Here is a 50,238-nt window from a genome sequence, read left to right on the forward strand (position 1 = left end):
GCCGGAAGTCCAAAGAGGCGTAAGAAAGTCCGCTAGCCCCGGCATTACAGACGTTTACCGATCATCACCCCTTTCTGATTGCTGACGATCGTTCAGTCCGCCAGCATACGCTCTCTATGCCTTCCCCGGACTATCCGGCTGATTATCCGGATGCGCCTTCACGAAGGCCGGATGCGTCAGGCACGCCGCCTCAACCCGCGCCATTTGCGGCATCGCCGCATAGTCGAACCCGAAACGCCGCGCATTGTAGAGTTGCGGGATCAGCACGCATTCGAACAGGCCCGGCGCGTCGAACAGAAAATCGCCCGTGCCCAGCGCCGCCAGCCGCGCTTCGAGCGGGCCGAGCGTCTTGGCCATCCAGTGGTGATACCAGGCCGTGACCTCCTCCTGCGAATGGCCGAGATCGCGTTCCAGATAGGCCAGCACCGGCGAGTTGAGCGGCGCGTGCAGTTCGGTGGCGATGGCCAGCGCCAGTTCGCGCGCGAGGAAACGGTCCTCCCGGTCAGCGGGCAACAATGGATGCTCGGGATAGCGCTCGTCCAGCCATTCGAGGATCGCCATCGACTGAGCATAGACGCGCCCGTCCACCTCCAGCGCCGGAACCCCGGCGAAGGGATTGAGCTGGCGATAGGCCGCACCGCGCTGCTCGGCCTTGAGCAGGTCCACCGGCACCACCTCGTAGTCGAGCCGCTTGAGGTTGAGCGCGATGCGCACCCGGTAGCTGGTCGAGCTGCGGTAATAGGCGTGGAGGCGCATCATGGGCTTTCCTGTCAGGCTTCGGCGGCGATCTTCTCGTGCAGCCACACAGCATGGCGCGGGGCCTTCTTGGTGCGGGACCACTCGTCCAGCATGTCTTCGGCCACGTCTCTCAGCTTCTGCATCTGCTCTGGCGTACCGAACTGCCATGCCAGTTCAAGCCGGTGGCCGTTGGGATCGAAGAAATAGATCGACTTGAACACCCCGTGGTGCGTCGGGCCGACAACTTCGAGCCCCCTCGCCTCGGCCCGCGCCTTGGCCGCCAGCAGGCTTTCCTCGCTGTCGACCTTGAAGGCGATGTGCTGCACCCAGGCGGGTGTGGCCACGTCACGCCCCATGGCGGGTGAATTGGGCAGTTCGAAAAAGGCCAGCACATTGCCGCCCCCGGCATCCATGAACACATGCATGTACGGATCGGGCGCGCCGGTGGAGGGTACGCTGTCCTCGGCGATGGCGAGCATGAAATCCATGCCCAGCACGTCGCGGTAGAACTCGACCGTCTCCTTCGCGTCGCGGCAGCGGTAGGCGACGTGGTGAATGCCGCCGAGCTTGGGGGGCTGGTCTGTCATTCTGTATCTCCCATCCGTACTAACATCGCGTGCCGCTCGTGCTTCGACAGGCTCAGCAGGAGCGGGAAGAGGTGAAGTATTGGTCCTTGCCCAACCTCCGCTCATCCTGAGCTTGTCGAAGGATGGACAGCGCCTCCCTACTCCGCCGGTTCCTCGACCTTGAGCACGCCCCGGCGAACCTGATCGCGCTCCATGGACTCGAACAGCGCCTTGAAATTGCCTTCGCCAAAGCCGTCGTCGCCCTGCCGCTCGATGAATTCGAAGAAGACCGGGCCGACCTGCGCCTCGGCGAAGATCTGCAGCAGCAGGCGCGGCCTCTTTGATCCATCAGGGCCTCCCTCGGTGGTGCCGTCGAGCAGGATGCCGCGCGCCTTGAGAGCATCGACCGGCTGGCCATGCCCCGGCAGGCGCTCGGCGAGCATCTCGTAATATGTTTCGGGCGGCGCGGTCATGAAGGGCACGCCCAGCGCCTTGAGCCGATCCCAGGTCGCCAGCAGATCGCCGGTGATCAGCGCGATGTGCTGGATACCCTCGCCGTTGAACTGGCGCAGGAATTCCTCGATCTGGCCCCCCTTTCGACTATTGGGGCCGCCCTCACCCTCTTCGTTGAGCGGGATGCGGATCTTGCCGTCGGGCGCGGTCAGCGCCTTCGAGGTGAGGCCGGTATATTCGCCCTTGATGTCGAAATAGCGGATCTCGCGGAAGTTGAAGAGCTTCTCGTAGTAGTCCGCCCAGTAGGCCATCCGGCCGCCGTAGACGTTGTGCGTCAGGTGATCGATCCGATCGAGGCCCGCCCCGGCCGGGTGCTTTTCCACGCCGGGCAGGTATTCGAAGTCGATATCGTAGATCGACAGCGCGCCGTCCTCGTCCCGCTCGTAGCGGTCGATCAGGTAGATGATCGAGTTGCCGATGCCACGGATACCCGGCAGGCGCAGTTCCATCGGGCCGGTTTCGACCGAGACCGGTTCGGCCGAGCGGGCGAGCAGTTCCGCATAGGCGGCGCGCGCATCGCGCACCCGGAAGCCCATGCCGCAAGCCGAGGGGCCGTGCTCGCGGCTGAAGAACCACGCGGGGCTGTGCGGCTCGTAGTTGGTGATGAAGTTGATCTCACCCTGACGCCACAGTTCCACCTGCTTCGAGCGGTGGCGCGCGATCTTCGTGAAGCCCATGGCGGTGAACACAGGTTCCAGCACGCCCTTTTCGGGCGCGGAGAACTCGACGAACTCGAAGCCGTCGAGTCCAATGGGGTTTTCGAACAGGTCGGTCATGCGGGAGCTCCGTGAATGATAATGGGGGCTTCGCCGGGCAGGCATGCGCCCGCCGGCAGCGCGGGCGCGTGGCGCCATTTTTCGTAGATCGGCCCGAAGTCGAGCCCAACGAGACGCTCGATCAGCTGGGGCAGGCTTTCGAGCACGAAATAGGTCTTCTGGAAGGCATCGATCATGTAGCCAGTGCGCATGATCCGCACCGGATCGAACGGCAGGCGCAGCACCTGCGGGTCGTCGATGGAAAAGACGGTCTCGCTCGAAGACGAGATGATCCCGGCGCCGAACACCCTCAGGTCATCGTCCTCACGCACAAGGCCGAATTCGATGGTGTACCAGTAGATCCGCGCCAGCATTTCCAGTGCGCCCATGGCCGTCGCCCGCGCCCCGGCCTTGCCGTAGAGTTCGAGGAAATCGGCGATCGCCGGGTCAAACAGCATCGGCACGTGCCCGAAGAAATCGTGGAACACGTCGGGCTCGACGAGGTAGTCGAGCTCCTGCTCCTCACGCAGCCATCGCGTCACCGGAAAACGGCGGTGCGCCAGATGATCGAAGAACACATCATCGGGAATGAACCCCGGCACCGCGACGATCCGCCAGCCAGTCGCCACGCCGAGCGCCCGGTTTGCGTCCTCGAAACGCGGTATGCCACGTGCACAGTCGAGCCGCGCCAGTCCCTCGCGGAACGAGCGGCAGGCATAGCTCTCCACCAGCGCCGACTGGCGCGCATGGAGCCGCCGCCAGCGCTCGTGCATCTCCGGGGAATAGGACTGCCAGTCCTGTCCGACGGTGTAGTCGGCGGCAGCAGCGCAGTACTCTCCCCGAAGACCGCTCTTGCTTGTCTGTGTGCAGGGCGTCTTCATGAGGGAAGAATATCACGCCACGCGCTTCATTATCGTGCGTTTATCGCAAACACCAAGCATGGTATTGGCGGATTCCACCAATACATCCTCACTAAACAGGTGATCCATGCAGATGGACGAATTCGACCGCAAGATCATCCACGCCCTGCAGGAAGACGCGCGCATGCCTGTCGCGCAGATCGCGGAGCGCACTGCTCTCTCGGCCACCCCGGTCAGCCGCCGGATCAAGCGGCTGGAGGATGACGGCGTGATCCAGGGCTATCAGCCGCTGCTGGATGCGCGGCGGCTGGGTTTCGAACTCGATGCCTATGTGCTGATCAACCTCGACGGGCACAGCGACGCCAACATCTCGCGCTTCGAGCAGGCGATTCAGGACAATACCTATGTGATCGCCTGCCACGCGGTGACCGGGGACATGGACTACCTCGTCCACGTGATCGCGCGCGATGTGGAGCACCTCTCGCAAATCACGCTCAAGTCACTTGTGCGCATCCCCGGCGTGCGCGACGTGAAGTCGATCATCGTGCTTGAGACGATCAAGGAAGCCCGCGCGCTGCCGCTGGAGTAGGACCGTTCCTCCCGTCCCCGTCATGCCAGACAGCGAGGATCGCCCTACCGCCCCAGCAGGTTCCTTGCCTGACTGGCGATCTGGGCCAGCATGGCGGGCGTGATCGCCGCCGCGTGTTCGGCGCGGTGGACCATGCTGCGGAAGGCCTGCACGGCGGTGAGATGGTCCTTGCCCCAGGCTTCGGCGGCGGCGAACGGGTCCTTGCGGCCTGCCTTGGTCCCCGCAAGGCGCTTGAGGAAGTCCAGCCGCATCTGCTGGAAGTCACGGGCAAGCCCGGCTACCAGCAACCGCTCCCAGGGATCGGACGGGTTCATCGTGGTCGCATGAGCCTGCGCCCAGTCGAGACCAAGCCCGGCACCGATACGGGTAAAGGCCGCCACCAGTTCGCGCGGGCCGATGGCGGTATCGGCGGAAAGTTCGGCAATGCCGACAGCGCCATCGAGATCGAACAGCGCCACGACGTCCGCCGCGACTGCCTCGGGCACGCCGATCTCCTGCAGCATCTCCCGATGCCGGTAGGAATGGGCCAGCGTCCGCTCGCCCAGCAGGTCGATGGTGTCAGTGGAAAGCTCGGCAATGCCTTGCTGCAGGCGCGCCATCAGATCACCCGGCGCTGTCCGCCCCGCGCCGGCACGCAGCAGGTCCGCCATGTGGCCGCGAACGGCTGCGGCAACACGGTCGAACAGAGTGACGCGCGCAGGTTCAGGCATCGGAGCAGCTTCCAGCCGGAGCCACAGCGCATCGAGCCCGAACAGCCGCTCCGCCAGCGAGAACGCGGCGGCAACCTGTGCAAGGCTGGCGCCTTCTTCCTCCATCAGTTCGAACGGATGGACGATGCCCAGCCGGTTGACGATGCGGTTGGCGAGCTTGGTCGCGACGATCTCGCGCGCCAGCCGGTGGTCCTTGATGAACCGGGCGAACTTGTCCTGCATCGGGCGCGGGAACGCTTCCAGCAGCATGTCCTCGAGCCCCGGATCGGAAGGCAGGTCGCAACGTTCGATCGCGTCCTGCAGCAGCAGCTTGCTGCTAGAAAGCAGCACGGCCAGTTCGGGACGGGTCAGCCCCCGGCCGTCCTGCGCCCGCCGCGCCAGAGCCTCGTTTTCCGCAAGACCTTCGGTGTTGCGGTCGAGATGGCCGCCTTCCTCCATCATCTCGATCAGGCGCACGTGCGAAGGCATGGCCTCCGCCCCGCCACGCTCGGCGATGGAAAGCGCGAGGGCCTGAAGCCGGTTGTCCTCCAGCACCAGCGCGGCGACTTCGTCCGTCATCTCGCGGAGCAGTTCGACGCGCTTCTTCTCGGAGAGCTTGCCCGCACGCCGTGCGGCAGCGAGCGCGATCTTGATGTTGACCTCGTTGTCCGAGCAATCGACGCCCGCCGAATTGTCGATGAAGTCGGCGTTGATGCGGCCGCCCAGCCCGCCACCGCCCCGCAGCGAGAATTCGATACGGCCAGCCTGCGTCACGCCGAGGTTGGCTCCTTCGCCGATGACTTTAGCGCGCACGTCCTTCGCGCTGATCCGCAAGGCATCATTGGCGGGATCGCCGACCGTGGCGTTGTTCTCGATCGACGCTTTCACGTAGGTGCCGATGCCGCCGAACCACAGCAGGTCTACCGGCGCGCGCAGGATCGCGGAGATCAGCGAGTCCGGATCGATCTCGGCGGCATCGATGCCCAGAACCTTGCGCATTTCGGGCGAAAGCGGGATCGACTTCATGGTGCGGGGAAACACTCCGCCGCCCTTGGAGATCAGTGCCTTGTCGTAGTCATCCCAGCTCGAATGCGGCAGCGCGAACATGCGATTGCGCTCGGCCCAGCTCTTTGCCGCGTCAGGATCGGGATCGAGGAAGATATGGCGGTGGTCGAACGCCGCAACCAGCCTGATCGATTGCGAGAGCAGCATGCCGTTGCCGAATACGTCGCCCGACATGTCGCCGCAGCCTGCCACGCGCACCGGATCGGTCTGCACGTCCACGCCCATTTCCAGGAAATGGCGCTGCACCGAGACCCAGGCTCCGCGCGCGGTGATGCCCATTGCCTTGTGATCGTAGCCATTGGAGCCACCGCTGGCGAAGGCATCGTCGAGCCAGAAGTCCCGTCTCGCGGCGATGCCATTGGCAACGTCGGAAAAGCGCGCCGTGCCCTTGTCTGCTGCTACGACAAAATAGGGATCTTCGCCATCGAGCACAGCGACGCCGGCGGGATGCACGACCTTGCCGCCCACGATGTTGTCAGTGATGGACAGCAGCGTGTCGATGAAGATCTCGTAGGAGGCCTGCCCTTCGGCGGCCCAGCCCGCGCGGTCCTGCGACGGGTCGGGAAGCTGCTTGGGATAGAAGCCCCCCTTGGCGCCGGTCGGCACGATCACGGCGTTCTTGACGCGCTGCGCCTTCATCAGGCCGAGGATCTCGGTACGGTAGTCGTCGCGCCGGTCGGACCAGCGCAAGCCTCCGCGCGCCACCGGACCGGCCCGCAAGTGAATGCCCTCGACACGGCGAGAATAGACGAAGATCTCGCGCCAGGGCAGCGGCTTGGGCAGGCCCGGCACTTTTGCGGAATCAAACTTGAACGCCAGTGCCACCTCTCCGGCGGGCGCAAAGGCATTGGTGCGCAGCATGGCCTCGACCAGATCGCGGTAGGCGCGCAGAAGCCGGTCGTCGTTGATCGCGTTCACACCGGCAAGGCCCGCGCGAATCGCTTCCTCGGCCTTCTCCCGTGCATCATTGCGGTCCTTGGCAAATGCCGGATCGTGCAGCGCCCGGAACAGGTCGATCAGGCCGAGCGTTACCGCGGGTGCGCCCTGCAGGGCATCGACCACCGTGGCGATGCGATAGTGCATGCCCGCCTGCCGCAAGTAGTGGAACCATGCCCGCAGCCAGTTCGCCTCTCGCTTGGACAGGCCAAGCCCCGGCACCAGCCGGTTGAAAGCATCGTTCTCGCTCGTGCCGTTGAGCACACCGCACAGGGTATCCTCGATCATCGGTGCAAGGCGCAGCACTTCGGCCGCGTCATGTCCCGCCGGAAGCGCCAGCGTGAAATCGTGGATGGTACCGATGCGCCCGCGTTCGAGCGAGGTGGGCATTTCCTCCAGCACCCGGAAGCCGAAGTTCTCCAGAGCCGGGACGGCGTCAGAGAGCGGAAGGCTCCCGTGCGCCTCGTAGATCTTGAGCCGCAGGCTGCCCTCCCGATCGCTGTCGTGCGCATACAGGCGCGCGTCGCGATGCGCCAGCGCATGCCCGGCATCGGCCGCTTCGCCGACCACGATCTTGCGCATGTGGCCGATATCGATGGCCGCTTCCAATGCACCGTAGTCGCTGCGGTATGAGAGCGGGAAGGCCTCCGCGTAGCGCGTCGCTGCAGCAGCGGCGCGGGTCGGCTCCATGGTCTGCACCAGCGCCGCTTCGACAGCCTCGGTCCACCCGCGCAGCATGACCTGCAGGCGGTGGTCGAGCTCAACCTCGTCGGGCTCATGCACGCCTTCGCGGATGTCCATGGTGAAGCGCAGCATCGCGAGATTTCCGGCCTCGACCTGCAAGCTCCAGTCAAGCGTCGGCGCCTGCGCCGCGGCTTCAAGCATCGACTGAATGCGCTTGCGCATTTCGGTCGAAACCATGTCGCGCGGCAGCCAGACGAAAGCGAAGAGGTGACGCATCAGCGGCGCACGGGCAAGCAGCAGGCGCGGGCGCGGACGGTCGACGAGGCCGATCATGGTCGTCGCCAGCCGCTCGACGTCATCGGAGCCCAGCCCCAGGACGAGATCGTGCGGCAGGCTGGTGAGCGCGTGTGTCAGCGCCTTGCCCGTATGGCTGACCGGATCGAGGCCCATTTGGGCCGCAAGATCGGCAAGCTGCCGGCGCAGCCGCGGCACCCGGTCGGGCGTCGCGGCCAGCGCTGCGCTGGCCCATACGCCCGCATGGACCGAGAGCGCCGTAACCACCGCCTGTTCGATCACCGGAATCAGGAACAGGTCCATCGGCACACGACGGTGCACCGTGCCCGTCTGATTGGCCTTGATCACCATCGGTGCGCGCACTGCCCCTGCAGCCAGTTCCGCATCGAACGCCGCGAACGCAAGAGCGAAGCTGGCATCGGACAGCAGTTCGTGCGTTCCGCGCCTGCAGATACCCAGACGCTGGGTCCGGCTGCCATCCCGCGTGCGGGTAACATGGCCGAGCTGGGTGATCATGCCATCGGCAAACCAGTGCAGAAGCGCCGCGCCTTCGTCATCGGTGACGGCATCGGCATCGGCGCGCATCGCCTTTACCATGCGCTGCCAGTCCGCCACCGCATAGCGCACATCAGCCAATGTCGATTCGATCGACCGAATGAGCTCGCGCCGCTGGCGGGCATCGACGCGCGGCGTTTCGATGTAGATCATCGATTCGCGCTGACTGCTCTCCGTCGGTGCATCGGGGATTGCCGTCAGCGTGCCTTTCACGTCCCGCTCGACCGAGAGCACCGGGTGCGCGAGCAGATCGATCACCAGACCGGCCTCGGCGATCGCGGCAGCCACCGAGTCGACCAGGAAGGGCATGTCGTCGTTGATCAGCACGATGCGCAGAACGCGGCGTTCCTCGCTGATGGAACCGAGTTCGATCACCGGTTCCCCTGGCTTACGCACTTTACCCGCTGCCAGCAGTGCACGAGCGGCTTCGTCAATCCAGGCCCCTTCGGCCGGGCCGTCGCCCGGCAGCAGCGATCCATGGATACGCCGCGCGATCGCGTCATGCAGCGCATCCTGCGCGCCCTTTCCGGGCCTCTTCTTGCCGGATTTCTGCCGGTTGCTCAGTTCGCCTGCACTCATTGCCTTCTCCGCGATCCTCTAAATCCGTCAGCACTTTGTTGGACGCTGCTTGTCTGGTTCGATCACCCTGCAGGATCGATTGAGCGATCCCGTCACCACAGCTTCACAGGTATCCCCTGAAGCGCGGACAAGGAAACAAAACCGCATACCTCGTGGTGGTTGCAACCGGGCGCCTCTTCAGGGCGTAAAGCCTGCAAGGCGATGTAACACAATTCCCAGATCGCGCAATATTTGTTCAACTTTGTGACATGCGCTCTGCCACCTGCCCCATTCGGAACGGGGTTCACACCGGATCATCGGCCAGCGACGCGGTGTCGCCATCAAGCCGAAGGCGCAGAAACGGCGCAAAGGTTCCGCCAAAATGCCTGCGCCCTTTGGGTTTTTCCCGTGCCTCGCGATCACGGATACCCCAGTAATCGACAAACGCTGCAACCGTGAGATCCGGCAAGACCCACCAGCTGTAAGCCTGAAACGGCTCGGCATCCGGATTGGCGAAAACCAGACCATGCCCGTTGAGCAGGCGCCATGGGCCGGCCATGCTGTCCGCGGCGGCCCCGTACAGGCCTGTCGGCGCCTCGACACCGGGCGTGAAGACGCCGGCCTGGGTCGACCAGAACAGATAGAGCAGACCGGCGTGCTCGACGATGTGCGGCCGCTCCAGCTCGTTGCATGTCCCGCAGGCATCGACGAGCGGTGCAAGCTTGCGAAATGTACCGTCCACCTCTCGCACTGCGCAACCGATCACGCCGTTGTGACGGCCCTGGTCCGCGGCGGAAGAGGCCGTGAAAAGCAGATACTCCCGTCCCGCTGCGCACTGATAGGTCGCAGGATCACGAAAGGCCTTGATCTGCCCAATCCGGCCCGTGGCCTCGTGCTTCGCCATGTAGTACCTGTCGAGAGGCCGGATGATCTCGACCGGCTCGCTCCAGCCGGCAAGTGCATCGTCATCCCCATCCAATGCGGCGGTGCTTGCAAAGATGCGCTGGTCGAACGAGATCTGTTCTTCCCCTCGCACGCCTGCCGCCGTGAAGAAGAGCGTAACCTGGCCATTGTCGACCTTCGCCGAACCGGACCACTCGCGACTTCCGGGAGTGAAGCCTTCGGTGAAAACCGGACCGAGGTGAACGAACCGCCCTCCCACACGATGAAAACCGTGGATACGGGCCACGTGGTGCCGCTCCTCCGGATCATCGTTTACAGGCGCAGCCAGCGCGAACCAGAACTCACCATCGCGCCAGGGCGCAGGATTGCCGCACGGCAGGGCCAGCGGCCAGGCGTCCCAGACATCAATCCCGCCGTCTAGCCGCACGACCTGCGCGGGAATCACGACCGGCGCCCTTACGCAATTCCCCGGATCCAGCAAGGCAAGATCGGAGCGGCGCCACAGCAAGGGATGCCGGGCATGACCGGTTGGAGAGGAAGCCGTCATGAGCCGCCAATTACAATCGTTTGAAAGTTTAAGAAAGTGAAAGATCCGGAAGCCGGGAATGGACTGTCCTACCCTCTCGCCAGGCTCTATACAGGGGGCGTGCGGGGGCAGCGATAAAAAGAACGCCCGCGCGGGAGAGCATACCGGATGTCAGAAGGGGCGAAGCCGCGCCTTGCGTTGTGGCGCATCATCGAAATGAACATGGGCTTTTTCGGGCTGCAGTACAGTTTCGGGCTGCAGCAGGCCAACATGGGCCCGATCTACGGCTTCCTTGGCGCGAACGAAGACACGATGCCGCTGCTCTGGCTGGCTGGCCCCGTCACGGGTCTTCTTGTCCAGCCAGTCATCGGCGCGATGAGCGACCGTACCTTGTCCCGCTTCGGACGGCGGACGCCCTATTTCCTGATAGGCGCAGTGCTCTGTTCACTCTGCCTGTTCGCCATGCCCTATTCTTCGGCCCTGTGGATGGCCGCGGCCCTGCTCTGGCTGCTCGACTCCGGCAACAACATAACCATGGAACCCTACCGGGCCTATGTCGCGGACAGGCTGCCGCCTTACCAGCGGCCAACCGGCTTCCTGACCCAGAGTGCCGCCACCGGCCTTGCCCAGACGTTGGCCTACCTCACCCCGTCGCTGCTGACGATGGTAATCGACCGCAACCTGCTGCACACGAACGGGGTTCCGCTGATCATCAGGACTGCCTTTCTTATCGGCGCCATTCTGTCGATTTCATCAATCGTTTATTCGGTGCTGCGGGTACCGGAACTGCCGCTGACATCCGAAGAACACGCCACGATCGTCCAAAGCCCGCTCACGCCGCGCGCCACGCTGCGCGAAATCGGCAGTGCCATCGTGGAAATGCCCCGGCCGGTGCGCCGGCTGGCCATTGCCATGCTTTGCCAGTGGTACGCGATGTTCGTGTACTGGCAGTTCATCGCGTTCGCACTCTCCCGCTCGCTCTACGGCACGCATGATACCGCGTCGCAGGGCTTCCGCGATGCTGCCCTGACAGCGCAGCAGCTGGGCGCGCTGTACAACTTCATCGCCTTCGCGGCAGCCCTTGCGCTGATCCCGATAGTGCGGCGCCTCGGTGCCAGGGCCGTACACGCAGGTTGCCTGGCCGCCTCTGGCGTTGCCATGCTGCTGATACCGGGCGCACCGTCCATCCTCGTGTTGATGCTGCTGATGACGGGGATCGGCCTCGGATGGGCCGGGATGATGGGCAACACCTATGTCATGCTGGCTGATTCGATTCCCCCCGAACGCAACGGCATATACATGGGGGTTTTCAACATTTTCATCGTTGTCCCGATGTTAATTGAAACGCTTTCCATGCCGGTAATGTACCGCCCCCTGCTGGGTGGAGACCCACGCAACGCGTTGATACTGGCTGGTGTCCTCATGCTCGCTGGTGCTGTCGCCACCCTCTTCGTGGACGCCGGACACCGTCCCGGCGGCGAAGATAGTAAACGGTACAAGTAACTTCCGCCCGACGTTTCAAGGTGTTAAGAGAGCCACGATGGCTAACGGGCAGGAAAACAGCGGGGATAGTGGCAACACTCCGGACACGTCCGGCGTGCCTGTTACCGTGCGCACCCTCGCCGATCTGGCGCGGCTCGCTGGCGTTTCCACCGGCACCGTTTCGCGGGCGCTCGCGGGAAAGGCGCTGGTCAACACCGAAACGCGAGAGCGCATTCAGGCGCTCGCGCGGGAACATGGTTTCCGCCCCAACCAGATGGCCAGCAAGCTGCGCTCCAAACGGACCGGCGTGGTTGGTATTGTCATTCCGCTGGGGCACGAAAAACGCCAGCATATTTCCGATCCCTTCTTCCTGACCCTGCTGGGCTGGCTGGCCGACGAATTGACCGAATCCGGCTATGACGTGATGCTCAGCCGCGCGCTGCCGGACGGCACCAGCGATTGGCTGGAGCGCGTGACCGGGTCCGGCATGGTCGATGGCGTGCTGCTGATCGGCCAATCGGACCAGTTCGAGGTCATCGAAGCCGTTGCCCGGCATTACCGGCCGCTTGTGGCCTGGGGTGCCTATAGCGAGGGACAGACACACTGTGCCGTTGGCACAGACAACATAGAGGGAGGCCGCATCGCGGCTGAGCACCTCATCGCTTCCGGCGCGCGCAAACTGGCATTCATGGGAGAAATCAAGGGCATCGAAATCGACGAGCGCTGGCGAGGAGCATCGGCCGCCGCGGCGAAAGCAGGCATTCCCATCGTGCACATCCCGATCAGCCTGGCCAGTGAAGAGATGGGCGCGCAGATCGCCGAGGCAGCAAAATCTGCCGACTTCACTATCGACGGCATCGTCGCCGCATCGGATCTGATCGCCATGAACGTGCTCCATTGCCTTCATGAAAAAGGCCGTGCCGTGCCGGGGGATGTGCAGGTCATCGGGTTCGATGACCTGCCGCTCGCCTCGCTCACCATGCCGCCGCTCACCACGATCCGGCAGGAAATCGGCAGTGGTGCAAAGGCCATGGTGGAAAGGCTCAGGGAACGCCTCGAAGGCGCTCCGGCAGGAAGCCTCAAAATGCCGCCGCGATTGGTGGTGCGCGAAACGACGAAGGCAGTCTGACGGGACGCGAACCGTGACTCTTTCCTGACCTGTGTGTAACCTCGGACGCGGCCCGAACGAACAATGCACAGTCAGCCACCGGGAGAGTCTGTGATGCCGATCCGCCCTGCCTATCTTGCCGCCCTCAGTCTGGCCGTGCTCGGCGTTGCCGGTGGCACCCTGTCCGCTGCAAGACCGGACGTGCCTGCGAATTTCCCCGAGCCACCGGCGCGCAAGGCCATTCCCGCAGGCAATCAGGTTGCCGTTCTGGCCGGCGGATGCTTCTGGGGCATGGAGGGTGTGTTTGAACACGTGAAGGGCGTGCAGTCGGTGGTGTCCGGATATGCAGGCGGTGCCAAAGCCGATGCGACCTACAGCAAGGTCTCGACGGAAACCACGGGTCACGCAGAGGCGGTACGGATCGTCTATGACCCTGCGAAAGTCAGCTATGGCACGTTGCTGAAGATCTACTTCTCGATCGCGCACGATCCGACGCAGGTGAACCGCCAGTTCCCGGACACTGGCCCCAGCTACCGCTCGGCCATTTTCCCGCAGACGGCCGAACAGCGCCGGATCGCCATTGGCTACATCGCGGCACTCGACAAGGCGGATGTTTTCAGCAAGCCCATAGCCACCAAACTGGAAGCAGGGTCATTCTTCCCGGCCGAAGCCTATCACCAGGATTTCATGCGCAAGAACCCCAACAACAGCTACACCAGCCGCTACGACAAGCCGAAGATCGCCGCGCTGAAGAAGCGCTATCCAGCGCTGTTCAAGGGTTAGAGCGCCAGCCCCGCAGCCCTTGCGCTGGCCCACGCCCACTGGAAGTTGTAACCACCCAGCCAGCCGGTGACGTCGACGGCCTCGCCGATGACGTAGAGGCCGGGCACCTTGCGCGCTTCCATCGTCTTGGACGAGAGGCCCGAAGTATCGATACCGCCGGCCGTCACTTCCGCCTTGGCGAAGCCTTCGGAGCCGTTCGGCACGAAAGGCCAGCGCGCCAGCTTTGCCTCGGCAGCACTGAGTGCCTTGTCGGACAGGTTGCCGAGTTCGCCTTCCAGGCCGAGCCGCTCGCACAGCGCTTCGGCGAGGCGATCGGGGAGGCCTTCGGAGAGCACCTTGCGCAGCCCTGCCTTGGGCCGCTCGCGCTTCGCCGCCTTGAGCCAGCCTTCCTCGCGACCGGGCAGGAACTGCGTGGTCACCGTATCCCCGCGCTGCCAGTAGCTGGAGACCTGCAGGATCGCCGGGCCCGATAGCCCGCGGTGGGTGAACAGCGTCGCCTCGCGGAAGGCCGCCTTCCCACACCGGGCGATCACTTCGGTGGAGACGCCCGACAGATCGCGGAACAGCGTATCGTCTGCGGGCAGCGTCAGCGGCACCAGCGCCGGGCGCGGCTGCACGACCTTAAGGCCGAACTGGCGCGCCAGATCATAAGCGAAGCCCGTGGCGCCCATTTTCGGGATGGAGGGGCCGCCCGTGGCGATGACCAGTGCGGGCGCCTGCACCGTTTGGTCTCCGAACGCGACACGATAGAGCCCGTCCGCGTGGTCCACACCGCGGATTGCCTCGCCGCACCGGAGATCCACGCCGCCCTTCGCGCACTCCTCCAGCAACATGGCAACGATCTGCTTTGCACTTTCATCGCAGAACAGCTGGCCCAGCGTCTTTTCGTGCCAGGCGATGCCATAGCTTTCGACCAGCGCGAGAAAATCTGCCGCAGTGTAACGGCTTAGCGCCGACTTGGCGAAATGCGGGTTCTGCGACAGGTAACGGTCAGGCGCGGTGTGCATATTGGTGAAATTGCACCGGCCGCCGCCGGAAATCAGGATCTTCTTGCCCGGCTGATCGGCATGATCGAGCAGCAGCACGCGGCGGCCTCTCTGCCCGGCCGTGGCGGCACAGAACAGCCCGGCAGCACCGGCGCCGAGCACGATGGCGTCGTAAGCTTCGTTCACGCGGGAACCAGTTCCAGCGCGAGCGCCTCGGCGACACGGATGCCGTCGACCGCCGCCGACAGGATGCCGCCCGCGTAACCCGCGCCCTCGCCAGCCGGGTAGAGCCCTCGTGTATTGAGGCTCTGGAAGTCCCGGCAACGGGTGAAGCGTACCGGTGAGGAAGTGCGCGTCTCCACCCCGGTCATCACAACGTCCGGGTGATCGTAGCCCGGCACCTGACGGCCGAACACCGGCAGCGCCTCACGGATGGATTCGATCACGAAATCGGGCAGGCACTGCTTCAGGTCGGTCAGGTGCACGCCGGGCTGGTAGCTGGGCGTCACATCGCCGAACGCGCTGGACGGCTTGTCAGCGAGGAAATCGCCGAGCTTCTGGCCCGGCGCCTTGTAGTTCGAACCACCCGCCTCGTAGGCCAGCTCCTCGAACTTGCGCTGCAGGGCAATGCCCGCGAGCGGATGGCCGGGAAAGTCGCGCTCGGGTGTGATGTCCACCACGAGGCCGGAGTTGGCATTGAACTCGGCGCGCGAATACTGGCTCATGCCGTTGGTGACGACGCGCCCTTCCTCGCTGGTGGCCGCAACCACGCGCCCGCCCGGGCACATGCAGAACGAATAGACCACGCGGCCATTGCTGCACTTGTGACTGATCGAATAGGCCGCAGCGCCCAGGATCTTGTTGCCCGCATTGGGGCCATAGCGCGCCTTGTCGATCCAGCTTTGCGGGTGCTCGATGCGCACACCGATGGCGAACGGCTTGGCCTCGACATGCACGCCGCGGTCATGAAGCACCTCGAACGTGTCGCGCGCCGAGTGGCCGACGGCCAAGATCACATGGCTGGCGGGCAGGAACTCGCCGGTCGAGAGGTGCAGGCCCTTGATGCGGCGCTCGCCGTCCGCTTCCTCGATATCGAAATCGTCGACGCGGGTGCCGAAGCGGTATTCGCCGCCCAGCTTCTCGATCGTCTCGCGCATCGACATCACCATGGTGACAAGGCGGAACGTGCCGATATGCGGATGAGCTTCGGTCAGGATGTCGTCCGGCGCACCGGCCTTGACGAACTCGGTCAGCACCTTGCGGCCAAGGTGGTGCGGGTCCTTGATGCGGCTGTAGAGCTTGCCGTCGGAAAACGTGCCCGCCCCGCCTTCGCCGAACTGCACGTTGCTTTCCGGATTGAGCACCGAGCGGCGCCACAGGCCCCAGGTATCCTTTGTGCGCTCGCGCACGGCCTTGCCGCGCTCGACGATGATCGGCTTGAAGCCCATCTGAGCCAGCACTAGCGCGGCCAGCAACCCGCAGGGCCCGGCACCGATCACCACCGGGCGCGAGCCATCGTAGTCTTCCGGCGCGCGGGTGACGAATTTGTAGGATGTATCCGGTGTAGGCCGCACGTGCTGATCACCGGCGAAACGGGCCAGCACCGCCGCCTCATCGCGAACAATGACGTCAAGCGAGTAGATCAGCTTGATCGCCGTCTTGCGCCGCGCGTCATTTCCGCGCCGGACCACCGTGAAGCGTTCGAGATCGCCGGGGGCCAGTTCCAGCCGCTCGCACACCGCGCGTTCGAGATCGGCGGGAGCGTGGTCCAGCGGCAGGGCAAGGTCGGTCAGGCGAAGCATCGCGCGCCTTTAGCGGGGAACGGCGAGAAGCGCCATTGCCTTGCAGTGCGCCCCTTCGTCATTCCCGCGCAGGCGGCGAACTCGCGCGCAAGGCCGGACGGCTCACTGTATATCGTCATTGCGAGGCCCGCAGCGACGCGAAGCAATCCAGAGCGCCGGGCACCGCCCTGGATTGCTTCGCGTCGCTCGCAATGACGAACGCGAGGGGGATGGCCGGATACAATCCGGCTTGCCGCCATGATGAACCGCAGCCCAGGATTCCAGCCTACGCGGGAATGACGAAGGTGTAAGACCCTCAGAACGCTTCGGTTTCCATCTCCATCATCGAGGCCTTGCCCGACTTGATCGCGAGAAACGCAGCGGTCGCCTGCGGCAGGATGCGGTCGAAGAAGAAGCGCGCCGTCGTGAGCTTCGCCTTGTAGAAACCGGCTTCCTCCGTGCCTTCGGCCAGCTTGCCCTGCGCGATCAGCGCGGCCTTGGCGAAGCAGTAGCCCATCGCGACAAGGCCTATGAGGCGCAGGTAATCAGTCGCGGCCGCGGCGGCTTCCTCGGGATCGGCCATGCCGTTCTGGGCAATGGTCGCGGTCGAGAGCTGCAGCGCGCCGAAGGCCTTTTCCAGCGCCTCGAACATCTTGCCGAGGTTTGCGTCTTCCTTGTGTGCTGCGATGAATTCGGAGACGGGGTGGAAGAACGAACGCAGGTTGCGGCCCATGTGCGCGGGCAGCTTGCGGCCGACGAGGTCGAGCGCCTGAATGCCGTTGGTGCCTTCGTAGATCATCGCAATGCGCGCATCGCGGGCGTACTGCTCAACGCCGCTTTCGGCGATGTAGCCGTGGCCACCGTAGCACTGCACCGAGAGGTTCGCAGATTCGAAGCCGAGATCGGTGAACAGCGCCTTCACCACCGGCGTCATCAGCGCGATGAAATCCTCGGCGCGTTGCTTCACTTCGGGATCGGTCGAAAACTTCTCGGCATCGAGCGCGCGGCTGACCCAGCCCGAAATCGCGCGGCAGCCTTCGTTGTAGGCGCGCATCGTCATCAGCATGCGGCGCACATCGGGATGGACGATGATCGGGTCCGCCGGGCCCGCCGGGTTCTTCACGCCTGACAGCGAGCGGCCCTGAAGGCGTTCCTTCGCGTACCACACGGCCGACTGATAGGCCGCCTCGCCCACGCCGAGGCCCTGCACGCCGACCGAGACGCGCTCGGTGTTCATCATCTTGAACATGGCCTCCATGCCCTTGTTCGGCGTGCCGACCAGCCAGCCGGTCGATTCGTCGAAATTGAGCTGGCAGGTCGCCGAGGCCTTGAGGCCCATCTTGTGCTCGATCGCGGCGACCGAAACGCCGTTGGCCGGGCCCGGCGTGCCGTCGTCCTTGGGCAGGTACTTGGGCACGAGGAACAGGCTGATGCCCTTCACCCCTTCCGGCGCATCGGGAAGCCGCGCGAGGACGAGGTGGATGATGTTCTCGGTGAGATCATGTTCGCCCGCCGAAATGAAGATTTTCGCGCCGCTGATCTTGCAGGAGCCATCCCCTTGCGGCACCGCCTTGGTGCGCAGCATGCCGAGGTCGGTGCCGCAATGCGGCTCGGTGAGGCACATCGTTCCAGACCATTCGCCCGAAACCATCTTCGGCAGGTAGAACTGCTTCAGCTCGTCGCTGGCATAGCCCTCGATCGCGGTGGTGCCGCCGTGGGTCAGGCCGGGATAGAGGCTGAACGAGAGGTTTGCCGAGCAGATCATCTCCTCGGTCATCTTGTTCACCTGCTCGGGCAGGCCCTGCCCGCCCCATTCGGGATCGCTGGCCAGCGCGCACCAGCCGCCTTCGCGGAACAGGTCGTAGGCTTCCTTGAAGCCCTTGGGCGTGCGCACTACGCCGTTTTCGAGCGTGCACCCCTCGATGTCGCCGCTGCGGTTCAAGGGCAGCAGCACTTCCTGCGCCACCTTGGCCGCTTCTTCCAGAATGGCATCGACGAGGTCGGGGGTGAACTCCTCCAGCGCCTCGAGATTGCCGAAGCCGTCGTCGGTGTGAAGCTCGTGGAGCACGAACTTCATGTCGCGCAAGGGTGCTTCATAGACCTGCATTTCTCACTCTCCTCGCGGGCGCCATCTGCCCTACATCTTCGTCATTGCGAACCCGAAGGGTGAAGCAATCCAGGGCGGTTTGCACCGGCTCTGGATTGCCGCGGGGCTTCGCCCCTCGCAATGACGATGATCAGGGTTCGATTACACTTGAGCCCGTATTCCTTTTCCAATCAGTTCCGCAGCGGCTTGCCGGTTTCGAGCATGTGCTCGACCCGGGCGATGGAGCGCGGTTCGCGCACCAGCCGCATGAACGTCTCGCGTTCCAGCTTCAGCAGTTCCTGCTCGGTGACCACATCGACCACGTCGGCATCGCCGCCGCTGAGCACCGTGGCCAGCGCGTCGGAAACAACCATGTCGTAATCGGTCGCCTTGCCCTGCTTGTGGAAGCCTTCCGCTGCCATGCCCATGGCCACGCGGCCACTGGGGCCGGGCAGCCTGAACTCGGGTGCTTCGGGCGGGGCGTAGCCGTCTACCAGCGAGAGCGCCTTCTGCTTGGCATCGTAGAGCAGGCGGTCGCGGTTCATGGTGATCCCGTCCTCAGGGCGCAGGAACAGCATTTCCTTGGCCTGCGCCGCCGACTTTGAGACCGTGGCGGTCGAGACGGTCTCGAACACCTTGGCCACGGCAGGCATCGGCCCGCGCGGCATCATCTTCACCTTGCGGGCGCGATCAAGCATTTCGCCATTGCCGCCCCAGCCCGGGATCAGGCCGACACCGCATTCGACAAGACCGGTGTAAAGCTCGGCATGGGCCTGGATGGCATCGCAGTGGAGCAGGATCTCGCACCCGCCGCCCACGGCCAAGCCCGCAGGCGCGCTGACCACCGGGAACGGCGCATACTTCAGCCCCTTGTAGGCCATCTGGCCGCCCGCCACGAGCTTCTCGATCTCACCCCAGGCGGCAATGTTGAGGCCGAACAAGGCAAGGCCAAGGTTCGCCCCGGCCGAGAAACTGTCGGCATCGGTATAGACCACCAGCGCCTTGTACTGCGCGGCCACCATCGGGATGGCCTGCACGATCAGCTTCATCACCTCGCCGTCGAGCGCGTTCATCTTGCCGGTGAATTCGAGGCAGACGACATCGTCACCCACGTCCCAGAGCGCCGCCGAGGCGTTCTTCAGGAGGGGCTTGGAAGCCAGCTTGATGTCGGCCAGCCGCATCACGCCTTCGGGGCGCACCACATCGTGGTATTCACCGTCGAGGCCGAGGAACTGGCGCTGGCCGTTCTCGATGCGGTAGAAGGTGCGGTCTCCCGCCACCTTCAGCATCTCAGGCACCGGCTTGCCTTCGGCTTCGAGACGCCCGGCCAGGTACTGCGCGCCAAGCTTGTCGATCATCTCGAACGGCCCGGCCTTCCAGTTGTAGCCAAGCTTCATCGCATCATCGATGGCCACCACGTCGGACGCAGCAGACGGCACCAGCGAAGCTGCATAGGCCAGCGTGCCGCCCAGGATGGCCCAAGCATAGGCGCCGATATCACCCTTGCTTTCGGCGAGCGCCTTGAGGTCACCCTTGGCAGCGGAGCCGCGCGGGCCGAGCGGCTTGATCGCCGGACGGTATTCGCCGCTCGCCAGATCGATGGCTTCCTTGCGGCGGCCCGCTTCCTTGTTGAGGCGGTAGAACCCGCCCTTGCCCTTGCGGCCGGTATAGCCATCGGCAATCATCTTGCCGATCAGCGGATGATCAATCGCGATCGCGTGATAGGAATCGTCCTTGGGCAAGGTCGACGTCAGGCTCGCCTGCAAGTGCGGCATCAGGTCGATGCCGACCAGATCGACAAGACCGAAAATGCCGGTCTTGGGCACACCCATCGGCGCCCCGGCAATGGCATCGGCCAGTTCGACACTGAGGCCCATGTCGAACGCCGCATTGAGGCCGAGCTGGATCCAGTACGTGCCGATGCGGTTGGCGATGAAGCCCGGGGTGTCCTTGGCATGGACCACCGTCTTGCCCATCGCGACATCGGCGAACCGTTCGACCTTCGCCGCCACGCCCGCATCCGTATCGGGACCGGTGACGATCTCCAGCAGCCGCATGTAGCGCGGCGGGTTGAAGAAGTGGGTGATCAGGAAATCGCGCTTGAAGGCGTCAGAACGCCCCTCGACAAGATTTGCCAGCGGGATCGTCGAGGTGTTCGACGAGACGGCAGTGCCGTCCTTCTTGAGCGCTTCCAGCTTGGCGTAGAGGCCCTGCTTGATGTCGAGCCGCTCGATCACCGCCTCGATCACCCAGTCGCATTCGGCGACCTTGTCGAGATGATCCTCGATATTGCCCGTCTCGACCAGCTTCGCGGCGGACGTGCTCATGAACGGGGCCGGATCGGTCTTGAGCATCTTCGCCACGGCGCCTTCGGCGATCGCGTTGCGATTGGTGGCGTCCCTGGGAACGATGTCGAGCAGCAGCACCGGCACCCCGGCATTGGCGACCTGCGCGGCGATCCCGGCACCCATGGTGCCGGCGCCGATCACGCAGACTTTCTTGATCGGCTGGCTCATTCTGCCGCCTCCAGAATCGTCGCGATGCCCTGCCCGCCGCCGATGCACTGGCTGGCGAGCGCGTACTTGCCGCCTTCACGCTTGAGCAGCGCAGCCGCCTTGCCGACGATGCGCGCACCGGTAGCGCCGAGCGGGTGGCCGATGGCGATCGCGCCGCCGTCGATGTTGGTCCTGGCCGGGTCGAGGCCCAGATCCTTGATGCAGGCCAGCGCCTGCGAAGCGAAGGCCTCGTTCAGTTCCACGACATCGAGATCGGCAGCCGTGATGCCCGCGCGCGCCATCGCCTTCTGGCTGGAGAGGATCGGGCCGAGGCCCATCGTCTCGGGCGCACAGCCGCTGATGCTCACCGCCTTGATGCGGGCGAGGATCGGCAGGTTGTTCCTGCGGGCATAGTCCTCGGTGGTGACAAGAACCGCGCTGGCGCCATCTGTCAGCGGCGAGGACGTGCCTGCGGTCACAGTGCCATTGGCATCAAAGGCGGGCTTGAGCCCTGCAAGGTCTTCGGCGGTCGTGCCGGGACGGATCGCACCGTCGTCGCTCACCATGCCGCCCTTGGTCTGGATGGGCACGATCTCGTCGGCGAACTTGCCCGCCTTGCGCGCGGCGGCGGCGCGCTTCTGGCTTTCCACCGCCATGGCTTCCTGCTCGGCGCGGCTGATCTGGTACTTGTTCGCGACGTTCTCCGCCGTCTCACCCATGCTCATGTACACGGCGGACTTCTTGGCCAGCTCCGGATTCGGCATCGGGTTGAAGCCCATCATCGGCACCCGGCTCATCGATTCGACGCCCGCGCAGATGAACGCCTCGCCCGCACCCAGAGCAATCTGGCCCATGGCATAGTGGATCGCGCTCATCGACGAGCCGCAGAAGCGGTTGACCGTCATCCCGCCCACCGAAATCGGCAGGTCTGCCAAGAGGCCGATCAGACGCGCGACATTAAGGCCCTGCTCCCCCTCGGGGAACGCACAGCCGACAATCAGGTCCTCGACCTCCGCGGAATTCACGCCGGTCTTGCCGATCAGCCCCCGAATCACCTGCGCAGCCAAGTCATCGGGACGGACCCGCGCCAGGGCGCCCTTGCTGGCAAGATGAAACGGGGAACGGGCGTGGCCCGCAATCACGACGCTTTGCATGCATTCTCTCCATCGACTGACGCGACGCGCGCCACTCTAGCGCCAGAACGGCGCCATTCTCAATTCTTCCCTATAGGTGCAATTCTTTCCCTATACGTCAAGCAAATTTTGGGTTAGGCATGCCGCATCGCCCCCCGGGTCCGGATGCGTCATCACGAGCGCATTGGCCGGGAAAAACAGGGGCATAGGTGAGAGGAACGGAAGGTCGCACATGAGGTTTTGGAAACACGCGGCAGTGGCGCTGCTTGCCACCGCTGCCTTTGGAAATCCGGCATTTGCCGACAGCCCCGACTCTGTTCTGGGCAAGTGGCAGACGCCGGTGCGGCACGGCGTGGTCGAGATCGCCCGGTGCGGCGAATCGGTCTGCGGCCGCCTGCTCGAATCGGACGGCATTCGCGCCGACGCGGACCTGCGCGACGTGAACAACAAGGACGCCGCCAAGCGCACCCGCAAGGTGAAAGGGCTGGCCATGCTTGGCGGCTTCGCCCGCGATGACGGAAAGTGGGCGGGGGGCTGGATCTACAACGCCGAGGACGGCGGCACCTACAAGGCCACGATCACCCCTGCCGGCCCGAACGCCCTGAAGCTCAAGGGCTGCATCGTCTGGCCACTCTGCAAGACACAAAACTGGACCCGATTGCCGTGACCGCGCGTTGCGCAACCAAGAATGACACTGGGAGATACCTGAAATGAAATCTGTCTACGCCCGCATCCTCCTTTCCGGCGCGGCCTCCGCCGCTGCCTTCAGCATCGCGGGAACTGCCCACGCGCAAGCCTTCTATCTGCAGGAACAATCCGTCCGCGCGCAGGGCCGCGCGTTTTCCGGTGAAGCGGCCGATACCGGCGTCGATTCGATCTGGTGGAACCCGGCCGCGATCGGCGGCATGGAAGGCGGCGAAGCCTCGATCCATGCCAGCGCCATCCTGCCGCGCGGCAAGGTCTCCGATCAGGGCACGGTCATCGTCCGTCCGGGCCAGGCCGCGGCATCTGTCGGCGGCAATCCGGTGGAAAAGAACCCGATCAGCAACGGCCTGCTGCCCTCCGGCGCCGTGGCCTACGGCTTCGGAAAAGTGGCATTCGGCCTTGCCGTGAGCGCACCCTACGCCTTCGAAACCGACTACGCTGCAGACAGCTGGGCGCGCTACACTGCGGACAAGACCAAGCTGCGCACGATCGACATTCAGCCGGCCGTCGCGGTCCAGCTGGCGCCGGGTCTCAATCTGGGCGCCGGGCTCAATATCGAGCACGCAGACGCCACGCTGAGCAATTACCTGCCCAATCTCTCGCCGCTGCTGGCCGATGGCCACCAGACGCTTTCGGGCAAGGGCTGGGACCTGGGCTGGTCGGCGGGCATGCAGTACCACACCGGCCCGGTCTCGTTCGGCCTGTCCTACAAGTCGAGCGTCAAGCACACGCTCAAGGGCTCGGTAGTGACTGAAGGCCTGCTGGGCCCGCTGGCTGCATCGAACGGCACGGTCAACACCCATGCCCACTTCGCCACGCCGTGGATGGCGATCGGCAGCGTCAGGTTCAAGGCGAACAATGAGCTCACGCTCAACGCGCAGGTTGTCCGTTATGGCTGGGCTAAATTCGATTCCATCCGCCTTGGCGATCCGCTAAACGTAGCGATTCCTGAGAACTATAAGAACAGCTGGAGTTACTCGGTGGGAGCCGATTATGCCGTAGACCCCAAGTGGACCGTGCGTGGCGGCGTTCAGTACGGTGGCACCCCGACGCGCAATGACGAACGTGACGCGCGCGTGCCGGATTCGAACCGCTGGAATTTCTCCGCCGGCACCAGCTATGCGGCCACCAGCCACATCACGGTCGATGCCGCGGCTTCGTACATTTCCTTCAAGGACGCTTCGATCGACCGCACCACCGCCGCCTATGCGGGCACGGCGGTGCAGACACCGATCCTGGTCGACGGCACGCTCACGGACGCATCCGCGCTGGTCTTTTCCCTCGGCGCGCGGGTGACGTTCTGATGAGCGGCGCGGCGTCGATCGGCGGCCATGATCGCCCGGCAGTTCCCTCCTCTCACGAGCCGGAAGAAATGCCGCCGATCGCGCCGCGCCTGCTCACCGACCTGCTCGACCATGCCGTGGAATTCCATGGCGAATGGCCGGCGGTCGACTTCATGGGCCGCAAGTGGACCTATGCCGAGATCGGCGATCTGGCGCGCAAGGCCGCGCGCGGGTTGCAGGATCTGGGCGTCACCAAGGGCACCCGCGTCGGACTGTGCCTGCCGAACACGCCCTATTACGTGGTCTGCTACTTCGCGATCCTGCGCATCGGCGCAGTCGTGGTGAACTTCAACCCGCTCTACACCGAACGCGAGATGGCGCATCTGGTGGAGGATTCGGGCGCCGAAGTGATCATCACCACTGATCTTGCGCTGTCGCTGCCCAAGATCGAGCCATTGGTGGGCAAGGATACGCTCAAGCGCGTGATCGTATGCCCCTTCGCCGATGCCTTGCCTTCGATGAAGCGGCGGGCGTTCCTGCTGTTCAAGCGGCGTGACGTCGTCCACGAGCCGCACGACCTGCGATATGTCCGATTCATGGACCTGATCGCACGCGATGCCGATCCCGAACCCGTCATCCGCGATCCGCACGATCTGGCCGTGCTGCAATATACCGGCGGCACTACCGGCGTGCCCAAGGGCGCCATGCTCAGCCACGCGAACCTGGCCGCGAACAGCGCGCAGATGATCGCCCATGTCGGCCACATGCCCGATCATCAGGAGCGCACGCTCGGCGTGTTGCCACTGTTCCATGTCTTCGCACTGACGACGGTGCTCAACTATTCGGTCGATACCGCGGCCGAGATGATCCTGCTGCCGCGCTTCGAGATGAAATCCTTCCTCGCCACCGCGAAGCGCACCAGGCCGACCCAGTTCTTCGGCGTCCCAACGCTCTACACCGCGCTCAACAAGGAGCACCTGCACGGCGAATTCGACAGCGTGCGCGTGTGCATTTCGGGCGGCGCCCCGATGCCGCTGGAAGTGCGCAAGGTGTTCGAGCAGAAGACCGGCGTGAATGTGGTCGAGGGCTATGGCCTGTCCGAAGCCAGCCCGATCATAGCCTGCAATCCGATCGACGGGCTGGTGAAGGACAACTCCTGCGGCCCCGCCTTTCCCGGCACCGCTCTCGAGATCCGCGATCCGGACGAGCCCAACCGCGTGTGCAAGACCGGCGAGAAAGGCGAAGTCTGCGCGCGCGGCCCGCAAGTCATGAAAGGCTACTGGAACCGGCCGGAGGCGACGGACAATACCTTCATCTACGGCGCGCTGCGCACCGGGGACATTGGCTATCTCGACGAAGACGGCTATCTCTTCCTTGTCGACAGGATCAAGGACATGATCCTGTGCGGGGGCTACAACGTCTATCCAAGGGTCATAGAGGAGGCTCTCTACGAGCATCCGATGGTGGCCGAGGCGGCAGTGATCGGCGTGCCGGACGCCTATCGCGGCCAGTCCCCGAAAGCGTTCGTGGTGCTGCACCAGGGGGACATACTGGATGAAGATACATTGAAAGCCTTCCTCAGCGAACGCCTGAACAAGATCGAGATGCCGGGGGCGATCGAATTCCGTACCAGCCTGCCCAAGACCATGGTCGGCAAGCTCTCCAAAAAGGACCTCGCCGAAGAGGAAGCGGCGCGCCGGGCGGCAGGCTCATGAGCCCCGCCAGCGCTGCCACCGCGGCAGAAAATCTGGAGATGCTGGGCATCCAGGAGGCGGCGAACCTGCTCGGTGTCACCATGCGGACCTTGCGCTTCTACGAGGACAAGGGGCTGATCGCCCCGCAGCGCGCGGGCACGACACGGATCTATTCCCGGCGCGAGATCGGCCGGATGCAGCTGATCCTGCGCGGCAAGCGGCTGGGCTTCAGCATCCGCGAGATCAAGGAGTTCCTCGACCTCTACGATGTCGATCCAGAGCACAACGAGCAGGTGCGCCAGCTGATCGCCAAGGTCGGTGAGCGCATCGGTGATTTGCGCAAGCAGCAGAAGGCGATCGAACAGACGCTGGGCGAACTGCTCTCGATCGAGCAGCAGGCGCGCGAGTGGCTGCAGGGCCAGAATAGCGGCGCGGATACGGTGATCGGCAAGAGCGGTGTCTGAAACGCTGGAGAGCGCAGTATCGAAACTGCGCGGCCTGCTCACCATCGAGGAACTCGATACCGATCTCTATCGCGGCGTGTCCCCGCCCAGTGGGCCGGGCCGCGTTTACGGCGGACAAGTGGTGGCTCAGGCGCTGGCCGCTGCCGCCCGGTCGATACCCGAAGACAAGCAGGCGCATTCGCTGCACTCCTATTTCCTGCGCCCGGGAGATTCCTCTCGGCCGATCATCTACCGCGTACTGCGCGATTTCGACGGCCGCAGCTTCGCCAACCGCCGGGTCGTGGCCATGCAGGACGGACGGCCGATCCTGAACCTTGCCGCCTCGTTCCACCTTTCCGAGCACGGCTACGCCCATGCCGCCCCGATGCCCGGTGTTATGCCACCCGAGGCTTGCCCCGAGCTTGCCGGTGCGCTCGCTGCCTCGGGTCAGCCGATCCCGTCCGCCATTCTGGAATGCCTCGCCGCGTACGATGTACGCCCCGGCCCTCGCGCGCCTGCCGGCCGGGACGGCGCAGGAATTCCGGAGCAGTACCTGTGGTTCCGCCTCGCCTGCCCGATGGAAGCTGATGCGGCGCTGGCGCGCGTGGTGCTCGCTTATGCCAGCGACTTCGCCCTGATCACGACCGCAGTGCTGCCGCACCCGGTCGTGTTTTTCTCGTCCCAGCTGCAAACTGCCAGCCTCGACCACACCATATGGTTCCACGCGACACCGCCAGTCGACGACTGGCTGCTCTATGTGATGGACAGTCCCTGGTCCGGCCATGCCCGCGGCTTTGCGCGCGGATCGATCTTCGACCGCACGGGCGCGCTGGTCGCCAGCGTCGCGCAGGAAGGACTGTGCCGTCCGGCGGGCGGCGCGAAAGCCTGACTTCGCCGCGCATTTTCGCGCTGCGACATTGACATTGCCGCAGCCCGCGACATCATCGCCCGCAGCCGTTCGATAGCGACGACGCGGACAACCGCGCGCACCCCCACCCTTCCGGTCCACGCTTTCCGCGGAGTACTTACCCCTATGAAGACCATGGCCTTTCGCCTGCTGGCCAGTGCTGCCCTGCTCCTCCCGCTTCAGGCTGCCCATGCCGCCAGTGACGGTTCGGGAGAACCGGCGTCCCCCGAAGTCGTCGCGCTGCAGCGGGACATGATCACGCTCGATACCCACCTCGACACGCCGGAAACGGTGGACCGGCCCGATGGCTGGTCGATCATGGACTGGCACGACGTGCGCAGCGACTACAGCCAGGTCGACCTGCCGCGCATGAAGGCAGGCGAGTTCGATGGCGGCTTCTGGGCGATCTATACGCCGCAGGGGCCGCTCGATGCCGAGCACTACGCCAAGGTTCGCGATTTCGCGGTGATGCGCGGCATGTCGATCCGGCTGATGGTCGCCTCGTACCCCGACCAGTTCGAGCTCGCGCTCAAGGCCGATGACGCCGCGCGCATCAATGCAGAGGGCAAGCGCATCGTCTACATGAGCATCGAGAATGCCTATCCGCTGGGCATGGACGTCTCGATGCTCAAGCTGTTCTACAAGATGGGCGTCCGCGAGACCGGCTTCGCCCATTTCCGCAACAACCAGTTCGCCGACAGTTCGACCGATCCCGATGGACCGAAGTGGCACGGCCTCAGTCCGCTGGGTCTGGAACTGCTGGCCGAGGCCAACAAGCTGGGCATGATCATCGACGGCTCGCATTCGAGCGACGAGGTGCTGGACCAGCTGATTGCCAAATCGACGACGCCGGTGGTGCTTTCGCACTCTGGCTGCAAGGCGATCTATGACAACCCGCGCAATGTCGATGACAACCGCTTGCGCGCATTGGCGGCGAAGGGCGGGGTCATCCAGATCAATAGCTATGGCGGCTATCTGCGCGCCCGGAAGCCCAACCCCGAGCGCGCTGCGGCCGCAAAGGCACTGTCCGCCGAAATGGGAGACGAGGCGAACATGACGGCGGAGCAGTATTCCGCCATGCTTGCCAAGCGGCGCGAGATCGACGCGAAATATCCCGAAACGGACAAGCCCACCTTCGACGACTTCATGAAGCACCTGCTCCATGCGCTACAAGTCGTTGGCCCCGATCATGTCGGCATCGGCATGGACTGGGACGGCGGCGGTGGCGTGGTCGGCCTCGAGGACGTGAGCGGGCTGCCCAAGATCACCGCCGCGCTGCTCAAGGCAGGCTACAGCAAGGATGACGTAGCCAAGATCTGGGGCGGCAATGTGCTGCGCGTCCTGCGGCAGGTCGAGGCGGCCGCCGATCCCAAGGCGGCTGAATAGGGAGTTGAAGGCCGCCCGGGCCGGAACGCGCGGGCCGCCTCTTGGGCCGGACATCTTGATCCGGTCACAAAGAGCCCGCACACTGCCAAGCAGATATGACCGCATCTCCCTCCCAGCCGGAATATCGTGGCCTCTCGCCGGCAGAGGCCGCTGAACGTCTCGCGGCCGACGGGCCGAACGAGCTCTCCAGCGGCAAGCAGCGTTCGATTTTCGGCATCATCGGGGGGGTTCTGCGCGAACCGATGCTGATGTTCCTGGTGGCGGCGGGGATCATCTACCTGCTCCTCGGCGAACCGAGCGACGCGCTGATCCTGCTCGCCTTTGCCGGGCTGACCGTGGTGATCGCGGTGGTGCAGGAAGCGCGTACAGAAAGGGCCATCGACGCGCTGCGCGACCTTTCGGTGCCGCATGCCATGGTGATCCGCAATGGCCAGCGCCAGACGATCCGCTCGCAGGACGTGGTGCGCGGCGACCTGCTGGTGGTGAGCGAAGGCGGGCGCGTGGCCGCCGATGGCTGGCTCGTGCAGGCCGACACCCTGCAAGCCGACGAGGCGATCCTGACGGGCGAATCCGTCGCAGTGACCAAGGCCCATCTGTCTGGCGAGGAACCAGCCGAACCGCCCCTGCCCGGTGGCGACGGCGTGCCCTATGCCTATTCGGGCACGCTGATAGTACGCGGCACCGGCCTCATTCGCGTTGCCGCGACGGGACCGCGAACACGCATAGGCGCGATCGGACAGTCGCTTGCGACGCTGACCGACGAAACCCCGCGCCTGACGCTGCAAACCCGCAGCCTCGTGCGCTGGTTCGCGGTGGGCGGCATCGGCGTCAGTGTGCTCGCCATCCTGCTCTATGGCTTCCTGCGCGGCAGCTGGCTCGACGCGCTGCTCTCGGGCGTCGCGCTCGCCATGTCGATGCTGCCCGAGGAACTGCCGGTCGTCCTCACGCTGTTCATGACAATGGGCGCACTGCGCATGTCGCGCTCGCGCGTGCTGGCCCGGCGCGGCACCGCGATCGAGACGCTGGGCGCAGCCACCGTGCTGTGCACCGACAAGACCGGCACGCTGACCCAGAACCGCATGGTCGTCGAGGAACTGCGGCTGCCGGATGGCGCCGCGTTCCGCTCGGCAGATGACGGCGTCGTGTTTCCCGAGGAATTCCTGGATCTGGCGCGCGCCGGCATCCTTGCCTGCCCCGAAGACCCGTTCGATCCCATGGAAAAGGCCTTCCACGAGTTGGACGCCGCCTTTCCGGGAGCCGCGCTCAAGGACCGGCAGGACGACGGCTGGACCCTGCACCGCCACTATCCACTGGATACCGACCTTCTCGCCATGTCCCACGTCTGGTCCAGCCAGGGCGAGGACGGAAAGATGGTCGCCGCGAAGGGCGCGCCCGAAGCCATCGCCAGCCTGTGCCATCTCGACGAAGCCGCAAGGCAGGAAATGGACGCCTCCGTTGCGGAGATGGCCTCGCGAGGGTTGCGCGTGCTCGGTGTCGCCCGCTCCTGCTGGGAAAACGGGACACTGCCCGACAACCAGCACGACTTCGACTTCACGTTCGCAGGCCTTGTCGGCCTGGCCGATCCTATCCGGGAAACGGTGCCCGAAGCCGTGCGCACACTGCAGAGCGCGGGCCTCAGGGTGGTGATGATCACCGGCGATTATCCCGCCACTGCCCGCGCCATCGCCGAAAAGGCCGGGATCGCCCCGGGCGAGACGATGAGCGGCGAGGACATCTCCCGGCTGAGCGACGAAGAGCTGGCCTCGCGCATCCATGCCGTCTCCGTCTTTGCGCGCGTCATGCCCGAGCAGAAGCTACGGATCGTCACCGCGCTCAAGGCAGCTGGCGAAGTGGTCGCCATGACCGGAGACGGGGTGAACGACGCGCCCTCGCTCAAGGCCGCGCATATCGGCGTCGCCATGGGCCAACGCGGCACCGATGTGGCGCGCGAGGCCTCTGCGATCGTGCTGCTCGACGACGATTTCCAGTCGATCGCCACCGCCGTGCGCCTTGGCCGCCGGATCTACGACAATATCCGCAAGGCCACCGAGTTCATCTTCGCGGTGCACATCCCGATCGGCGGGCTGGCGCTGACACCACTGCTCACCGGCTGGCCGATCATCCTGGGGCCGATCCATATCGCGCTGCTCGAGCTGGTGATCGACCCGATGTGCTCGCTCGCCTTCGAGGCCGAGCCCGAAGAGCCCGACATCATGGACCGCCCGCCGCGCGCGCCGGACAGCCCGCTGGTCTCGCGCGTGCTGCTGGGATGGTCGGCACTGCAGGGCATCGTCGCCCTCATCGGCCTGATCGCACTGGCAGGCTGGGCGCAGTTCACCAGCATGGACGACGCGCATTTCCGTTCGACCTGCTTTGCCGGGCTGATCTGCGCGGTGCTGGTGCTGATCATCGTGAACCGCTCGTTCCGCTCCGGGATCAGCATGCACCGTTCGGGGCACAACCTGACTTTCGCGGTGATCATGGCCTGCATCACGGTGATCTATGCGCTGCTGTTTCTGGTGCAGCCGGTGGCGGACCTCTTCCACTTCGCCGTGCTGAAAGGTGACGGAATTGCCGAAGTGGCGGCGATGACAGTGGTGATGGCGGTGATCCTGACGCTGGCAAAGCGGCGGTTCGCTAAGGCTATCGTGGGGTAGATGGCATGAATTTGGACTCCGGGCTTACGCTGCGTTAGACTGCTCTCGGAAACATTCCGGCTCCGTCCGGTCTGCAACAGGCAAATACTGCACCCCGCAAATCACAATGCCTGCAAGTTGGGGGAAGTCGAATGGCATTCGGAAAGACCGCGGCAATTTGCGCGTCCCTTTTTCTGTTCTGTCTGCCCGCAGGCGCGGCCGCCCAGGACGCGGCCGAGTCGGCGATCCTGCTTGGCGGAACGGGCGCAGGACAGGCAGGGGCGCAGCGCTCTCTGGGTTCAGCCATTGCCGGGAGCTTCGGTAACGCAGCCAGTACCGTGAGGTCGAGTTCAAGCCAGACCCAGGCTTCAGTCAGGCATGGTCATCAGAAAAGTCATGCGCCAATCAGTGTTTTGGGACGTGGCGACCCGCTCGAAGGCACAAATGTCCCAACTCACCACTTGAAAAACGGTGTTTCCATCAGAGTAAGCGGGGGACTGACGCCTCCCCCACAGGCCACCTGCACCAGCAATTGCCCGGATGAATAGAGGCTGCAGGCGGGGACGCAGGGCTGAACGGTCAAACCGCGGCCGGCGCCCGCTCAATGCCCGTGCAGGTAGATCGCATAGGAACTGAGCATGTACACTATCAACAGCGCCAGCCCGATCCAGCTGATCAGGCCGAAGAACCGGTTGCCCGGCCGGTAGAGCAGCGCAACGATCAGGATTCCGCCCATGATCGATCCGGCTATGGCAGTCACGGCATGCGCGGGCGAGACATCCACGAACAGCGAGCCACCGCGATAGGCCACGTCGTCGATGCCGATGACGAGGATGGCAAAGAGGTTGCTGCCCAGCAGGTTGCCGATGGCCATGTCGGCGGAACTGAGCCGCAAGGCAGTGATCGTCACCACCAGTTCGGGAATGGACGTCGCCGCCGCCACGAACAGGGTGCCGACGAACGAGGTCTTCCAGTGCATCGCCTCCGCCACGGCGAGGCCCGCAAAGGGCAGCCACGCCCCCGCAGCGCCGACCACGAGAGCGGCGAGGCAATAGCGTCCGACGGCGCGGCCGAGCGTCTGGCCGTCGATCACTTCAGCGGCCTGCGGCGCGGTTTCGCGCGGGCGCTGCTCGTAGTGGAAGGCCGCTCGCACGGCGATGAAGTAGAGCAGCATCAGCATTGGCGCATAGAGACTGACGTGGCCGATCCGGAAATCGAACCCTTCGCGCACCACGAGGATCAGCGCGCCGACGAAGCCGATCAGGATCACCCCGAAGCCCGCCGTCAGGATATGCCCCTGATCGACACGGCGCCACACCGGCTCATCGCGTGAAAGCGCATCGAGCACGACCAGCATGACAAGGTTGAACAGGCAGCTGCCCAACGCATCGCCGATCGCGATATTGGGCGCGTCGGCCAGTGCCACCGCGCTGATCCCGGTGTAGAGTTCCGGCAGCGAGGTCGCCGTGGCCAGCAGGATCAGCCCCACCCAGCCGCGCGACATGCCGGTCAGCCGGGCAATCATCTCAGCATTGCGGGTCAGCGCCGGTCCGGCAAAGCCGATCACGACGACGCAGACGAGGAACTGGAACCAGGCGAGAAACATAGGCAGCGCCTAGCCTACCCGACCCTGCATGCAAATCCCAGCGGACTTCGGACAGGAAAGGAACGGACCGCTTGCGGCCGGTCCGGATGCCGGTAACATCGCCGCAAAGGCCTCTGGCCGGAAAGAAAAGAGGTGGCAGGTGCGCATCGGATTTCTGGCAAAGCTCGCAGTGATCGCAACGGTTCTGACAGGCACTATGGCATCGGCGGATGACAACTGGACTTTGGTGATCCACGGCGGAGCCGGGGTCATCAAGCGCGAAAAGATGACGCCCGAGCGCGACGCTGCCGTGCGTGCAGCCTTGCACGAGGCGCTCGATGCGGGCAGCGCAGTGCTCGACAAGGGCGGAACGGCGCTGGATGCGGTCGAAGCCGCCATCCGCGTACTGGAGGACAATCCCAACTTCAACGCCGGACGCGGCGCGGTGTTCACTGCGGACGGGAAGAACGAACTCGATTCCTCTATCATGGATGGCGCCACGCGCCAGGCAGGCGCGGCCGCCGGCGTGACCATGACCCGCCACCCGATCAGCCTTGCCCGCGCGGTGATGGAAAAGAGCCCGCACGTGATGCTGGCCGGGGAAGGTGCGGACAGGTTCTCCAGCGACAACGGCCTCGAACAAGTCGATCCCTCGTGGTTCCGCACCGAGGAGCGCTGGCAGCAGTTACAGGCGTTCAAGGCGAAGCATCAGGCCGAGGGCGATTTCGAGCGCAGCGAGAAATACGGCACCGTCGGCGCTGTCGCGCGCGACAGCCACGGCAACCTGGCGGCGGGCACCTCAACCGGAGGCCTCACCGGCAAGCTCTACGGCCGCGTCGGCGACAGCCCGATCATCGGCGCTGGAACCTACGCCGACAACCGTGCCTGCGCTGTCTCGGCCACGGGCGCGGGCGAATACTACATCCGCGAAGGCGTCGCGCACGAGATCTGCGCGCGCATGCGGTTCCTTGGCGAAGGACCGCAGGCCGCAGCCGACAAGGTGCAGGAAGAAACGCTGGCACTGGGCGGCGATGGCGGCGTGATCGTGGTTTCCGCCGACGGCACTCCGGCCTTCTCGTTCAACACGCCCGGCATGTATCGCGGCGTGGCCCGCAAGGGCGCCGAGGCCAGGGTGGCCATTTACGGCGATGAGTGAGCGCACTGCCGGAAGGCGCGGCTGATGTGGGTTCTGGCCGGAATCGTGGTGATCGCGGCAGGCTTCATGCTGCGCTTCAATCCGCTGCTGGTGGTCGTCGCCTCGGCGCTGGTGACGGGGCTGGCGGCGGGGCTTGATCCCGGCACCGTGCTTTCGGCCTTCGGCAAGGCGTTCAACGACAACCGCTACATCACGATCATCTACATCGTCCTGCCGGTAATCGGCATCCTCGAACGCCACGGCCTGCAGGAGCGCGCACGCGACCTGATCGGGCGAATCCGGGGCGCGACGCTGGGACGGCTGTTGCTGGTCTACCTGCTGTTCCGGCAGGTCACCGCTGCGTTAGGCCTCACCTCGATCGCGGGCCCGGCGCAGACCGTGCGCCCGCTGATCGCGCCGATGGCCGAAGCCGCCGCCGAAACGCAGGCTCCGGGCGAGAGCGACCCCGAGCAGGCGAAGGCGCTCGCCGCCGCGACCGACAATGTCGGCCTGTTCTTCGGCGAGGACATCTTCATCGCCATCGGTTCGATCCTGCTGATGAAAGGCGTGCTGGAAGCTGACGGGATCGACCTGCCGCCACTGGCGCTGTCGGCCTGGGCGATCCCGACCGCCATCGCCGCCTTCGCAATCCACGGCACCCGTCTGCTGCTCGCCGACCGGCAGCTCAGGCGCAAGGCGCGCAAGCCTTGATCGGGCTGGGCTTTCTCTACCTCGTCGCGGGCGTCACCTTCGCGGCGTTCGCCGTACTGAGCGTGGCCGGGCGGCCCCGGCATCCCGGCAATGCCTTGTTCTACGCGCTTATCGCGGTCAGCTTCCTGCTGGGTGACAGGCTGGGTGATCTGGGCAACGGCGTGCTGGTGCTGGCGATCGTGCTGGTGGCGACGCTGGGCCGCATGGGATCACGCGAGAGGCCGCAGGAGCCCGTCGCGCCGCGCGGCTCCATGCTGTTCGTCCCAGCGCTGGTTATCCCGGTGACGGCACTGGCAGGCACGCTGCTGTTTTCAGAATTGCCCGGACTGGTCGATCCCAAACAGGCCACGCTGGTATCGCTGACGCTCGGCGTGATCCTGGCTCTGGCCATCTGCTACCTCTGGCTGCGCCCTGCCCCTGCCGAGCCGTTCCGGCAAGGCACGCGGCTGATGGACCATATCGGCTGGGCCGCGATCCTGCCGCAGATGCTGGCTAGCCTTGGCGCGGTCTTCGCGCTGGCAGGCATGGGCGGCGTGGTCGGTTCGCTGATCGGGCACGTCATTCCCGAAGGCAGCGTGCTGGGCGCGGTCACGGTCTATTGCTTCGGCATGGCGCTGTTCACCGTCATCATGGGCAATGCCTTCGCGGCCTTCCCGGTGATGCTGACGGCGATCGGCCTGCCACTGCTGATCCACACTTATGGCGGCGCACCTGCCCGCGTTGCCGCGATCGGGATGCTCGCGGGTTTCTGCGGCACGCTGATGACGCCGATGGCGGCCAACTTCAATCTCGTGCCTGCCGCCCTGCTCGAACTGCGCGACCGCTACGGTGTGATCCGCGCCCAGATCCCGACCGCGATTCCCTTGCTGATCTTCAATATCGTGCTGCTTTACTGGGTGATCTAGGCCGTAAACTCCTAAATGGCACCATCGAGGTTTGAGGCAAAATGGCTCAGCGCAAGGAGAGAAGGCACAGGAATATGCCGATATTTCCAGACTTTTCGACGCCTCGATGGCGCCATTTAGGAGTTTACGGCCTAATGCCTGCCCTCGATCCCGAAACCGCCGCCCGCTTTGCTGCCCTCACTCTCAGCCATCTGGGGCAGGAATACCCGCACAAGCTGGACCATGTGCTGGACGGCGATGCGGACGCCCTGCCCCCGCGCGTGCTGCATCCGATCTTCCATGGCAGCTTCGACTGGCACAGCTGCGTCCACGGCTGGTGGCAGGTGCTCACGCTGGCGCGGCTCTATCCGGACTTGCCCGAGGCCGCTGCCGTGCGCGCCCGCGCCGATGCCATGCTGACGCCGGAGCTGGTCGCCGCGGAATGCGCCTATCTCGACCGCCCGTCGTCTGCAGGGTTCGAGCGCCCTTACGGCTGGGGCTGGCTGCTGGCCCTGCATGGCGAGGCGATGCGCCACGTTGCCCCCTGGGGCCCTGCGCTGACGCCTCTCGCCGAAGCCTTCGCGCAGCGCTTCCGCACGTTCCTGCCCAAGCAGACTTACCCCATCCGTACCGGCACGCACTTCAACAGCGCCTTCGCACTCGCCCTCGCCCATGAATGGGCCGTGCAGTACGATCGCGCGCTGGCCACGCAGATCGCTGAAACCGCGCTCGGCTGGTTCGGCGCGGACCGTGGCTGTCAGGCGTGGGAGCCGGGCGGCGACGAGTTTCTCTCCTCCGCGCTCACCGAAGCCATGCTGATGAGCCGCCTGCTCGACAGTGCGGCCTTCACCGCATGGTTCGAGGCTTTCCTGCCCGATGCAGCACAGGGCCTGCCCGCCACGCTCTTCACCCCCGCGACCGTCTCGGACCGCAGCGACGGCAAGATCGCGCACCTCGACGGCCTCAACCTCAGCCGCGCATGGTGCTGGCGCGAAATCGCGGTTGCGCTTGGCGAAGCCCATCCCGTAGCGGCCCCGGCGCGCGCGGCGGCGGAGCGGCACATCGCTGCCAGCCTGCCGCACATCGCCGACGACTACATGGGCACCCACTGGCTCGCGAGCTTCGCCCTGCTGGCCTTGCTCTGACCTGTCAGGGAAAGATCAGCGCGCCTCGCCATCCGTGCGCCGGATGAAAGCGGCCACCTTGTCGTGCAGTTCATGCAGCGAAGGCAGGTGCGCGTAGACCATGTGCCCGGACTGATAGTAGCTATACTCGACATTGGCCTGCAGGTCCGCCGGAACGGGCAGGTGCCGCATCTCGAACACGCCTTCGAAATAGGGTGTCGAGACGTCGAAGTAGCCGCCGTTCACCATCACTTTCATGGTCGGGTTGTTCTTCATCGCCACGGCCAGATCGGGCAGCACGTTGGGCAGCGCGATCAGCGGCTTGCCCGCGCCGGGAGGCTGGTGCCGGTAGTCCCAGCTGCCATAGACGTCGATGTCAGGCTTGAATTCCTTACCCTCGCCATAATGCAGCGTGCTGCGCACATACTGGTTGAATGCAGCGATATAGGCCCCGCCGATCGCCGAGCCTTGCGGATCGTATTGCGCCACCTTGCTCAGCGGGTCCAGCGTCGCGCCTGTAAAGCGCGTGTCGAGCGTGCCGGTGGTCAGCCCCCGGTCCGCCAGCAGTTCCTTCTGGAAGGCGCCGTACTCGATCCGCAGGTTGGTCTTGAGCAGATAGTTCACCGGCAGCCCGGTGAACGCCGCCATCTTCGCGGCAATGCGCTGGCGTTCGGCCTCCGGCAGGGCATTGCCCTGCATCAGCGCCTGCGCATAGTCGCCGGTCGCAAAGCCTTCGACCTGCTTGAGCAGGGTTCCGAGATCATCGGGCCGCTCGGCCAGCTTGTGATGATACCAGGCCGTCGCCGCATAAGTCGGCAGCGCGACGATATAGGGCAGGTCCACCGAGGGATTGACCTGCGGGTCGTCGGGCATGAGGTCCCAGTTGAGGATGTCCGACAGCAGGATCACGCCATTGAGGTCGACCGACTGGTTCTGCAGCGCCAGCGCCAGCCCTGCCCCGCGCATTGTGCCGTAGCTTTCACCGAACAGGTACTTGGGCGAGTTCCAGCGGTTATACTTCGACAGAAACTGGCCGATAAACTGCGCGAAGGCATCGATGTCCTGATCGACGCCGTAGAAGGCCTTGTCCTTGTCCGGCCCGGCGATGCGGCTGAAGCCGGTGCCCGGCGCATCGATGAACACCAGATCGCTGGCATCGAGCAAGCTCGCATCGTTGTTGACCATGCCATAGGGCGCCGGAGGCGTATGGCTGTTGTCCGCCGTCTGGACGCGTACCGGCCCGAAAGCGCCCATATGCAGCCACACGGTCGAGGAACCCGGCCCGCCGTTGAACAGGAACGTGACCGGACGGCTGGCAGAAGGCGCACCGTCCTTGAAATAGGCGGTGTAGAACATCGAGGCCTCGGCCTTGCCCTTGGGCGCATCGTCATCGCCCGAGGTCTTGGCATCGAGCGCGTCGGTGTCCTCCCAGCCCTTGGCGTGGACCACCAGCGTCCCGGCGATGGCGTGAAAGCCAATGCGCGAACCGCCCACCGTGACCGAGCCTGCCGACTGGACCGACTCAGACTGGAACAGCGCCGTAGGGCCATCGTCCGGCGCCTCCGCTGCTATGGCCACCGCTGGCACGCAGGCGAGAGCGACGGCAAGAACGGGGAGCGGTCCGAAGCGCATGCACGTTTTCCTTGAAAGTCAGGCGGCTGCCGGATGGCAGCGCCAGTCAGAGAAGCTTAGTGCGTGATCTTGTGATCGCAAGGCAGTCCGGACTGCAGGCGCCACATCCCCATGCGCGGGGGTGCCCGAAGGCAATGATCAGTGCTTTTCAGAAACTGCCTGGTGCGGTCGAGAAGACTCGAACTTCCACGGGCTTTCGCCCACAACGACCTCAACGTTGCGCGTCTACCAATTCCGCCACGACCGCTAAATCAACGGGGCTGGATTTGCATCCGCCCCGTGGCAGGAGCGCGCCCTTAGCAAAGGGATTCGGAGGCCGCAAGCGAGTCGCGAACAATATTTTCGAGAATCTTCCTGCGCCTGCGGAAAACGCCCGGGCGCCGGGGCCATGGGCGTCAGTTCGGCTTCCAGCCAATCTCTGCCGCGTGGGCCGCCTTGGGAATGTCGGTCAGCGCTTCGTTGATGGTCACAGTCTCGCCCGGCGCCAGTTTGCGCTTGGGCGGAACCACTTCCTTTTCGTAGACAATGCGCTCGCGCTCGTCGCGCAGGACGACCAGCAACGAGGGCACGTACTGCGCCTCGCTGCCGATATTGCTGATGGTGCCGCTGACACTGAAGAACTCGGAGCCGTCGGGCAGAGGCTTGCGGTCCTGCCGGTTGCGCGGAAAATCGAGCTGCAGGTCCGGCTGCGCCTGCTGGAAAGTCGCGCGCGGCAGCGGCACCCAGTCGGGCAATCCGCTCCACGCAACCGCACCGGCAAGACCGAGCGTCACGACAGCGAAGATCCCGGCAGCATAGGTGCCGATCTTCGTCCAGTTGCGGCGCGGCCGGAACGGCGGTGCGAAGTCGAAACTCGACGCGCCCTCATCCGAGTAGGGCTTGTTGCCGGTATCGTCGTAAAAAGCCGCGGCCCGCTCGGCCCGGCGCGGCGCTCTCGACGGCAGCGGCGGCAGCGGGTCGACTTCCGGCTCCGCTTCCCGGCCGGGCGCGGCAACCGGCGAAACACCCTCTGCCGCAGGAGGCGGCGACGCCGTTCCGTGCAGTGGCGACGCAGCGGGCTGTGACGGGACGGCGCTGGCCTGAACCGATGTTGCCCCCTGAGCTTCCGCGAACAAAAGCTCCGGCCCTTCCTGGAACCAGCTGTGACGGCACTTCGCACAGCGAACCGTGCGGCCATCAACGCCGATGGCACTGTCCGGGACGGCATAACGCGTCGAGCAGGCAGGGCAGGCAATAATCATGATCTGCTCCATAAGCACGGTTAACTTGCATGCTACAAGCACTCGGCCTGTGGGTTCAGGGTCTAATGCCCTTTTTTCCACATTCATTGGCCGTTATAGCCCCTCGCATCGCCCGTTCGGACCCGGCGAAGGCAGAAACCGGAAGAATATGACCACGGACGGGGAAATCATCCACTTCGATAATGTCGGACTGCGCTACGGCACCGACCGGGAGGTGCTGAGCGATTTGTCGTTCACTCTGTTCCCAGGCCGGTTCTATTTCCTCACCGGCGCCAGCGGTGCAGGCAAGACCTCGCTGCTGCGGCTGCTCTACCTCGCCCAGCGCCCTTCGCGCGGGGCGATCCGCATGTTCGGCACCGATGCCATTACCGTGCCGAGGAGCCGCCTGCCGCAACTGCGCCGCCGGATCGGCGTGGTGTTCCAGGACTTCCGGCTGATCCCGCACTTATCGGCTTTCGACAATGTCGCTCTGCCCCTGCGCGTGGGCGGGCACCGCGAGGAAGACCTTACCGGCCCGGTCCGCGACATTCTCGACTGGGTCGGGCTATCCGACCGGATCGACGCCCGCCCGCCCACGCTTTCGGGCGGGGAGCAACAACGCGTTGCCATTGCCCGCGCGGTGATCGCCCGCCCGGCCATGCTGGTGGCCGACGAGCCGACCGGCAACGTCGACCCTGACATGGCATTCAAGCTCATCCGCCTGTTCGAGATGCTCAACCGGCAGGGCACCACGGTAGTGGTCGCCACGCACGATCTCGACCTGCTGCGCAAGGTGCCCGACAGCCTGATCATGCGGCTCGACCGCGGGCGCCTGTCCGATCCCACGGGCGCACTGCGCTATCCGCCGCGGAAGACGCTGTAGTGGTGCGCCGCCTGTTCAATGCCAGGGGTGCGGAGCTGATCCCGCAGGCGCGCATGTCGGGGCCGATGCCCTGGGTGATCGCGATCATGGTGGCGATGACGGTAATTGCCCTGGCTGCCGGCCTGGCGCTGGGCAATGCAGTGTCCTCCGCCAAGGCAGAGATCGAGGGCGGAGTCACGATCCAGATCCTGGAACCGCGCGCCGACATGCGCGCCGAGCAGGCCCGGCGCGCGGTTGATTCCATCAAGATGTTGCCCGGGATCTCGGGTTTCCGGCTGGTACCGCAGGCCGAACTGGACGCCCTGATCGAGCCCTGGCTTGGCACCGGCATCGGCACCGCGACAGGCTCCGCGATCCCGGTGCCTGCACTGATCGATGTGCGCCTGAAAGGTCCGGCGACGCCCAAGGCACTTTCAACCATCGAAACCGCGCTGAAACCGATCGCCCCGTCGGCAAGAGTCGATGCCCAGTCCAACTGGCTGAAGCCGGTGTTCGACGCGATGGTCTCGCTGCAGTTGCTGGCCATTGCCCTCGTCGCGCTGCTGGCACTCGCACTGACAGCGGCCGTGCTACTGGCGGCGCGCACCGCGCTGGGCGCCAACCGCGACACGATCGAGATCGTCCACCTGCTCGGTGGTACGGATACGCAGGTCGCCCGCGTGTTCCAGCGCTCGATCGGCTATGACGCGGCCGGTGGCGGTACGGTGGGGCTGGCTCTCGCTCTCGTGGTCATTCTCTCGCTCGGCCGCCGTTTTGCCGGGCTCGGTGCGGGCCTTGTCGATAACGGCGCACTGAACTGGAGCGACTGGCTGCTTCTGGCGGTGGTGCCGGTGCTGGCCACCCTGCTGGCGATGATTACCGCGCGCCTCACGGTTCTCCATGCCTTGCGCAAGATGCTATAGTACACACAAGGCCCTATACAGCTCTCCGTCATGTTTCGCCGCTTCTTCGCCTTTGCCCTGCTGATCTGGCTCTTCGGGTTCCTGTGGTTCGCCATCGCGCTGCCCCGGCCCCTGCCCGACGACGTCCACACCGATGCCGTGATCGTGCTGACAGGCAGCCAGGGCCGGATCGAGCATGCGGTGAACGTGCTCAAGGCCGGCAGCGCACCCCGCCTGCTGGTTTCCGGCGTCGACCGCGAAGTGAAGCCAAAGGAGTTCGCGGCCGAGTTCAGCGTGTCGCCCCGGCTGATGGCCTGCTGCATCACCCTGGGCTATCAGGCCTACGATACCCATTCGAACGCGATGGAGGCAGCCCAGTGGGTCAGCGAGCACCACGCCGGGTCGGTGCGGCTGGTGACGGCGGACTGGCACATGCGCCGCGCGATGCTCGAACTGGGCCGCGAAATGCCTGCCGACGTCCGCGTCGAGCGCGATGCGGTAGCCTCGCAACCGAGTTTTGGCGCGCTGTTCCTCGAATACCACAAGCTGCTGGCCCGCGCCGCGCTCAATCTGGCGGGACAGTGATGCGCGCATCGCCCGTACACGTGCTCCGAAGCCTCATGTTCTATGCCGTGTTCTACACCGGCACGGTGTTCTACGTACTGGCGGCAGTACTGGCTTCAAGGGTGAGCCAGCGCCTGCTCCACGCCATCGTGCGCGGCTGGTCGCACTATCACCGGTCCTGCGCGCGCTGGCTGCTGGGGATCCGGGTCGTGATCGAGGGCGAGATGCCGAACGAAGGCGTCCTCGTCGCGATCAAGCACGAAAGCTTCTTCGAGGCGATCGACCTGCCGATGCAGATGGACTGGCCCGCCCCGCTTCCCAAAATCGAACTGATCCGCATCCCTGGCTGGGGCTATGCGGCATTGCGCTATGGCATGGTCCCCATCGAGCGAGACGGCGGCGCGAAGACCTTGCGCAAGATGGTATCGCAGGCCCGCGGTTTTGCGGCGCAAGGTCGCCCGCTGGCGATTTTCCCCGAAGGCACCCGCGTGCCGCACGGCCACCCCGGCGCCCTGCAATCGGGCTTTGCCGGTCTCTACAAGCTGCTGAGCCTGCCGGTAGTGCCGGTGGCGGTAAACAGCGGCCCGCTCTACCACCGCCGCTGGAAGAAGCCCGGCACCATCACCGTACGCGTGGGCGAGCGCATCGAACCGGGCCTGCCGCGCGAGGAACTGGAAGCGCGCGTGCTGGAAGCGATAAATGCGCTGAACAGCTGATCCGCCTTACACCGAATCTACCGCGGCGACCGATACGGATTGCTCCAGCAGTTCGACCTCGCCATAGCTCGTCAGGAAGGCGACATCGGCGGCGTCACGCCCCACCCCGATCTTGGCGATGCTTTCGGGTGCGGACATGCCGGTGGCATCGACCATGTGCCATACCCCGTCGAGGAAAACTTCCGCCACGGCATGAAAATCCTGCGGCTCGACGCCGAGACCGTAGACGCTGGCGAAGCGTGCCGGGACAGCGCTGGCACGCGCCAGTGCGATCATCAGGTGAGCATAGTCGCGGCACACACCTGTTTGGCTGCGAAAGGTATCCGCGGCCGTGGTCATGGCATCGCTGGAACCCGGCTCGTAGCTTAGCGTCTGGCCGATCCAGTCGCGAATGGCCGCGATGCGCGCGCCGCCTGCGGTTCCGGCAAATTCGCCGTTCACGAAATCCTGGAACGTGTCGGCGGGACAATAGCGTGAGGCCATCAGGTAATCGACCGTCTCGCCCGGCAGCATGTGCGGCGGAGTGGCGGCGAGCGTGCCGACATCGGCAAGCAGCCGGTTCACCTCAACCGTCGCCCGGTAGTGCACGCTGAGCGGCTCGGAGACACGCAGCCAGATGCGGTCGCCGATACCCGACTGTCCCTGCACCCGGGCAAAATGCTCGCTGGGGGGCAAATCGATGTGGGCGTGCAGCACGGACTGTTCCGGAATGATCGCTGCTTCGATTTGCAGCAAGACATCGACGGGGCCGGATACGGCATATTCCAAACGGGTCTCGATCGAAATCGGCATCGGGAGTCTCACTTTCAGAGGCAGGTTTGCCGCCCCCAAACCGCGAAACGGCCAGAGGCTCCCGCTTTGTCTGCCAAATTTCGTTCAGTCGGGTGGCCAACCCGCCGGCGGCTGGCGCAACCGAACCGTTTTCCTACATGAGCAGAGCCTGTCACACTGCCCGCATGCCCCGATATGGCCATTTCCCGCTTGAACCCGCCTGCCGCCTTGTACCCGGCGCACTCGATTGCGCAGGACGCAAGGCTACACCTGCACGGGAGGTGACAGTCTATCCTCTGGACAGTGTAAACCGTGTCAACCTGAGTGTCACCTTGCACATAGTGCAAGCGAAGTCTCAGCCCTTCGCAGCGCCCTCGTGATCGCCGCGGCCGAAGTCTGGCCGCGAATCGTCCTGGCCTTCCTCGATGATCGAGCGCCGGATGGCGCGGGTGCGGGCGAAGTGGTCGAACAGCATGTCGCCGTCGCCCACCCGGATCGCGCGCTGGAGAGCGGTCAGGTCCTCGGTGAAGCGCTGGAGCATGGTGAGCACCGCCTCCTTGTTCGACAGGAACACATCGCGCCACATCGTCGGGTCGCTGGCGGCGATGCGGGTGAAGTCGCGGAAGCCGCCTGCCGAATACTTGATGACTTCGCCCTGCGTCACGTCTTCCAGATCGGACGCAGTGCCGACGATGGTATAAGCGATCAGGTGCGGCAGGTGGCTGGTCACCGCGAGCACCAGATCGTGGTGCTCCGGCGTCATGATCTCGACATTGGCACCGAGCGCTTCCCAGAATTCGACCAGCGCCGAAAGCTTGAGCAGGTCGGTCTGCACGGGCGGGGTGACGATGCACCAGCGGTTGCGGAACAGATGCGCAAAGCCCGCGTCCGGCCCCGAGTTCTCCGTGCCCGCCACCGGGTGCGCCGGAATTATGAGATGATCGGGCAGCGCCTCGCCCAGCGCCTTGGCGATCGCCTGCTTGCTGGAGCCGACATCGCTGACAAGCGCATGGGCCGGGATCACCTCGCGCAGCGGTGCCGCGGCTTCGCCCATCGCGCCCGGCGGCACGCAGAAGATCACCAGATCGGCATCGCGCACGGCATCCTCTGCGGTATCGAAGACCGCATGCACAAGCCCGCGCCCGGCGGCACGCGCGCGGTTTTCCGGCGAAAGGTCATAGCCCGTGGTCGCGATCCCCGGCAGGTACTCCTGCACGGCAAGGCCGATCGAGCCGCCCTGCAACCCCAGTCCGATAATCGCAACCCGCTCGAAACTCACTGCGCAGCCTCCGCCATTTCACGGATACCTTCTGCGATGGCATCCATGTCATGCGGATGACCAATGGTAATGCGCAGGCCATGCGGCAGGCCCTGATTGGGCAGCCAGCGCACGATGTAGCCACGCTCGGCCAGACCGTCGAATGCGGCCTCGGCGGTCAGCTTGCCTTCGAACAGCACCAGCACGAAATTCGCCTGACTCGGCAACGGGCGCAGGCCGTGATTGCTCAGCGCCACGATCTTCTCGACGAAGCGGGCGCGCTCGTCGCGGTTGTGGACGCGGCTGCGCTCGACAAAGGTCATGTCGTCCAGCGCGGCGGCAGCCATGGCCTGCCCGGTGCTGGAAATGTTGAACGGCCCGCGAATGCGGTTGAGCGTGTCGATGATCCCCGGCGCGCCGGTGCCCCAGCCGATCCGCTCACCGGCAAGGCCGAAGATCTTGGAAAACGTGCGCGTGACCAGCACGTTGTCGTGCGCTGCTGCCAGCGCCATGGCGCCATCCTCGTCCTCGGGCGCGACGTATTCGCCGTAAGCCTGATCAATCACCAGCAGCACGTCGGTGGGCAGCGCTGCGTGCAGCCGCACGATCTCGCCTTTGGGCAGGAACGAGCCGGTGGGGTTGTTCGGGTTGGCGACGAAGACCACGCGCGTCTTGTCCGTCACCAGCGCCAGCAGCGCATCGACATCTGTGCCGTAATCGGCATCGGGCGCCACCACCGGCGCCGCGCCGCAGCGGCGGGCGGCGATGTCGTAGACCGAAAAGCCGTAGCGCACGTAGATCACTTCGTCGCCGAGCCCCGCATAGCCCTGCGCGGCAAGGTTCAGCAGCTCGTCCGAGCCGGTGCCCATGACGATGCGCGCCGGATCGATCCCATGCAGATCGCCGAGCCGGGCACGCAGGTCCTTGCTGTCCGGGTCCGGGTAGAGCGCTGGTGCCTTCGCCTTGGCTGCAAGTGCGGCCTCGCTGGTACCAAGCGGGTTCTCATTCGCCGAAAGCTTGATCAGCGGCCGCCCGTCCTTGCCCGCCGACTTGCCGGGCACATAGGCATGGATCGCCGCGATCCAGGGCTTGGGAGTGGGGGCTTTGCTGCGGGTTCCGGTTTCGCTCATGACGGCGGGCCTTTAACGCAGCCCGCCGCCAAATAACAGCCGCGATTGACAGGAGAAGTGCCCTTCCCCACTTCACGAAATCACGATGACAACCGCCCCGATCCTGGACGAGAGCAAAGTGCTCGAACTGGCCGATCCGCTGCCGCTCGACGGCGGGCAGAGCCTGCCCGGCGTGCGCATCGCCTACGAGACACACGGCACACTCAACGAGGCCAGGAACAACGCGATCCTGATCTGCCACGCGCTGACCGGAGACCATCACGTCGTCTCGAACCATCCCAAGACCGGCAAGCCCGGCTGGTGGGTGCGCATGGTCGGCCCGGGCAAACCGATCGATACGGACAGGTTCCACGTGATCTGCGCCAATGTGATCGGATCGTGCATGGGCTCGACCGGCCCGGCCAGCCCCGCGCCCGACGGCGAGCCATGGGGCATGCGTTTTCCGGTCATCACCATCCGCGACATGGTGCGCGGACACATTGCCCTGCTCGATGCGCTCGGGATCGAGAGCCTGCACGCGGTGGTGGGCGGATCGATGGGCGGGATGCAGGTGCTCTCACTCGCCGCCAACTTCCCCGAGCGCACCCGCGCCGCGCTGGTAATCGCGTCGACCGCGCGCCACTCGGCCCAGAACATCGCGTTCCACGAGGTCGGGCGCCAAGCCATCATGGCCGATCCCGAATGGCGCGAGGGCAAATACTACGAACACGGCAAGGGCCCGGAAAAGGGCCTCGCGGTAGCCCGGATGGCCGCGCACATCACTTATCTCTCCGAAGAGGGCCTCACCGCCAAGTTCGGCCGCCGCCTGCAGGACCGCGCGGAAAAGACCTTCGGTTTCGACGCCGATTTCCAGATCGAAAGCTACCTGCGCTATCAGGGCCTCTCGTTCACCGACCGGTTCGACGCGAACTCCTATCTCTACATCACCCGCGCCATGGACTACTTCGATCTGGCCGAGGAGCACGGCGGACTGCTGGCCAATGCCTTCGCCCAATCGAAGGCGCGCTTCTGCCTCGTCAGCTTCGATACCGACTGGCTCTATCCCACCGCCGAATCGCGCAATGTCGTCCACGCCCTCAACGCAGCCGGGCTGCCGGTGAGCTTCGTCGAGCTGTCGGCACCGTTCGGGCACGACTCGTTCCTGCTCGACGTCCCTGCGCTCGACCGCGTCATCGAAGGGTTCCTGAAGCAATGACCGCGCTTCGCCCCGACCTCGCGGTCATCGCCGCCAATGTCGCATCCGGCTCCAGCCTGCTCGACGTCGGCTGCGGCGACGGCACGCTGATGGCTGCGCTGCGCGACCAGAAACACTGCGACGCGCGCGGTATGGAACTCGATCCGGCCAACGTCGGCACCTGCGTTGCCAGGGGCCTCGCGGTCATTCAGGGCGATGCCGACAAGGACCTCGCCTTCTATCCCGACAAGTCAGTCGACTACGCGATCTTGTCGCAGACGCTGCAGACGGCGATGCGCCCCGACATGGTGCTGGAAGACCTTCTGCGCATCGGCCGCAAGGCCTTCGTCAGCTTCCCCAACTTCGCGCACTGGCGCGTGCGCATGTCGCTGCTGTGGAACGGGCGGATGCCGGTAACCCGGCTGCTGCCGATCCCTTGGTACGAGACCCCCAACATCCACCACCTGACCATCAACGACTTCCGCGCGCTGGTGAAGGAGCGCGGGATCACCGTCGAAGGCCAGTGGTTTCTCTCTGGAGACGCGCGGTGCAGCGCGGCGGCGGCAAACTTCCGCGCCGAACACGCGGTTTTCCTGCTGTCGCGCAGTTAGCCCATCTGCAGGCCGAAATAGGCTCCCAGCTTGTTGCCGTCCGGATCGCGCAGGTAGGCCCCGAAAGCCCCGCGCGCCTGTGGCTTGGCCTCCGGCTGGCCCTCACTGCTGCCGCCATTGGCAAGGCCGGCCGTATGCCAGGCCTTCACCGCATCCTCGCTGTCCGCCTCCAAGATGATCGTACCGCCATTGGCGAAAGTGCAGGGCTGGCCGTCGCGTGCAGGGCCGAGCAGGAACTTCACACCGCCAAGGTCCCACATGACGATCGGATATTGCTCCGGCGTCGAGCACTCGGCAACGCCCAGCGCGCCAAACGTCGCATCGTAGAACGCCCGGGTCTTCGCAAGGTCGTTCGACCCCAGACGGATAGATTTCAGCAGCATGTTTTCGCCTCTCCCTCATGGGCCCGTTGGCCCAATCATGGCGAACTTTCCGCTCCTGCGCCTCAGGGTCAACCACCCTCTCCCGCGTCGGGGCGATATGTCGCCCTGGCTGCCCGCAGGCACGCCTCGCCGACTTATCCACGCGTTTAGTCCTACCACCCGAGCCGCTGCGGGTGGACGGCCCGGCACCGCTTTGGCATCGCAATGCCATGTGGCACATATTCCAGTTCCCGCTCTGCCCCTACAGCCGCAAGGTCCGGCTGCTGATGGCCGAAAAGGGAATCGCCTACGAACTGCAGACGATCCGCCCCTGGGATGGCGAAGACCGGCTTTTCGCCATGAACCCGGCGGGACGCACCCCCGTGGTCAAGGAAACCGAGCGCAACATCACCCTGTCCGACAGCCGTGCGATCTGCGAATATTTCGAGGAAACTGTCGATCGCAGTCCGCTGATCAGCGGCACCGCGCAACAGCGCGCGGAGATCCGCCGCCTGATCGCCATGTTCGACGAGAACTTTTACAACGACGTCTCCGGCCCTCTGCTGCTCGAACGCATGAAGAAGCGGCTGGTCCTGCGCCAGTCGCCGGACGCGAAGGCGCTGCGCGAAGCAATGAAGCTCTCGCACGACTATCTCGACTACCTCGATTACCTGATCGACACCCGCCCCTGGCTGGCCGGGCCGACAATGACGCTGGCCGATCTGGCCGCCGCCGCGCAGATCTCGGTCGCGGACTATCTTGGCGGGCTCGACTGGTCGGGCCACGAGCAGTCGCGCGGCTGGTATCTCGTGATGAAGTCGCGCCCGTCCTTCCGCCCGCTATTGTCCGAGCGGATGGAGGTGATCCAGCCGCCCAGCCACTACGCCGAAGTGGACGCCTGACGCTCAGCGATAAGCGGGCGCCACCGGCGCCCGCTCGCCAATTCAGGCCGCGCTGGCGTTCTTCGCGCCGAAGCGCCCGTGCTTGCGGAACTGCGTCATCCAGCGGCTGAGAAACAAGCCCAGCGGACGCGGCGCCACGCCCAGATCGGCAATGCCCGGAACCGTGCCGCTGGCGACGCTGCCAGCCTTGAGCAGCTTGAACTGATCGCTGGTGATAGGCGCACCCGGCAGCCATCCGAACGCGGCAATCAGCCCCGACACCGCGTCCGGCAATACAACAAAGCTTCGCGCACGGCCTTCCGCGTCGGCAATACGCTGATTCAGTTCAAGCATCGTGAGAACTTCGGGACCGGCAACCTCATAGGTCTTGCCGCCATACACCGCCGGCTCGGACAGGGCATTGGCGATGGCTTCCGCAACGTCATCTACGAAAACCGGCTGCAGCTTCGCCTCGGGTGCAAAGACCGGCAGCACCGGCATCCGCGACATCAGGCCACCGAACATCATCAGGAACGAGTCGTCCGGGCCGAAAATCAGCGAAGGGCGCACGATCGTCGCTTCGGGAAACTCGGCGCACACGGCAGCTTCGCCTTCCGCCTTGGTGCGGGCATAGGCAACGTCGGACTGCGCATCGGCGCCAATCGCGGACACATGCACGAAGGCAGTGGCCCCGGCGGCCTTTGCAGCAGCTGCAATGAGGCTTGCGCCCTGCCCCTGCACCGCGTCGAGATTGCCCTCGAACGCGCCCACGAGGTTCACAACGGCGTCCGACCCTGCGAGCACCGCCGCCAGCGAATCGGGCTTCGTCACATCAACGCGCGCGAACTGCACCTGACCGAGATTGCCGAGCGTCTTGATCGCATAGGCTTTCTGCGGGTTGCGGCTGGCGACGCGCAGACGCACACCGCGCGCCAGCAGTTCCTGCGCCAGATGCCTGCCGACAAAGCCACTGCCGCCAAGGACAGTAACGGTCTTGCCTGCAAGGGAATCGGAGGGGCGTTGGCTCATGGTCAGATCGGTCCTTCGGTCAGCGGCACGAGCCTTTTCATCCCGCACCGCAGCACATGATTTTCGCCCCTGCCACAAGGCCGCACAGGGGGCAACCGCACAGTTGCGCGGCCTGCACCATCGTGCTTCACCGCCGCGCCCGCAAAGAAGAAAAAATCTTGCCCCCTTCCCCGTTGACAACCCCGCGCCGCCTGCGTAGAGGCGCGCTCCTACCCAGCGGGGAACGCGTTCCGCCTCCCCGCCCGTGCCCAGATGGCGGAATTGGTAGACGCACCGTCTTCAGGTGGCGGCGCTGGCAACGGCGTGGAGGTTCGAGTCCTCTTCTGGGCACCATTTGTTCTCCTGGCAACGTCCACTGACGTCCAGGAAGTGGCTGAAATCCGCCATTTTTTGTGTTATGATCGTCCAGTCAAATCCGGGCGTATCCGGTACCAACCAGGAACAATGAGGGTATTTCTGAGGGTACCGAAATCGCCTTTTTGAAGGGCGATACCCGCATGAACATGATCTGCCCCCTTCTGAGTGGCCCAAAATCTGTTTTAGATTTT

At 64.9% G+C, this 50,238-nt stretch carries 41 protein-coding genes and 2 tRNA genes; 23 read left to right on the plus strand and 20 right to left on the minus strand.

The annotated features are described in order from the left end of the window. Positions 1–114: 114 nt before the first annotated feature. The 4 genes from maiA to phhA form a co-directional block, all read right to left on the minus strand. Positions 115–756, minus strand: coding sequence for a maleylacetoacetate isomerase (gene maiA / locus MTR64_RS10730; RefSeq protein ID WP_243993701.1), 642 nt, complete (start codon positions 754–756; stop codon positions 115–117). Positions 757–770: 14 nt separating this feature from the next. Next, the gene (locus MTR64_RS10735; RefSeq protein WP_243993645.1) at positions 771–1,325 is read right to left on the minus strand and encodes a VOC family protein; all 555 of its coding nucleotides are present in this window, start codon (positions 1,323–1,325) and stop codon (positions 771–773) included. A 137-nt stretch (positions 1,326–1,462) separates the two neighbouring features. Next, the gene (gene hppD, locus MTR64_RS10740; protein ID WP_243993646.1) at positions 1,463–2,593 is read right to left on the minus strand and encodes a 4-hydroxyphenylpyruvate dioxygenase; all 1,131 of its coding nucleotides are present in this window, start codon (positions 2,591–2,593) and stop codon (positions 1,463–1,465) included. Then, positions 2,590–3,453, minus strand: coding sequence for a phenylalanine 4-monooxygenase (gene phhA / locus MTR64_RS10745; protein ID WP_243993647.1), 864 nt, complete (start codon positions 3,451–3,453; stop codon positions 2,590–2,592). The genes hppD and phhA overlap by 4 nt, the downstream gene beginning before the upstream one ends. A gap of 112 nt (positions 3,454–3,565) precedes the next feature. Between phhA and MTR64_RS10750 the strand changes: the two genes are divergently transcribed. After that, a complete protein-coding gene (locus tag MTR64_RS10750) occupies positions 3,566–4,021 on the plus strand; it encodes an Lrp/AsnC family transcriptional regulator (RefSeq protein ID WP_243993649.1) in 456 nt (151 codons plus the stop codon). A 44-nt stretch (positions 4,022–4,065) separates the two neighbouring features. Here the strand turns inward: MTR64_RS10750 and MTR64_RS10755 are convergent, their stop codons facing one another. Then, positions 4,066–8,823: an NAD-glutamate dehydrogenase domain-containing protein gene (locus tag MTR64_RS10755; RefSeq protein WP_243993651.1), complete on the minus strand. Its 4,758-nt coding sequence runs from the start codon at positions 8,821–8,823 to the stop codon at positions 4,066–4,068. A 283-nt stretch (positions 8,824–9,106) separates the two neighbouring features. Continuing rightward, positions 9,107–10,252 carry a glycoside hydrolase family 68 protein gene (locus tag MTR64_RS10760; protein ID WP_243993654.1) on the minus strand — a complete coding sequence of 382 codons (1,146 nt, stop codon included), beginning with the start codon at positions 10,250–10,252 and terminating at the stop codon, positions 9,107–9,109. Between the two features lie 147 nt (positions 10,253–10,399). On the opposite strand from MTR64_RS10760, the gene MTR64_RS10765 reads away from it, so the two are divergent. From MTR64_RS10765 to msrA, 3 genes are all read left to right on the plus strand, one after another. Then, on the plus strand, positions 10,400–11,734 hold the full coding sequence (locus MTR64_RS10765) for an MFS transporter (protein WP_243993656.1): 1,335 nt from the start codon (positions 10,400–10,402) through the stop codon (positions 11,732–11,734). A 37-nt stretch (positions 11,735–11,771) separates the two neighbouring features. Beyond that, positions 11,772–12,842, plus strand: a complete 1,071-nt coding sequence (locus MTR64_RS10770) for a LacI family DNA-binding transcriptional regulator (RefSeq protein ID WP_243993658.1) — start codon at positions 11,772–11,774, stop codon at positions 12,840–12,842. A 93-nt stretch (positions 12,843–12,935) separates the two neighbouring features. Further along, the gene (msrA, locus tag MTR64_RS10775) at positions 12,936–13,604 is read left to right on the plus strand and encodes a peptide-methionine (S)-S-oxide reductase MsrA (protein WP_243993660.1); all 669 of its coding nucleotides are present in this window, start codon (positions 12,936–12,938) and stop codon (positions 13,602–13,604) included. Here msrA and MTR64_RS10780 read toward each other — a convergent pair. The 5 genes from MTR64_RS10780 to MTR64_RS10800 all read right to left on the minus strand — a co-directional run bounded on the left by MTR64_RS10780 (position 13,601) and on the right by MTR64_RS10800 (position 22,106). Continuing rightward, complete coding sequence (locus MTR64_RS10780; protein WP_243993662.1) at positions 13,601–14,776, minus strand: NAD(P)/FAD-dependent oxidoreductase; 1,176 nt, start codon at positions 14,774–14,776, stop codon at positions 13,601–13,603. The two genes, msrA and MTR64_RS10780, sit on opposite strands and share 4 nt — an antisense overlap. Beyond that, entirely contained in the window at positions 14,773–16,392 is a 1,620-nt protein-coding gene (locus MTR64_RS10785; RefSeq protein WP_243993664.1) for an NAD(P)/FAD-dependent oxidoreductase, read from the minus strand. Before MTR64_RS10785 ends, MTR64_RS10780 begins: the two co-directional genes overlap by 4 nt. A gap of 295 nt (positions 16,393–16,687) precedes the next feature. Continuing rightward, positions 16,688–18,478: an acyl-CoA dehydrogenase C-terminal domain-containing protein gene (locus MTR64_RS10790; protein ID WP_243993665.1), complete on the minus strand. Its 1,791-nt coding sequence runs from the start codon at positions 18,476–18,478 to the stop codon at positions 16,688–16,690. A gap of 170 nt (positions 18,479–18,648) precedes the next feature. After that, entirely contained in the window at positions 18,649–20,973 is a 2,325-nt protein-coding gene (locus MTR64_RS10795; protein ID WP_243993666.1) for a 3-hydroxyacyl-CoA dehydrogenase/enoyl-CoA hydratase family protein, read from the minus strand. Further along, on the minus strand, positions 20,970–22,106 hold the full coding sequence (locus MTR64_RS10800; RefSeq protein WP_243993667.1) for a thiolase family protein: 1,137 nt from the start codon (positions 22,104–22,106) through the stop codon (positions 20,970–20,972). Before MTR64_RS10800 ends, MTR64_RS10795 begins: the two co-directional genes overlap by 4 nt. Positions 22,107–22,317: 211 nt before the next feature. On the opposite strand from MTR64_RS10800, the gene MTR64_RS10805 reads away from it, so the two are divergent. The 7 genes from MTR64_RS10805 to MTR64_RS10835 all read left to right on the plus strand — a co-directional run bounded on the left by MTR64_RS10805 (position 22,318) and on the right by MTR64_RS10835 (position 31,160). After that, positions 22,318–22,752: a DUF2147 domain-containing protein gene (locus MTR64_RS10805; RefSeq protein ID WP_243993668.1), complete on the plus strand. Its 435-nt coding sequence runs from the start codon at positions 22,318–22,320 to the stop codon at positions 22,750–22,752. A gap of 43 nt (positions 22,753–22,795) precedes the next feature. Next, entirely contained in the window at positions 22,796–24,094 is a 1,299-nt protein-coding gene (locus MTR64_RS10810; RefSeq protein WP_243993669.1) for an OmpP1/FadL family transporter, read from the plus strand. Next, on the plus strand, positions 24,094–25,788 hold the full coding sequence (locus MTR64_RS10815; protein WP_243993670.1) for a long-chain-fatty-acid--CoA ligase: 1,695 nt from the start codon (positions 24,094–24,096) through the stop codon (positions 25,786–25,788). Before MTR64_RS10810 ends, MTR64_RS10815 begins: the two co-directional genes overlap by 1 nt. Continuing rightward, positions 25,785–26,231 carry a MerR family transcriptional regulator gene (locus tag MTR64_RS10820; protein ID WP_243993671.1) on the plus strand — a complete coding sequence of 149 codons (447 nt, stop codon included), beginning with the start codon at positions 25,785–25,787 and terminating at the stop codon, positions 26,229–26,231. The genes MTR64_RS10815 and MTR64_RS10820 overlap by 4 nt, the downstream gene beginning before the upstream one ends. Next, positions 26,224–27,099, plus strand: coding sequence for an acyl-CoA thioesterase (locus tag MTR64_RS10825; protein ID WP_243993672.1), 876 nt, complete (start codon positions 26,224–26,226; stop codon positions 27,097–27,099). Before MTR64_RS10820 ends, MTR64_RS10825 begins: the two co-directional genes overlap by 8 nt. Before the next feature lie 144 nt (positions 27,100–27,243). After that, positions 27,244–28,503, plus strand: coding sequence for a dipeptidase (locus MTR64_RS10830; RefSeq protein ID WP_419144937.1), 1,260 nt, complete (start codon positions 27,244–27,246; stop codon positions 28,501–28,503). 95 nt (positions 28,504–28,598) lie between these two features. Then, positions 28,599–31,160: a cation-translocating P-type ATPase gene (locus tag MTR64_RS10835; RefSeq protein ID WP_243993673.1), complete on the plus strand. Its 2,562-nt coding sequence runs from the start codon at positions 28,599–28,601 to the stop codon at positions 31,158–31,160. Between the two features lie 580 nt (positions 31,161–31,740). On the opposite strand, the gene MTR64_RS10840 is transcribed toward MTR64_RS10835, so the two are convergent. Continuing rightward, on the minus strand, positions 31,741–32,745 hold the full coding sequence (locus tag MTR64_RS10840; protein ID WP_243993674.1) for a sodium:calcium antiporter: 1,005 nt from the start codon (positions 32,743–32,745) through the stop codon (positions 31,741–31,743). Positions 32,746–32,941: 196 nt separating this feature from the next. Here MTR64_RS10840 and MTR64_RS10845 point away from each other — a divergent pair, with 196 nt between their 5' ends. The 4 genes from MTR64_RS10845 (at position 32,942) to MTR64_RS10860 (ending at position 36,599) form a co-directional block, all read left to right on the plus strand. Further along, positions 32,942–33,880 carry an isoaspartyl peptidase/L-asparaginase family protein gene (locus MTR64_RS10845; protein WP_243993705.1) on the plus strand — a complete coding sequence of 313 codons (939 nt, stop codon included), beginning with the start codon at positions 32,942–32,944 and terminating at the stop codon, positions 33,878–33,880. A gap of 24 nt (positions 33,881–33,904) precedes the next feature. Next, positions 33,905–34,570: a DUF969 domain-containing protein gene (locus tag MTR64_RS10850; RefSeq protein ID WP_243993675.1), complete on the plus strand. Its 666-nt coding sequence runs from the start codon at positions 33,905–33,907 to the stop codon at positions 34,568–34,570. Next, the gene (locus MTR64_RS10855; RefSeq protein WP_243993676.1) at positions 34,567–35,475 is read left to right on the plus strand and encodes a DUF979 domain-containing protein; all 909 of its coding nucleotides are present in this window, start codon (positions 34,567–34,569) and stop codon (positions 35,473–35,475) included. The genes MTR64_RS10850 and MTR64_RS10855 overlap by 4 nt, the downstream gene beginning before the upstream one ends. A gap of 134 nt (positions 35,476–35,609) precedes the next feature. Next, entirely contained in the window at positions 35,610–36,599 is a 990-nt protein-coding gene (locus MTR64_RS10860; RefSeq protein WP_243993677.1) for a DUF2891 domain-containing protein, read from the plus strand. Positions 36,600–36,614: 15 nt separating this feature from the next. Here MTR64_RS10860 and MTR64_RS10865 read toward each other — a convergent pair whose 3' ends face one another. The 3 genes from MTR64_RS10865 to MTR64_RS10875 form a co-directional block, all read right to left on the minus strand. Next, the gene (locus MTR64_RS10865; protein WP_243993678.1) at positions 36,615–38,210 is read right to left on the minus strand and encodes a S10 family peptidase; all 1,596 of its coding nucleotides are present in this window, start codon (positions 38,208–38,210) and stop codon (positions 36,615–36,617) included. Positions 38,211–38,370: 160 nt separating this feature from the next. Further along, a tRNA-Leu gene (locus tag MTR64_RS10870) sits at positions 38,371–38,457 on the minus strand. 148 nt (positions 38,458–38,605) lie between these two features. Continuing rightward, positions 38,606–39,451 (minus strand): MJ0042-type zinc finger domain-containing protein, encoded by an 846-nt coding sequence (locus MTR64_RS10875; RefSeq protein ID WP_243993679.1) that lies wholly within the window; start codon positions 39,449–39,451, stop codon positions 38,606–38,608. Positions 39,452–39,599: 148 nt separating this feature from the next. Between MTR64_RS10875 and ftsE the strand changes: the two genes are divergently transcribed. Genes ftsE through MTR64_RS10895 form a run of 4 tightly spaced genes read left to right on the plus strand, consistent with a single transcriptional unit; the run spans position 39,600 to position 42,474 of the window. Next, positions 39,600–40,313, plus strand: coding sequence for a cell division ATP-binding protein FtsE (gene ftsE, locus MTR64_RS10880; RefSeq protein ID WP_243993680.1), 714 nt, complete (start codon positions 39,600–39,602; stop codon positions 40,311–40,313). A gap of 53 nt (positions 40,314–40,366) precedes the next feature. Then, on the plus strand, positions 40,367–41,215 hold the full coding sequence (locus MTR64_RS10885) for a cell division protein FtsX (RefSeq protein WP_419144938.1): 849 nt from the start codon (positions 40,367–40,369) through the stop codon (positions 41,213–41,215). A gap of 30 nt (positions 41,216–41,245) precedes the next feature. Then, positions 41,246–41,779 (plus strand): YdcF family protein, encoded by a 534-nt coding sequence (locus tag MTR64_RS10890; RefSeq protein ID WP_243993682.1) that lies wholly within the window; start codon positions 41,246–41,248, stop codon positions 41,777–41,779. Then, positions 41,779–42,474 (plus strand): lysophospholipid acyltransferase family protein, encoded by a 696-nt coding sequence (locus MTR64_RS10895; protein ID WP_243993684.1) that lies wholly within the window; start codon positions 41,779–41,781, stop codon positions 42,472–42,474. The genes MTR64_RS10890 and MTR64_RS10895 overlap by 1 nt, the downstream gene beginning before the upstream one ends. Before the next feature lie 6 nt (positions 42,475–42,480). Here MTR64_RS10895 and MTR64_RS10900 read toward each other — a convergent pair whose 3' ends face one another. The 3 genes from MTR64_RS10900 to hisC all read right to left on the minus strand — a co-directional run bounded on the left by MTR64_RS10900 (position 42,481) and on the right by hisC (position 45,633). Continuing rightward, on the minus strand, positions 42,481–43,266 hold the full coding sequence (locus MTR64_RS10900; protein ID WP_243993685.1) for a transglutaminase-like domain-containing protein: 786 nt from the start codon (positions 43,264–43,266) through the stop codon (positions 42,481–42,483). A 334-nt stretch (positions 43,267–43,600) separates the two neighbouring features. Further along, on the minus strand, positions 43,601–44,524 hold the full coding sequence (locus tag MTR64_RS10905; protein WP_243993687.1) for a prephenate/arogenate dehydrogenase family protein: 924 nt from the start codon (positions 44,522–44,524) through the stop codon (positions 43,601–43,603). After that, the gene (hisC, locus tag MTR64_RS10910) at positions 44,521–45,633 is read right to left on the minus strand and encodes a histidinol-phosphate transaminase (RefSeq protein WP_243993689.1); all 1,113 of its coding nucleotides are present in this window, start codon (positions 45,631–45,633) and stop codon (positions 44,521–44,523) included. Before hisC ends, MTR64_RS10905 begins: the two co-directional genes overlap by 4 nt. An 85-nt stretch (positions 45,634–45,718) precedes the next feature. On the opposite strand from hisC, the gene metX reads away from it, so the two are divergent. Next, a complete protein-coding gene (gene metX, locus MTR64_RS10915; protein ID WP_243993690.1) occupies positions 45,719–46,828 on the plus strand; it encodes a homoserine O-acetyltransferase MetX in 1,110 nt (369 codons plus the stop codon). Continuing rightward, entirely contained in the window at positions 46,825–47,418 is a 594-nt protein-coding gene (gene metW, locus MTR64_RS10920) for a methionine biosynthesis protein MetW (protein WP_243993693.1), read from the plus strand. Before metX ends, metW begins: the two co-directional genes overlap by 4 nt. Here metW and MTR64_RS10925 read toward each other — a convergent pair. Then, positions 47,415–47,801 (minus strand): VOC family protein, encoded by a 387-nt coding sequence (locus MTR64_RS10925; RefSeq protein WP_243993695.1) that lies wholly within the window; start codon positions 47,799–47,801, stop codon positions 47,415–47,417. The two genes, metW and MTR64_RS10925, sit on opposite strands and share 4 nt — an antisense overlap. 209 nt (positions 47,802–48,010) lie before the next feature. Here MTR64_RS10925 and MTR64_RS10930 point away from each other — a divergent pair, with 209 nt between their 5' ends. Continuing rightward, positions 48,011–48,682: a glutathione S-transferase family protein gene (locus MTR64_RS10930; RefSeq protein ID WP_243993697.1), complete on the plus strand. Its 672-nt coding sequence runs from the start codon at positions 48,011–48,013 to the stop codon at positions 48,680–48,682. A 42-nt stretch (positions 48,683–48,724) separates the two neighbouring features. Here MTR64_RS10930 and MTR64_RS10935 read toward each other — a convergent pair whose 3' ends face one another. Next, positions 48,725–49,690 (minus strand): complex I NDUFA9 subunit family protein, encoded by a 966-nt coding sequence (locus tag MTR64_RS10935; RefSeq protein WP_243993699.1) that lies wholly within the window; start codon positions 49,688–49,690, stop codon positions 48,725–48,727. Positions 49,691–49,936: 246 nt separating this feature from the next. On the opposite strand from MTR64_RS10935, the gene MTR64_RS10940 reads away from it, so the two are divergent. Next, positions 49,937–50,023, plus strand: a tRNA-Leu gene (locus MTR64_RS10940). Positions 50,024–50,238: the final 215 nt, after the last annotated feature.

Origin of the sequence: Novosphingobium album (ex Hu et al. 2023), assembly GCF_022832385.1 — a bacterium.
Lineage (GTDB): Bacteria > Pseudomonadota > Alphaproteobacteria > Sphingomonadales > Sphingomonadaceae > Novosphingobium > Novosphingobium album.

Bases quoted from the DNA above. Each gene is read 5' to 3' on its own strand.
- MTR64_RS10820 (WP_243993671.1), top strand. From the start codon at position 25,785: ATGAGCCCCGCCAGCGCTGCCACCGCGGCAGAAAATCTGGAGATGCTG.
- MTR64_RS10830 (WP_419144937.1), top strand. From the start codon at position 27,244: ATGAAGACCATGGCCTTTCGCCTGCTGGCCAGTGCTGCCCTGCTCCTC.
- MTR64_RS10925 (WP_243993695.1), bottom strand. From the start codon at position 47,801: ATGCTGCTGAAATCTATCCGTCTGGGGTCGAACGACCTTGCGAAGACC.
- MTR64_RS10795 (WP_243993666.1), bottom strand. From the start codon at position 20,973: ATGAGCCAGCCGATCAAGAAAGTCTGCGTGATCGGCGCCGGCACCATG.
- ftsE (WP_243993680.1), top strand. From the start codon at position 39,600: ATGACCACGGACGGGGAAATCATCCACTTCGATAATGTCGGACTGCGC.
- MTR64_RS10785 (WP_243993664.1), bottom strand. From the start codon at position 16,392: ATGCTTCGCCTGACCGACCTTGCCCTGCCGCTGGACCACGCTCCCGCC.
- MTR64_RS10835 (WP_243993673.1), top strand. From the start codon at position 28,599: ATGACCGCATCTCCCTCCCAGCCGGAATATCGTGGCCTCTCGCCGGCA.
- MTR64_RS10935 (WP_243993699.1), bottom strand. From the start codon at position 49,690: ATGAGCCAACGCCCCTCCGATTCCCTTGCAGGCAAGACCGTTACTGTC.
- MTR64_RS10895 (WP_243993684.1), top strand. From the start codon at position 41,779: ATGCGCGCATCGCCCGTACACGTGCTCCGAAGCCTCATGTTCTATGCC.
- metX (WP_243993690.1), top strand. From the start codon at position 45,719: ATGACAACCGCCCCGATCCTGGACGAGAGCAAAGTGCTCGAACTGGCC.
- MTR64_RS10815 (WP_243993670.1), top strand. From the start codon at position 24,094: ATGAGCGGCGCGGCGTCGATCGGCGGCCATGATCGCCCGGCAGTTCCC.
- MTR64_RS10930 (WP_243993697.1), top strand. From the start codon at position 48,011: ATGTGGCACATATTCCAGTTCCCGCTCTGCCCCTACAGCCGCAAGGTC.
- MTR64_RS10800 (WP_243993667.1), bottom strand. From the start codon at position 22,106: ATGCAAAGCGTCGTGATTGCGGGCCACGCCCGTTCCCCGTTTCATCTT.
- MTR64_RS10755 (WP_243993651.1), bottom strand. From the start codon at position 8,823: ATGAGTGCAGGCGAACTGAGCAACCGGCAGAAATCCGGCAAGAAGAGG.
- MTR64_RS10750 (WP_243993649.1), top strand. From the start codon at position 3,566: ATGGACGAATTCGACCGCAAGATCATCCACGCCCTGCAGGAAGACGCG.
- MTR64_RS10875 (WP_243993679.1), bottom strand. From the start codon at position 39,451: ATGATTATTGCCTGCCCTGCCTGCTCGACGCGTTATGCCGTCCCGGAC.
- MTR64_RS10770 (WP_243993658.1), top strand. From the start codon at position 11,772: ATGGCTAACGGGCAGGAAAACAGCGGGGATAGTGGCAACACTCCGGAC.
- phhA (WP_243993647.1), bottom strand. From the start codon at position 3,453: ATGAAGACGCCCTGCACACAGACAAGCAAGAGCGGTCTTCGGGGAGAG.
- MTR64_RS10890 (WP_243993682.1), top strand. From the start codon at position 41,246: ATGTTTCGCCGCTTCTTCGCCTTTGCCCTGCTGATCTGGCTCTTCGGG.
- MTR64_RS10860 (WP_243993677.1), top strand. From the start codon at position 35,610: ATGCCTGCCCTCGATCCCGAAACCGCCGCCCGCTTTGCTGCCCTCACT.
- MTR64_RS10850 (WP_243993675.1), top strand. From the start codon at position 33,905: ATGTGGGTTCTGGCCGGAATCGTGGTGATCGCGGCAGGCTTCATGCTG.
- MTR64_RS10765 (WP_243993656.1), top strand. From the start codon at position 10,400: ATGTCAGAAGGGGCGAAGCCGCGCCTTGCGTTGTGGCGCATCATCGAA.
- MTR64_RS10805 (WP_243993668.1), top strand. From the start codon at position 22,318: ATGAGGTTTTGGAAACACGCGGCAGTGGCGCTGCTTGCCACCGCTGCC.
- MTR64_RS10845 (WP_243993705.1), top strand. From the start codon at position 32,942: ATGGCATCGGCGGATGACAACTGGACTTTGGTGATCCACGGCGGAGCC.
- MTR64_RS10735 (WP_243993645.1), bottom strand. From the start codon at position 1,325: ATGACAGACCAGCCCCCCAAGCTCGGCGGCATTCACCACGTCGCCTAC.
- MTR64_RS10865 (WP_243993678.1), bottom strand. From the start codon at position 38,210: ATGCGCTTCGGACCGCTCCCCGTTCTTGCCGTCGCTCTCGCCTGCGTG.
- hisC (WP_243993689.1), bottom strand. From the start codon at position 45,633: ATGAGCGAAACCGGAACCCGCAGCAAAGCCCCCACTCCCAAGCCCTGG.
- MTR64_RS10900 (WP_243993685.1), bottom strand. From the start codon at position 43,266: ATGCCGATTTCGATCGAGACCCGTTTGGAATATGCCGTATCCGGCCCC.
- MTR64_RS10840 (WP_243993674.1), bottom strand. From the start codon at position 32,745: ATGTTTCTCGCCTGGTTCCAGTTCCTCGTCTGCGTCGTCGTGATCGGC.
- MTR64_RS10885 (WP_419144938.1), top strand. From the start codon at position 40,367: ATGTCGGGGCCGATGCCCTGGGTGATCGCGATCATGGTGGCGATGACG.
- msrA (WP_243993660.1), top strand. From the start codon at position 12,936: ATGCCGATCCGCCCTGCCTATCTTGCCGCCCTCAGTCTGGCCGTGCTC.
- MTR64_RS10760 (WP_243993654.1), bottom strand. From the start codon at position 10,252: ATGACGGCTTCCTCTCCAACCGGTCATGCCCGGCATCCCTTGCTGTGG.
- maiA (WP_243993701.1), bottom strand. From the start codon at position 756: ATGCGCCTCCACGCCTATTACCGCAGCTCGACCAGCTACCGGGTGCGC.
- MTR64_RS10810 (WP_243993669.1), top strand. From the start codon at position 22,796: ATGAAATCTGTCTACGCCCGCATCCTCCTTTCCGGCGCGGCCTCCGCC.
- MTR64_RS10790 (WP_243993665.1), bottom strand. From the start codon at position 18,478: ATGCAGGTCTATGAAGCACCCTTGCGCGACATGAAGTTCGTGCTCCAC.
- metW (WP_243993693.1), top strand. From the start codon at position 46,825: ATGACCGCGCTTCGCCCCGACCTCGCGGTCATCGCCGCCAATGTCGCA.
- hppD (WP_243993646.1), bottom strand. From the start codon at position 2,593: ATGACCGACCTGTTCGAAAACCCCATTGGACTCGACGGCTTCGAGTTC.